This window comes from Capnocytophaga sp. (genome assembly GCF_030532915.1).
GTDB lineage: Bacteria > Bacteroidota > Bacteroidia > Flavobacteriales > Flavobacteriaceae > Capnocytophaga.
In genome coordinates, this window is record NZ_JAUNKD010000001.1 from 1 (window position 1) to 57,671 (window position 57,671).

Here is a 57,671-nt window from a genome sequence, read left to right on the forward strand (position 1 = left end):
CCGAAAACTGATTTTCAAGGATTTGCAAACGATAATCGGCAAAGGATTTCAGGGCGTAGGTTTTGCGTTGGGCTTTGGTATTTTGGAGCATTACGCTTCCGTTTTTATCGTCGATATTGGTCAGGGCAAAAGCGGTTTTGGGCAATCGGTCGAAAAATTTCTTTTTGGCATCGCGATAGTTGGCGAAGGTCTGATGATAGTCGAGGTGGTCGTGCGTCAGATTGGTAAAAACGCCCCCTGCAAAGTGCAATCCCTCGATGCGACGCTGTTCCACGCCGTGCGAACTGACTTCCATAAAGCAATACTGACAACCTGCATCGACCATCATTTTCAGGTATTTATTCAAAGTCAAGATGTCGGGCGTGGTGTTTTTCGTCTCGAATTTTTGGTCATCGACGTAAATGGCGATGGTGGAAATCAGTCCCACCTTGTAGCCCACTTTTCGGAACAACTGATAAAGCAGACTCGTGGTGGTGGTTTTTCCGTTAGTGCCAGTGATACCCACGAGTTTGAGCCTTTCGGACGGATTGTCGTAAAAATTGGATGCCATCGTTGCTAATGCCGATACACTATCCTTTACCTTTATATATGTGATTTCGGAGGGAATTTCCTTCGGAAATTCCTCGCATACAAGGGTTTTCGCTCCGTTTTCAATGGCTTTATCGATAAATAAATGTCCGTCAGCGGCCGTTCCTTTGATGGCGATAAATAGGTCGTTGGATTTTACGGCTCTTGAATCCTGCACGATATTGCCCACCTCGCGGTTGGTTTCCCCCGAAAGGGAAATGATTTCTACGTTTTGTAATAATTTTTTTAGGTTCATAAATTTTGTTTTTATTACGAAAATAATCCTTTTTTACACTTCAATCTTTCTTGTAGCTCGTTTGATAATCCACTGAGTATGTTTATTTTCAGATTGTTGCCAACGTCTGATAAGAGGCACTACCGCTTCATAATTCACTTTAAGCCAATCCGTTAAATGATTTGCAACAGATTTCTTTACGAACATAATTTCGTCTTCTTTGAGCAATTCCAAAATGCGAAAAACAGGCTTTGGATTATTGATAAAAGTGTCCAATTTACTCGCCCAAGGCAATTTCGGACGAAGTCCCTCACTTGCCAATCGTCTCAAATGAAAATTCGGCGACTTTGCCCATTTTTCAATAATTTTTAGCGACTTTTCAGGATATTTTCTGATGTATGGACGAATACAGTATTCGCCTGTGTTTCTTTTGGTTATCTCCTCAATAGCCTTTACAGATACCTCAAAATGTTCCGTACCGTATTCCTGTACAAACTTTCCGATGGGCAAAATCCAATAATAATGAGTAAACATTCCCGTTTCGTTTGGATTTTCCTCGCCCAAGATAGCTACCAAAATCTGTAATGCCGTTTGGTAATCCGTGGGAAGGTATTTTCGCAATAGCTCGGCAATCGTCCCTACGCGTTGTGTATAGGTTTGTCCTTCTACTCTTTGCTCCACTTCTTTTATAAACTTTTTTCCTTGAAAATCAGGATAAACCAAAATGATTTTTTCGGCTAAAAGTTCAGCAAGATTAACACCAAATTGTTCGGTAATACTATAATTTGTTCCCATTTTTTGCTCTATTCTACTTATTTCTAAATAACTATATTCACTAAATTTTTTGTTTCTTCGAGATACTATTTTCGTTTCATTTTCTTTTTTTCGGAGGATTTTTAAAATAATCCTTAAAAATCGGTTTCTGCAAATGTACTTAAAATAAAGTTTATTGGGGTTCTTGTTGCTTTACTTCTTCTTACACCTTGCCAAAGTTTTGAATCTTCCCCCAAAAAAATCACTCCGTGGTAATGATAATTTTCTTGTCGTTTGTTTTAGATTTTTTCGTTTCCTCGTTGAGTTCCCTACGGACTTGCACCGTGTGGTCGTCAATTTTTTTGAAATTCTCGTGCTTCCCTTTGATAGATTTTATCTTGTTTTCAAATCGGAAGGTAAAATTGATTTGCATTTCAAGCATTTGGGCAAAATCTTGTATTTTATCTTCAAGTTCGCCACTGCTTTCGGCTTCGTTTTGTGTCTTTTTGTCGGTTTTGTCGGTTTCGTAGCCTGTTTTGAAAAGCTCTTCCATATCGAGAACAAGGCGTTTGCCGTCCCAGTCGTCTGCCGAATTTACAAAGGGCGAAATTATCTTATGTTCCTTATTATCAGATTTTTCAATCTCGTCCAACTCCTGATTGGAAAGTCGGTCTATTTTAAAGGCAAATCCTGAGGGCGTGTCCCCTACGAACAGCCCTTTTACGGCAATTTTTTTAGCCAATTCCACCGAGTCTTTGTGAATGGGTTTGCCCTCTTCCTCAGCGAGTTGGTACAGCGTTTTCCAATCTTTGGGCAGTTTCTGATTGGACGAATCCGGCATCGTTTTCAGCAACTCCGAAGCTCCTTCGCTTTCCTTGACATCCAACTCAATCAGAAAACTGGTGGTTTGGTCTTTATGGAAGGTCACATCCATATTCACGGTGCAGGATTGTAAAAATCCTATCAAAACGGCAATTAAAAGTATTTTTTTCATCGTTTTTATTTTTAAAATCTTGATAACTGTTTTTTATTCAAACAATTGTATTATCTTTCAAAAAAATCATTCTTATTTTACTTTTTAAAGAAAAACGAAAATAAACAATTTCACCTTATTAATTTTTCGGAAAGAATATAATCCATTCCCTATCAATAGGCTACTCATTGTATATGTACGTTTTAAAACAACAAAGCCGAAAACCTTATTTTGCTTTCGGCTTTGTATTACTGTGAATTACAATTAATTAAACGTGTATCGCAACGACAAGCCCGTTCTGACGGTAGTCAGCGGGAAGGCAGTGGATATCGCCGATTTTGAGAAATTATACTGCAAATAGTACGATGCCAGCAAACTTTTACTCAAATTATATTCTGCCGAGAAGTTGCCTATCCAGCTAGTTTGTCCGGCGGTTACTTGATTGTTAAACACTTCCATATTTCGGATTACGGTAAACTCATCGCGGTATGAAAGCGTTCCTTTCAGTATTAAATCACTTTTTAAGGTGGTTCGGGTTCCGGCAAATTTGGTAACAAAACGCAAATCTTTGATGCGATAACCCAACCCGAGTTTGTACTCTTTACTGATGATTTCGGTCAGATAATCATTATCCAAACTGATAGAAATGGTTCGTTCCCTGCCTAATTCGGCGAGAATACTAACCGAATTTTTCATCTCCATATCGGCGCGCAACAGCGGATTGAACTGTTCCACCAACGTTACATTGGTGAAGAGTTTTTCATTGAGGAAATCGCCCGAAGCGTTTACTTTGTTTAAATCGGCAGGGTCGTATTCCAAATTCGTACGGAATTCACTGAGCGAATAGCTTGCTCTGTAAGCGTGCGACAAACTAAATCGGCGGAAAGCCTTTTTGATTGGCTCCAAGCGCATCAAGCCCGTGTAACGAATGCTCCACTCCGGAATCGGAATGTTCTTAAATGCTCCAAGCGATACGCCTTCGGCACTCTGACCCGAATATGCCGCCAAAAACGCCGGAATCATCACCGCCTGATTGGTTTTTCCAAAACCTTTCGGATAGCCGTCGGCATCTATATTGGCAGGGTCGTTCAGGTTAATGCCCCGCTGAGTTGCCAATCGGCGGGCAACGGTAATTCTGTTTTTCTTAAATTGTTCAAATCCTTCCGAATTGTATTCATCAACCTTGTAGAACGTGGTGGCTATCAGGTTCGTATTAATGTTGAAATTCCCCACTTGGTTGCCCACCAATTTCTGATAAGTTTGGTTAGGAACTTCAAAGGTTTCGGTGTAATTATCTGTGTATTGGCGTTTTGCGGTCAGGTCAATTTGTAAATCCGGAATGGGTTGCAAATTAGCCGTAATGGTCAAATCGCGTTCTTTCGATTGCAAAAACTGATCGTTGAAATCGGCAAAATTGGTTAAATATCCTTTTTTAGCCATTTCATAACGGATGTCGGCTTGACTTCCGAACATAAAACCTAACGACGGCTTGGTAGTGCCTAAAAATCCAACATTTTGGGTATAACCCGGCAAGGTTGTCCCGTTGGTTTCCGAATAGTTGATTCCCGCACGTTTCACCATCGTAGCCAATGACTTCCAGACACTTGCTTTTTCATTTCGCGGTGTGGGTTTTACTCCCAAATAGGCATAAAGCTGGTCGAAAGACATATTGGCGGTCAAGTTATGCGTATTGGCGTTTTGCAACGTATTGATGTCGTGTTTGGCAAGTTCCAACAAGGTTTGTGAACCTCGTTGCCAATCGAAATCGCCTGAATACGTGTAATTTGCCTTGATAAATTGCAAAAACGGAAACTTCGAAAACGGAAGTTCATAATTCACTTGAAATTTGGAGAAGAAATGATTCGGGTCGCCCAAATCCCAGAAATTATCCCACAAACCGGCTTCTTTCCGAACGCCCGTTACTTCGCCGTTGGCATCATACAGATAATAATTCCGAACGATGCTATTATTCGTTGCATTGAAATTAACTCGCAATGAACGGGTTATGTTGTAATTAATCCCCACTTGATAATCCATCAAATAGTTGCGTTGCTGCAACTCGGGCATTGTTTTTTGCTTGGTAATATCCACACCTTCAAAGTAAACGTCTCTGAAAAGCTGTTTAGTGAACGAACGCGTAATGTTTGACGAGAACGTTACGCTGGCAGGCAACAAATTCAAATTCAAGTCAGCCAACCATTTCCAATACCTGTTGCTTGAAAAACGTTGTGATTTTTTGAAAGGCTCTACCGTTTTAGGCGTAAAAGCATAGTTGTAAAGCAAGCCCGTGCGCACGTTCTGTTCGTCCTCATATTCAAGTTCATAATCGTGGTGATTTACCTCATTGTAAGCGTAATTAAACGTGAAATTCTCAATGTTATAAAAACGTTTTTTCTGCCCTTCACTAAATCCTTTTTTCACACCGATAAGGTTGATGCCTCGGCGCAGGGTGAGGTTTTCGGCTTGTTCCTTGATGGCTTGCCGCTCTTGCGGTGTTTGCGCCACGCTTAGTCGGTCTTTCAAACGAATATCCTGATAAACAGGGTCATACTCAGGCGTTGAAAGTTTCTGAGCGTGATTTAAACTCACCGGAATTTGCATATTCCATTTTGAAGGAAGCAACTTGCCGGCATTGACATTCATCACCACGTCGTATTCCTTGGTAGATTCAATAGCGCGCTGATTCGGAGCTTGGTCAACTGCCCCGAAACCTACCGTGTTCATTCGCCCTGTGGCTGAAACGTTTAGCAACTCCGAAGCGTTGGCATCAAGCGCCCCAACCATTGCCCAGCCGCCGTTGTTTACCAATTCCGCCACACGCAATTCATTAAACCAAAATTCACCACTTGCTGAGTTTCCGGACACGTTTTTCACCCCAATCATCACCGAACGCACGCTTCCCAAAGACGGATTTCCCTTAATGGCGTATCGGTTTTCACCGGGTGTATGCGGTGTATTTTCGGTTACGACGTTCAAATTGGCATCGTAATAGGTGGCGTCATTGAGCGTTTGATTGCGCAACCCGATGGCTTTCATTTTAGTAAGCACTTCCATCGGAATGGTTAATTGATTCACGTTAGGCCAGATAAGTGCTTGATTGTTAGACCCCGACGGCGTTACTTGCAACGGGATTTCCACTTGGTAATAATTCTCGTTAAAGTCCGTACCGATACGCATAAAAGCTACCATCTGATTGTCATACAGCGGTTTATTGTTATATGCCTCGGCGTGAACAAACATCTTTATGTATTTGTACTGCCGAAGGTCTAAGCTCATCACCTTGTACACCGCCCTACTGTCAAACGATTCCAATCCGTCAACGATGTATGAGAGCGATTGTTCATTCTGTTCAATCAGTGAATTATTCATATTGATACGCTCACGATGAACCCCCGGAGGCATCACATACGGAATGGGCGTACGTGTCTCATTTTCAATTAAATTCACCGAATTGATTTCAGTATGTGTGTTGTCATCTGACGGGTCGTCCAAGTCGGAGCTCAGCGTGTAATTGTAATAACGCCAATCGCCACGCACCAAATCCAGCGTTCCGAAACGTAACAACATTTCTTGCGAAAAGCCCGTCATATACATTCGCATATGTGTAATGGAGTTGATAATATCAATTTCATCATTCGGGCTTAACGGAAAATTGTACCCCTCACGCACCATTTTTCCTTCCGAAATCGGAATTTTAAACTGAATCCATCGGGCGGATACATTCCTTCCGTTGGGGGCTTCCACCGAAACCGTACGAATGTCGTTTACGTATTTATCGCCTCGTGAAATATTAGGTTTGATGGGCAAACGATATTCAAAATAATTATTTGCCGTATTCATCGTGAAATCGGCATTAATATCTTCATAATCAGGAACTGTTGTAGAACCTCTATTGTTGTCTCCCACCGCTACGGGCGAGTTGCCTTCCGTTCCGTTGTAGTTGTAATAACGATTTAAAATGCTTCCGCCTCGGGCTAAATAATATTCGTAATTATCCAAAGCGGGGTCATTGGGCGATTCGGCTACGTTATTGGTATAAAACGAAGCCTCTTCGGAATTTGGTAACCCGTCCAGCCCCACATCTTGCAAGGCTCGGTTTTCGGCACTTCCGTCAAAAGCATACAAAAGTGACTGCGCCCCGGGTGTTTTTCCCCAAGAAGAAGTATTAACGCTTGATGAAGATGAAAGCCCCGGCAAGCCGTTTTCGTACTGTTTTCGTCCGTCTTTAAGCACGTCTTCCGAGATATTTCCGAGGTTAAAAACAAGTTCACCCGTACCCGAATATTCGCCCGAAGTATAAGGGTCAAGCATCCAAAATTGAATGTATTCGATGTTGCTTTCGCGGAAATCGGAATAGGTCATTCCCCGCATAATTCCCGCCCATTTTTCATCGGCATTAGCCGAAGCAAACGCCGGATTGTTATTGTACTGCCCTTTGGCATTCGGATAGTAAGCAAGGTCTAAGGTTGGTTGCACAAGCGTTTGTCCTTGAGCCACTTGCTGCTCCGGAAATAGTTCTTCAATATAAATTCGACGCGTGCTGTTTTTCGAGATTTCATCACCGCTAACATCCGAAGGTTTTTGAGGCGAATAGAAAATCGGGTCGATGGTATACCACGCCATTTTAGCCCGTCCGTAGCCGTTTTCAAGATTGGTTTTGTCATCGGGCGAAGTTCCGAAAAGTTCCTGTTTGCCTGTTTTTCCGCCTTTACCAAATTCCAAAGGCGTACTTGCTAATTTCCAAGCCAATGGCGAGCGGATATCAATCGTGGTTTGAGCAGACTCAAAATCATCAAGATACACCGTTGTTTCACCGTCAAAATCATCACCTTTCGGAGTTCCGGGCACCAAATAAGCAAATTCACCACGCACCGAAAGATTGGAAGCCACATCTGATTTTATCGTCGGAATGCGATTCACCAGACGCGTCAAGAAAGGTAATTCGGTAGAATACGTTCCGCCGAAACCGAAAATCGTGTTGTTCACCGACTCTTGTCCGTAGCTTGTTTTCTGCGTATAAGGGCGTTCGCGAAGGTTCACCACCGAAGCTCCCAAAATGAATTTGTCATTAATTTTATGTTCGATGTTCAAGCCCATAAAACGGGTGGTTTGTCCGCCGAAAATCAAATTATTTTCAACCGAAACCTGAATCGGTAAGTTTGAAGCCTCCAAACTCGGATTGGTAATTTCCACTGTTCCGGACTGGTAATCAACTAAATAATCAATCCCTTCCACCAAAATACGCCCACCCGCCGTAACCGTAACCGAACCGCGTGGTACGTTGAACGCACCGAGCGAAATTCCTCTCCTGCCCGATGATTTGTAACGCCCTTTGAGCTGGAATTTGTTTTTGTTTCCGTCCATTTGGGCTTCGGTTTTGGTGTTGCCGTACAAACTCGGATACACGTATTTTTTCTGATTTTCGTTGTACGTCGCCGGATTTGAATAATCACCGCCGCCCAAGGTTTTGTGCAAAAACTCACCGAAAGGCTCCACTTTGGTAAAGAAAATTTTTCCGTATTGTTCATCAACCGTAATACCGGGCAAAAAGTCAAAAAATCCGTCTCCGCCGGGTTGCGGGTCGTTGTATTTATTAAGTCGGTCGAAATTAAAAAGATTGAGTAATATTTTGTCTTCCAATCCGGTAGGCCAGCCAACATCTGAAACTTTTGTAATGTAATTGATAGGCGATGGGTCAGAATAATAAATATTCATTCGGAAATCTTCAGGGTCTAACTGCCCGCTTCCTAATGAATACACGTTTTTCATCATCAAATCCCAAATTGGGTCTTTAACACTCAACCGATTACTTTTCAACATCTTTAAAACCAACAAGTTATTAGTAATAGCATTATTGGCAGTTGAGATGTTGTAACTCGTTGCCGAAATTCCGTCATTGGCAAACTCACCCACCTGATACACTTGGCTTCCGTAAGTATATTGATACGCCACCGCCAGCACTTCATCGCTACTCAATGCGGTGTTCAGTGAGATGTAACCCAGCTTAGTATCTATCTTATAATCAATTCCTTCTTCTAATTTTCGGGCGTTTTCAATCACGGCATAATCATAACCCTGATTTACGATGGACGAAAGCGTACCGAAACCCTGTTGCAAGGTTGCCACATCACGAATGGCATCGGTCAGTACCGAACCCGATTTCCCGATTTGGGTAGGGTCGTACCGGTTGGCACTGTTGGCAGGCATATTATTGGTCGTGGACGAGAAGAAACCCGCCGGAGCGTTTTGATTGATTCGCGTGTTTTCAGGACGAACTTCCCCTAAATCTTGCAAAGCCAATATGTTACGAATATTCCCCGTGCGGTTGTTTCGGTTGGTTACCCAAACTTCCAAACGGGTGATTTGCACTTTGCTATTAATAAACGGATAATTTTCCAACGCCTTATCATATTGGTCGCGAAAGAATTGTGCCAAAAAGAAGTTTCGGTTTTCGTCATAATCCAAAGCGGTGAAATCAAACTCGGTAACCGTGCCGCCGCCCTGTGCCGTTACGGTTTTCCGCTCGGATTTCTGCTCGGAAAAAACACCCGTGATGGTCGTACGCCCGAATTTCAGTTCGGTTTTTACCCCAAACAGACTTTGTGAGCCGGTAATGAGCGAGTTAGACATTGGCATTGAAATATTTCCCAACTCCACTTTTTGGATAATATCGTCTTCATTGGGTTCGTATTCCAATTTAAAAACATTCTGAAAATCAAACGAGGCCTGCGTGTCATACTGGGCACTGAGTTGCAAACGCGTACCGATTTTTCCGGTGAGTCCCAAACTGATACGCTGGTCAAAATCCAAACCCCAAGTGCTTCTGTTTCGCGGTGTTATGGCAGGATTGTCGTTTTTGGTGTAACGCACACCCAAGTCAATCCCCACGTTTCCTTGCGGAATAATATCAATGTTTCGTCCGCCGAAAATACTTTCAAAAAAATCGGAATTGACGTACAAATCGGGCAACAAATCGCGTTGCACGTTTTTCTTGTTTTCACCAGATTTACTTTCATCAACGGCGTCCCATTTTTCTTTGTAATACGCCCGCATCCGCTCGCGAAGCACCAAATCTTCGTATTCCTTAACGGAAAGAAACATCGGCGTTGAAAGGTCGTACTCGCCCAATTTTTGCGTATACACATATTTGTTAAGTTGCGGATTATAAGTATACTTATACACGATGCTCTCGGGCTTTTTCAGTCCGATTTTCGGGATATTATTCTTGACCGTAATGCTGTCTTTCGGCGATTCTTGTCCGAAAAGCGGCATTGTTGTTAAAAGCAGTAATAGATTTAGAATTTTCAAAGATTTCTTCATAATTCTATATTTTTTCCGATAATTTTATTAAAAATCACGGTGATTTTCAAAAATGGTTTCAATTTTTTTATTACCAAGCGAGGTTAATTGGGCAAGTTTTGTGAAAGCCTCCCAAATTTCTTCGCGTTCTAAGGTGTCAATGGAATGTTTTTTATCGATTTGATTAAAAATTTGAATAAAATCAGTCAAAATCGCCTCTTTTTCTTCGGATTTTAGGTCTTTTTTGTCCAATTTTTTATACGAGTCGGTATAGGCTTTCATCGCTTTTTTGGCGATGGTGGGGCTGGTGCCGTCTCGTCCGTCCCAAGCGGCAAACGGATTGCCCAAATTGGCTTCTAACCACGCTTCCGAGCGCAATTGTTTCGCCTCAAAATCAGGTAGTTTGCCAAATTCTTTTTTGATGACATCGCCCACCGATTTTGGAATACTCCACACCCAAAGTTTTTCCAACAAAGGCAAATCGACAAGTTGAACAAACTTATCAAAACCATAAACATTGGTCATCCAAAGGCTTTTTAAGTTTTTTAATTCTTTGAAATACAGAGTGTTATGCAAGTTTGCATTTTGCCCATTGATGAGCATATCGCTTATTTGTGGCAAACATTGCACGATATTTTGCACATCGATGGTGTTTTTTTGATTGGAAAAAATGCGAACCTTTTTCACCTGCTCCAAGCCCGAAAAATCAAAGTACGAATTTTCCAAATTCAGTTGCAGATTCAGTAATTTTCCGCCAAACGGACAGACAATCGTTTTTAAAGACGAAAAATCGCCCGTCAAAACCAAATCAACCAGCAACGGATTTAAAATCAACTGCTCTACATTGCTGATATTCAGATGCAAATCGCGAAGATGCGTTTTTGAAATATCCACCACTTTGGGGTTTTGTTTTTGTGGAAGATGTAGCGTGATAAGCATCGGCGTATTTGCCAAATAATCAATCAGTTCCGCCATTAAAAAATCACTTTCAAGCTCGTAAGCATAGCGATTTTTTTGTGGTAAATCTTTAAAAAAATCCGCGGTGGGCAAAGTGTCTTTTATCCAAATTTTGGAATATTTTTGCGATTTAAAATTCTTTTGAATTTCAGGGTCAAGCTGTTGCCAAAGATATTGAGATTCAATCTGTTCCGTGCTGTGAACCGTCCATTTATCGATTTGTTTTTCCTTTGGAATAGAAACAGGCGAGGCATTTCCTAAAAATATAGGATTAAGCGATTGAAAATCAGTTATCCAACCGCAAAAAATTTCCTTTTGCCAATAATGATGGTCATTGTAGAGCGGTCGCCAATGTTTGATGTTGTCAATACTCGGTTTTTCAGACTCAAAAAGATTGAAAACCAGCACCAAAAGCTGATTGTCTTGATTTTTTTCAAGAATCTGGCACGGAAAAAAGCAGTTAAACCGCTCGAGCCAAACTGCAAATACATCACCTATTGAAAACGACAACTCATTCATTATAAACTTTTTAATGCTTGTTTGATGATTTCTTCCACTGAAATTTCGCCTCCTGCCGATTTTATGATTTTATCCACCACTTTTTCAGCTTGTTTTCGGGCAAATCCTAACACTTCAAGGGCGGCAAGGGCTTCTTCTTTGTTGGTATTCACCTCATTATAAGGCACATCGTCAAAATCTTGGAGTTTTGTCATTTTGTCTTTCAAATCCAAAATAACCCGTTGTGCGGTTTTGGATCCAATCCCCTTAACTGACTGAATTGTAGCGACATCGCCGTTGATAATGGCACTACGCACGTGAGCCGCCGTCAATGAGGAGAGCATCGTTCGTGCCGTGCTTGCCCCCACCCCCGAAACCGATAACAGCAACACGAAAACCTCGCGTTCCGCCTTGGTTAAAAAGCCGTAAAGCGTGTGAGCATCTTCTTTGATTTGCAGATGCGTGTATAACTTAATATTTTCATTATCAGGGAGTGATGAAAACGTATGAAGCGTAATATTCACAAAATACCCCACCCCTCCGCAGTCAATTACCACGTAGGTCGGATTTTTTTCGATGAGTTTTCCTTGCAGTTGCGTAATCATTTCTATCGGATTCTAAACCGCTAAATTATGAAATATATTTTTATATGAAAACTTTTTTTGCAAAAACAATTGTTTTTTTAAGATTTCAGCCCAAAATTTTAACAAATCAAGTGATTTTATTCCGTTTTTGAAAATTTTGAACAAGTTACAAAAAAAGCGATGTGTTATACATCGCTTTAGAATTTATAATACATAACCTATTGGTTTTCTGTTTGTTCAACCGGAACTTCTTCTAAAAAACCTTTTTCGAGGAGCAAATTGTACCACTGAATCACTTTTTTGATGTCGCTTGCATACACGCGGTCCTCATCGTAATTGGGTAAGACGCTGAAAAAATATTCCTCTAACGTGGCATTGTCCGATTTTGGCGAAACACTTGCCTTTTCGTTATTTTCTTTTTCCTTGATATTTTTAAATACCTCAGCAAGAGGCACTTCCTTTTCCAACGTATAAATGGCAATTTCCGAAAGTAAACTCACATTGTTGCGAATACCTACCGAAACCCGCTTTCCGTCAGCCAACGACGTTGCCAAAAAGCCTGTGCGTGTTTGTGAGTCCAAATGATATAATCCCGGCTTGCCTGAAATGGCTAAAATTTTACTTAAATTCATCTTTTATTTATAGATTTAATTTTATGATATTCAACAATTTACTTTATCTTTTTTTCGCATCGGGGAAACGCATTCTGTAATCAACCCTTACTTTTCCTTTGCTGATGTCAGCCAATTTTCCTTTCAGCAATCGTTTTTTGAAAGCCGAAAGTTTATCGGTGAACAAAATCCCTTCAATATGGTCGTACTCGTGCTGAATGATGCGCGCCGCAAGCCCATCAACGGTGAGTTCTTGCGGAACAAACTTTTCATCTACATATCTAATAGTCAGTTTTTTATGACGCGAAACATCTTCCCGAACCCCCGGAATACTCAAACAACCTTCATTAAAACTCCACATATCGCCCGTTTCTTCCATAATTTGAGCGTTGATGAACGTTTTTCTGAACTTTTTTAAAAATTTTTGTTCTTCCGCACTTAAATCGTCGTCTTCGGCAAAAGGCGAAGCGTCAATGACAAACAAACGAATGGGCAACCCGATTTGTGGCGCCGCTAATCCCACGCCGTGACTCGTCTCCATTGTTTCATACATATTGGCTATCAGCGTTTTGAGATTGGGATAATCAGCGGTTATTTCGGTTGCGACTTTTCTGAGAACCGGATCACCATAAGCTACGATAGGTAAAACCATAATTTATTTTCGTATTAAAGATGCAAAAGTAAGAAATTAACTTGAAAGGCAAAACTTCCGTTAGATTAAAAATTTTAGACACGCCGGAAGAATCAACACGTCCAATTCCTTTTTTAAATGCACGGACTTTGATAAATTCTCATGTATTTAAAAATGTATTCTTCTGGAAATAAACAAATAACACATACCTCTTTTACAATGATTCATCTTGTTTTGTTTCCGATTTTTTCACTACTTTATCGCCTTTTTTGAGTGTTTTGCTCAACACGGTGTAGGGTCCTGTAAGCACTTGCTCGTCTTTTTCAAGTCCTGAAAGGATTTCGATATTAACATTATCCTGAATTCCGGTGGTAACTGCTTTAAGATGAGCCTTTCCGTCTTTCAAAACAAAAACGGCTTCTTGGCGTTTATCAGCTTCTTCTTTGGTTACATCGGGGTTAATTTCAACCATTTTTTTTATAACAACGGCGCTTATAGGCACTGCCAATACGTCTTTTTTGGTTTGCGTGAGAATGTTGGCTGTTGCCGTCATTCCGGGTCGGAAGGGCGAATAACCCGCTTTTTTGTCTTTTAACAAATCTTGGTATGACGAAACTTCAATCCGGATTTTCACCTTAAAGTTGGTAACTTGGTCTACGCTTGCGGTGGTATTGGCAGTGTTGGCAATGTTTGTAACCACCCCTTTGAACACTTTTTTCAAATAGGCATCTACCTCAATATCAACACTATCACCAATATTTACTTTTACGATGTCGTTTTCATTGACGTCCACTTCCACTTCCATACGGCTCAGGTCGGCAACGCGCATAATTTCAGTTCCTGCCATTTGCAACGTTCCCACGACACGCTCGCCCAACTCAACATTCAGTTTGGAAATGGTTCCGTCGGTTGGCGAGAAAACAGTTGTTTTTCTTAGATTATCACGTGATTCACTCACACTTGCCATCGCACTTTGCACATTGTAACGAGCTGATTCTCTGTTTGCTTTAGCGATATCGTAAGCCGAGGTTGCTTTTTCCCAATCTGATTTTGATATAACGCCTTTCTCAAAAAGAATTTGGCTTCGTTTGTAGCTTTCTTCACTTTCTTTAAGGCTTGCTTCGGCTTGTTGTAACGAGGCTTTTACGGTTTCAAGCCCTGCCACGCTTCGATTCACTACCGATTCATATATATCCGGATTGATGCGCACCAGCAAATCACCTTTTTTCACCATTTGCCCCTCAATGACAGGAAGTTCTATAATTTCACCGGAAACCTCTGATGAAAGTTTAATTTCCAATTCGGGCTGAATTTTTCCGGTTGCCGACACTTTTTGTGTTAGCGTGGTTACTAAAACTTGCTGTATTTCAACCTCTTTTCCATCGGGTTCATCACCAAACCAGCCTGCTTTTTTTCCCACAACAAGCAATATCAAAGCGAAAGTGACTACCCCAATAATTAATACTGTCTTTTTTTTCATAACTACTAATTATATATAAAACAAAATCAATTGGTTATATGCAAATCAAACTATTTTCCGGCGTTAAGTCCGTTAAAATAATAATCTAATACTTTTATTTTGAGAATGTACTGATATTTTGCCCGTATCATTTCATTTTCAGCATTTTCGTACTGATATTTGGTTTGATTAAAATCAAAGGTGTTCATCAGCCCCACGGCATAACGTTCTTGGGCATAGGCATACGATTGTTGTTTGGCCTGCACGGTTTTTTGAGTTGCCTCAAAGAGTTTTTTGGCGTTAGAAGCATCAGTATAAGCCTGATAAACAGTTCGTTCTGTGGCAAGTTCGGCTTGTTCTTTGTTCCACTGACTTTTTAAAAGATTGAGTTCCTGTCGCTTAACATTTGAATGTGTTGAAAGTCCGTTAAAAATCGGCACTGAAAGCGACAATCCTGCATACATTCCTTTGTTGGCATCTAACTGTTCCCAAAAGTTTTGCAACTGATTTTTAGACCATCGTGTGTTGTAACCCCACTGCGCCGAAAGTCGCGGAGAATAAGCCGAACGCGCTATTTTTAAATTATTTTCGGCTAAATCCACATTAGCTTGGGCTATTTTAACATCTTGAAGCACTTCTTTGGCTTGTTGAAAAATTTCCGCCGGTGTTTTTGCCAAAATATCAGTGATAGGAACCTCAATTGAAGTATCAATCACATCAAAATCCTGATAATTTTTGAGTAATAACAACTGTGCCAACCCCATTTTCGAGATAAACAGTGCATTTTCAGTAGTGATAATTTGCTGTTCTTGCAGAAGAATTTGCGACTCAACCTCATAAATATCGCCTTGTGGCAGTGAGCCCGCATCAATTAAATCACGCGTGCGCTGCAAATTTTCTTTTGAAGTGGCAAGTTGCAGCGTTAATGTTTTGATTTGCTCTTTGTTAGAAAGAATTTCGAGATAGGCATTCATTATCATCAGAACAACATCGTCCTTCATTTTATCAAGGTTGTATTGTGATGCCATCCTGCCAAGTTCGGTTTGTTTGAGTCTTCGCCAATTTTGCAAACCCGCAAACAGAGTCAAATCCATACTAACCCCACCCGAAGCCGACTGAAAAAACGCATTTTCATACTGATTGGTAACCGGATTAATGTTTTTTCCTTCGTTGAAATTGTAAACCACATTTCCGTTCAGCGAGGGCAAAAATGCGGCTTTCGCCTGTAACCTGTCAACCGATGTAGCGTGCACGTCTATTTCAGATTGTTTGATGGAAATATTGTGCTTCAAGGCGTGGTCAATGCACTGTTCCAGCGTCCAAAAAGTTTGCGAAAATCCCACCAACGGACATAAAATCAAGAATGCAAGTATGCTTTTTTTCATTGTTTCTCTCAATTTTGTTGTTCAAATGATTATTTGAATCATAAAGCTGAATTCTGCCTGCCAAAGTAGTACTTTTTTTCAAAATAAACGTGTTTTTTATGTTTATTTTTCAGAAGAAAAAACTAACTCTCTGTAAATCAAAATCAAAAAAGCCCTCTTATAAAAGAAGGCTTTCTCAGAATAACTTAAAAATTATATAATTATGATACCAAATTTCCGTATTAGCTCGCTTGCTCGGTAGTGTCCACCAACACTTGCCCGCGGTAGTACAATTTACCTTCGTGCCAGTGAGCTCTGTGATACAGGTGATTCTCTCCTGTTACAGGGTCTTTTGCAATTTGCGGAACTACGGCTTTATCGTGTGTTCTTCTCTTATCTCTTCTTGTTTTTGACTGTCTTCTCTTAGGATGTGCCATTTCTTATTTATCTTTATCAGTTATTATTATTTTTTTTAAACTTTCCCATCTCGGGTCTATTTCATCACTTTCTTGAAAATTTTCTTTGGGTGTTAAAGCTTCCAAACGGTCTAAAATTTCGGAATGTAACGTTCCGTTTGCAACCTCAGGATGCACCCGCTTTGCCGGAATTGAAAGTACTATCAATTCATAAATGTACTGAGCCACATTCACTTGACTTTCACCATAAGGCAAAATCAACAATTCCTCATTTTCATCATTAAATTCCTCGCCAAACTTAACCACAAGGTCTAAACTGCCTTGTACTTTCATATCAAAAGGCTCGTTTGAAAGGTCACAGTTCACGTTTACAATACCTTCATTTTTAAAATGAAGTTCAAGCAGGGTTGTTTTTTTGTTCAGCAAAACCGCAACTATCTGTTTTATAGCATTTACCTCATCAAATCCAAACAAACTCAAAAAGTGTGCATCAATCTCATAAACAAACTGATGTTCACCTTGTTTTAAACCTGCAAAAGAGATGTTATATTCCTTTAACTTCTTCATTATCTGTAAGTTTGGCGTAAAAAAACCAAACTAAGCGTGTGCAAAGATACAACTTTATTCCAATTTGTCAATAATTTTTTAAAAATATTTTTCAGATTGCCTCACAAATCGGGAATTTTAAACAAACAAAATCCTTTTTGGGTGTATCGCAAAATGATTGACAATCCGAATTATTTTTCAGCACAAAAAATCTTTTTACAGTATTGGTAATTAACATTTTATTCCGCATAGCAAAAAAATATAAACCTCTATAAATAAACAACTTAATCATAAAACAGATTTTATGAGTTATAAAATATTTCTCCATAATAACCACAGCCGAATTTAGTTAAAAAACAGCAAAATTTCAAAAAAACAACAACAATGTGTCAAAAAGTGGTGGAATGTGGGATTTTTTTTCTATTTTTGTCCGGTATTTTCTGATAAACATTTTCAATGGCAATTCTCATAGGCACATACGAATGTAAAATCGATGCAAAAGGGCGGGTGGCTCTTCCGGCTTCACTAAAAAAACAGCTGGGAGAAAGTGAAACGCATTTTGTGTTGAAACGCTCTGACTTTCAGCGATGTATTGATTTTTACACAAGAGAAGAATGGGATTTGGAAATGCAAAAAATCAACAGCCTAAATTGGTATGTGAAAGAGAATAATGATTTTATCCGAAAATTTATGTCGGGCGTGAAACTTATTGAAATTGACTCAGTTGGCCGAATGCTCATTCCCAAAGATTTGATTGAGTTTTCAAAAATTGACAAAGAAATCGTGCTTTCGGCATTAGGAAATCGGGTTGAGATTTGGGATAAAACCTCGTACGAACGGGCTGTTTACACCAGTCCCGAAGAGTTTTCGAATTTGGCAGAACGCGTAATGGGAGGATTGCAAAATGGATAACACAAATACATATCACAAGCCCGTTTTACTCAACGAAAGCATTGATGCACTGGCAATTAAAGAAAACGGCACTTACGTGGACGTAACCTTTGGCGGCGGCGGGCATTCGCGCGAAATTCTCAATCGGTTGAGCGCAAACGGAAAATTATTTGCCTTTGACCAAGACAATGACGCTCTGAAAAACGCCATCGACGACGAGCGTTTTACGCTTATCAATCAGAATTTCAGATACATAAAACGCTATTTAAAATTCTACGGGGTGCGTAAAGTAGATGGCGTTTTGGGCGATTTTGGCGTATCGTCACATCAATTTGATGAGCCACAACGCGGATTTTCAACCCGTTTTGAAGGCATTTTGGATATGCGAATGAATCAAAATCAAACCATTTCGGCTCAAAATATTTTAAATGAATACACTGAAAATGAATTAATAAGCATTTTTTTCAAATACGGCGAACTCAAAAATGCCAAAGCCATCGCCCGAGCCATTACAACCGCCCGAACCGAACAAAAAATCGTAACCGGCAGTCAATTACAACAAATTTTAAAACCTTTTTTGCAGAAATTTAAAGAAAATAAAACGCTGGCACAAATCTACCAAGCCATTCGCATTGAAGTAAATCAAGAAATGCAGGTTTTGGAAGAGTTTTTGTTGCAACTGCCCGATATTGTTGAAGTTGGCGGACGCATAAGCCTCATCAGCTACCATTCATTGGAAGACCGATTGGTAAAACGTTTTATTCGCGACGGGCAATTTGAAGGTGCTCCTGAAAAAGACTTTTTCGGAAACGTTTTCCTTCCGTTTAAAAAAGTAGGCGGATTAATCGTTCCGTCAGAAACAGAAATACAACAAAACAACCGCGCCCGAAGCGCCAAATTGCGCATCGCACAACGAATTTAAACACACCTACATACAAGTAACAAACACAATGGGAAAAGCAACCAATGAAATAAAGAATATTTTACGCGGAAAATTTCTGGTAGAAGGCAAAGAAGCCACGAAAAACTGGACATTCATCGCGTTTTTGTTCATTTTGGGTGTGATTATGATTACCAGCTCTCACAACGTGGATAAAAAAGTGCATCAAATTGCCAAACTCAATGACGAGGTCAATGAACTTAAAAGCCAATTTGTTGATGTACGCTCAAATTTGCAAAAAGTAAAACTGGAATCGTCCTTATTGGAAAAACTTAAAAGCAAAGGACTCAAACAACCCGAAAAACCACCACAAAAAATCAAAGTAATTATTAAGGAATAACTCAAAAACACACTTTCGACGTAAAAATCAAACCGAAAAACACAAAAACAATGGCAAAAACAAAGAATGACAAAAAGATATTGGCTCGTACTTACATCGTTGCGATTGGTATGTTGTTGTTAGCCGTTGTTATTTCCGTGAAACTTATAAAAATACAGATTGAAGGCGACCAATATCGAGCAAAAGCCGAAGAAACCACCTTGCGCGAGGCTGAAATCATTCCCAGCCAAGGCAATTTGTACTCTGATGACGGCAGTTTGCTTGCCACTTCCGTAACCCGATATGACATCCGTTGGGATGCCATCGCGCCTTCAGCAAAAAACTTCAAAGCCTACGTTAAACCACTAAGTGATTCTCTGGCTAAAATGTTCGGAAAATCAACTTCTTACTATCAAAATCTCTTAAAAAAAGAACGTTTAAACAAAAATCGTTACCTCCTTATCGCCAATCAGTTAGGATATTCCGATTATTTGCGCATCAAACGCTTTCCGTTGTTTGAAAAAGGTCCGTATAAAGGCGGATTAATCGTTGAACGCAAAGTGAAACGCGAATATCCGCTCGGAGGAATCGCTCACCGAAGCATCGGTTATGAACGCACCGACGAAAACGGATACACCACACGCGTTGGGCTTGAAGGCGCTTACTCCAACTACCTTATGGGAACAAAAGGGCGTCGATTGGAACAAAAAATAGCGAAAGGGCAATGGAAATTAGCCAGCGGCTTTAACATTATCGAACCCAAAGACGGCTACGACGTGGTTTCCTCCATAAATATCAACATTCAGGACATCGCCCACCACGCCCTGCTCACACAACTCCGAAAATACAAAGCAAAACACGGTTGTGTCATCGTGATGGAAGTAAATTCCGGCGAGATTAAGGCTATTTCCAACTTGGAGCTCAACCCAAAGAACGACACTTACGCCGAAAGGTACAACTACGCCATCGGGGAGGCACACGAACCCGGGTCTATCTTCAAATTAATGTCGGTCGTGGCAGCCATTGACCAAGCCGGCATCGACACTACTTATGTTGTGGACATCAAAAACGGGAAAAACACATATTACAACGAAACCGTGGAGGACTCTCAGCGCAGTTTCACCGGCAAAATCAATATCGCCAAAGCGTTTGCCGTGTCGTCAAACGTGGGAATGACCGAAATGGTGCATCATTTGTTTTCCAAAAACCCGAAGGAGTTCACCGGCAAGCTGACCGAGATGCATTTAGACCAGCCTTTGGGCTTACCCATCTTGGGAGAGGGCAATCCGTACATTCCAAAGCCCAAAGACAAGAATTGGAGCGGTATTTCGCTTGAATGGATGTCCTTCGGCTACGGATTAAAGCTCACTCCCTTGCAGAGTTTGACTTTTTACAATGCAATTGCCAACAATGGCGTGATGGTAAAGCCCCGACTCATTAAAGAAGTGCGTGAATGGAACAAAACAATCGAAAAATTTAACGTGGAAATCATCAACGAGCGCATTTGTTCCAAAGAAACGGCACAAAAAGCCAAAGGTTTGCTGGCGAGCGTGGTTCAAAAACCCTACGGAACGGCTCATAAACTCTATTCACCTGATTTTTCAATGGCGGGAAAGACCGGTACAGCCCGTAAGAACTACGGAAGCAACGACCGTTCCAAACTTAGCTACATTTCATCCTTTGCCGGATTCTTTCCGGTAGAAAATCCGAAGTATTCGTGCATTGTCGTGATTCACGAACCCGATAAAAGTGTCGGATATTACGGCGCTGACGTATCGGGACCCGTTTTTAAAAGCATCGCACAGAAAATTTATACCAATTCACTCTTAATTGACACCGTTGAAGACGTAAACCGAGCCTCCGAAGCCACCGAGAACAAGTACAACGATTATTACGCCAAAGCGCAGAAGTACAAAACTATCGTTCCCAGTGTTGTGGGTATGGATGCTATGGACGCCGTGGCGCTTTTAGAGAATATGGGACTAAAAGTACGCCTTATCGGTGAGGGCAAGGTCAAAACCCAATCGATTTCCGGCGGACAAAAGATAGGAAGTAACAAAAACATCACACTTACGTTAGAAAACACCTAAACAACAGCCGTGAAAGCACCTTTTATCTCCATTTTTATTTTGTTATTGCTTAATTGCGCTTCATCTTCGCAAAAAAACACATCGCAGCGCAATTTCCCGAACGTGATTTTGATTTATGCCGATGATTTGGGCTATGGTGACGTCAGTTGCTATGGCGGAACCATTCAAACGCCTCATATTGACCGCCTTTCCGAGCACGGAATAAAGCATCTTAACGCCTATTTGGCAGCAGCAACCTGCACACCTTCTCGGTACACGCTCTTAACGGGTGAGTATGCTTGGCGAAAGCAGGGAAGAGGCGTAATTAACGCAGACGCACAAGCACTTATTCCGGCAGGAAAGCAAACCGTTGCCTCGGTTTTCAAACAAGTTGGGTACACTACCGCCGTAATCGGGAAGTGGCACTTAGGGTTGGGCGACGAAAACGGCATTAATTGGAACGGAGAAATAGCAAACACCCCCGAAGACGTTGGTTTTGATGAGAGTTTCATCATTCCGGCAACCGCCGACAGGGTTCCGTGCGTGTATGTACAAAATCGGAAAGTAGTTAATCTCAATCCTGCTGACACCATCCATATAAACTACCAAAATCCCGTAGGAAACAGCCCCACCGGAAGGCAAAACCCCGAATTACTCAAACTCCCCTACTCGCACGGGCACGATATGACAATCATCAACGGCATTAGCCGCATCGGATACCAATCCGGCGGAACCGATGCCCTTTGGAAAGATGAAGATATTGCAGATGATTTAGTCAGAGAAGCAAAAAAGTTTATCACCAAACAGAAAAACCATCCGTTTTTCCTATTTCTGGCAACAAACAACATACACGTGCCTCGGATGCCGCACCCTCGGTTTCAGGGGACGACCACACAGGGGCTGCGGGGTGATGCCATTGTTGAATTAGACGCTATGGTGGGCGAAATAAGCAAAATTCTGGATAGTTTACGCCTTTCTGAACGAACGATTGTCATTTTTTCAAGCGATAACGGCGCCGTGCTTGACGATGGTTATGCCGACAATGCCGTCGAGCTAACGGGGAAGCACGACCCCTTCGGAAAACTTCGGGGCGGCAAATATAGCGCTTACGAAGCCGGCACCCGCATTCCGTTTATTGTTTCGTGGAAAGGAAAACTCAAAAAACAGGACTCAAAAACGCTTATAAGTCAAACGGATTTCATCAGTTCAATGGCATCAATGCTTAATACGCATTACGACAAGCATCAAGCAATTGATTCGGAAGACCAATGGCTTGCGTGGACAGGCAAAAAACAACAGGGACGCACACATATCATTCAAGAAGCCATCAGAAACACGCTTTCTATCGTCAAAGGTAACTATAAATATATCGAACCTTCACAAAGCACAATGAAAACAGCTTGGGAAACGGGTATTGAAACAGGGTTTTCTCCAAAACCGCAACTTTATAACCTAAAAAATGACCCGAAAGAGCAAAATAACATTACAACAACCCTTCCAAGCATTACAAAAGAACTCAAAGAAGAACTTGAAAAGGTTAAAAACAACAAGAAATAGCTTTCGTTAAAGAAAAATACTTTTAAATAATATTTTTCAAGATAGATAAATTAATTGTTTTTTATTAATTTTTATCAGATAACCTATATTTTTGAATGGATAACGCATAATTTCAAGTAGATTGCACATAATTTCAAATGGATAGTCTATACTTTTGAATGGATAACACATACTTTTGAATGGATAACACATAATTTTAAACAGATTATTCATAATTAATCATCAAAAACACACTTTTTAAATAAGACAACATTAAAAATAAAACAAAAAATACATATTTATATACAAAAAACCTTTAACGAAAAAAAATTTTACAAATACAACCCTCTTAAATCGCTCAAAAAAGTATCTTTGTTGCATACAACTATATGAAGAGCGTTTATATTTTATCATAAAACACTTATAATCAACATTAAAAAAAATGAAATACACCGAACAAATCCATCGAATTAAAGAAAAATTACAACAAGCCCAAAAAGCCGACCCTGATTATAAGGTTTTTGGAGCAGACAGCCACGAATATAAGCTGGGCAAACCCATTTCCGAAGAAAAATTGCAACAATTGGAGCAAAAATACGGCATTCGTTTGCCCGAGTGTTTCCGCAGTTTTTTACTTCATATCGGCAATGGCGGAAAGGGAAGATATGGCGGAGCTGCCCCTTTTTACGGCTTGTACGCTATTGATAAGTGCTTGAAAGAGAGCAAGGAACAACTTGCCTATCCGTGTGTGATTTATCCGAAAATGAGCGAAGAGGCTTGGGACAAACTCATCGAAAAGACTTATGATGAGGACATTACGGACGACGAGTACGACCTTACCATCAACAAAGCCTTCGGTTCGTTGCTCACTTTCGGTACGCAGGGTTGCACTTACGAAACCGCCATCGTGCTGGAAGGCGAACACCGCGGACGCATCGTCAATACGGATATGGATTTGTTCAAACCGTATTTTGCTTTTGAGAAAAACTTCTTGGATTGGTACGAACGTTGGCTTGATGAGGTGATTTCGGGTGAAATTTTGTACATTGCCAACGGATTTAGCTACGAAATGGGCGGAAGTGCGGCAGAATTATTGGCGTTTTTTGAAAATTCCACCGAAAAAGAAGACAAAACAGACGCTCTGGAAGGACTTCGATGCAAAAAACCGCCGTTAGATGCCGAAATTTTGGCAAAAGTGGAAGCCTACGCCCAAAAACAAGACGATTTTTTCACTTATTGGGCAACCATTTTGTGTATTTCCGACTTTAACCGTGCTAAAAAATATTTTGGGGAACTCGCCGAGCGTGATTTATTGCGATTTTTCCAAAACATTCATTGGTATTCACCTGATAAACAAACCGATAGTAACGAACTCTTGCCCATCATCCGCGAAAAATTACCGCACATAACCGATGAGGAAACGCTTCGTTTTGGCGGTTATGTATTGCGTGAAACGGGCGTGGATTATGGCGAGTGGTTGCTCCCTTTCGCTGAAAATCAAGATTATAAAACCCGTTCGACCGCCTTTTATTTTCTGGGGCAATTAAAAAACAAGGAAAAATATTTGGACACTTTCATAAAAGGTTTGCACGAGGAAAAACCCTATGTGCTGACCACCGTTTTACAGGCACTTCACGGCGTTTCGGATAGAGTTTTGTTACCTCATTATCAGCGATTAGCACAGCGTTTCCCAACGGAAGACGAGGACTATGTTTATATCAATATCAATCACCGTTTAAAGGATTTCGGACTCACCGTTAAGAAGATTTTAAAGATGAGATTTTAGGGTTTTGGGCGGAGGTTTTTTGTTGAGTTTGGAAAAAATTGAAGATAACTTTTATGTAAGAATGGCTACGAAAAAAAATCGTAGCCATCTAATTTTCATAAGGTTATTTCTTTTTTAAAATTATTGCACACACCACGCTTATTAGAAAGGAAAGTAAGAAAAATTTAATATTTATCAAATTATTGATACTTTTTTCAAATAACAATTCAATCAATAGGTTAGCAATAACTATTGTAAAGAAAATAACACCAAATTGTTTTAAGTAATTCATAATTATTTACCATTGCATTATGACAGAAATCGCAGAAGCACCAGCACCGGTAATGACAGCTCCCCAAACACCACCTCTGCAACCTACCAAAGCTCCGACTGCATCACAACCACCAACTTTCCACCGATTTATGTGTGCCATTCGAGCTGTTTTGGCATAACTGGCTTGATATTGTTTAGCTGTAAAGTTATCAAAGTCTCCTTCTCCACCTTCTTTTTTAGGAGCCCAGTATTTAGCAGAATGTTTCAAAGTTGAGTAAAAGGCGTAAATGCCTTCCAACTCATCTTGTTTAAATTTTTCTGCGGCAATACTCTCTCTTTTTTTCACTTCTTCTAAGATTTCTGTGAGGGTTAATTTATTAGAGTTTAAAAAATCTAAAACCATATTTTTTCTTGTATATCAGTTTGTTTATTTAATAAAAGAATAACTGAATACTTGCAATATTGCCCTTTGCTGAACTCCAAATATGGGCAAAATTAGGTTTCACGCTTTTATTTTTTTCTTCCAAGCAGTGTGATTTCTCGGATATGGTTCAACATTAATTCCAATCGCCTACGGAACAAATATAAGGTTTTCTATATTGTAAACAAATTATTTAGCACAAAATTAACAATTTTCTTCCTGATAATAAGAGCGTTTTCTAATTTAAGCTTATTTTTGCCTAAAATTCAGCAAATGAAATAATTTGATAAAAAATGAATTTTAAAATTAAAACACACAAAATAAGCAGATTATGAACAAAAACGAATGTATTACTTATTTTAAAATCATTGGTGATTTTGAGCCTGATGTGGTGAGCCAACGGCTGGGGCTTACACCTGATAATCAGTGGCGTAAGGGCGACAAAAGGCGTGATGGCAGTCCGCAAGAGTGGGCAATGTGGCAGTTTGGGCAATGCGATGAATATGCGTGGCAAACCGGTGAGCAGATGCAAAAAACCATCGCACCGCTTTTGAGTAAAGCAGCTGAATTACAGGCGATTCGCCAAGAATTTGAGGTGGAATTTGTCCTGCAAATCGTGCCAAGTTTGTACGCTGACCAGCCCACACCCAATGTAGCTCCATCAATGGCGGTCATTGATTTTTGCCACCAAACTCGCACAAAAATAGATGTTGATATGTATTTGATAAATAATTAAGGAAAATTAATTCTTGAATTTACAAATGGATTTTTCAAGAGTGAGTTTCTGACCTTGGAGACAAAGTCCGCACTGCGGAGTATGTCGTTAAGAAAATCAATGAATAGAGCGTGGAAAATAGAACAAATCGGATTTATGTATTGCAACAAATGGAAAAAATCACGCCAATTATTTTGATGATTAATATTGTTGAAAAATAGTTTGTTTTTCTGTTAAAAAACAGAAAAAATCGGCGTAAATTTGCACTTTTGTATTCATATACAGAAATATGCAATTTATTTTGCATCCAAACATAAAATAACAAAAAAACAATGGATGTCTATCTAATAAAACAAAATTTAGACGATTTTCAGTATCTTTTGCAGGAAAAAGAAGCGGATTACATCAATACGCTGGACAAAGAGGGCGAAAAAATTGAAAATTGGCAGATTCCTACGTGGAAAATTTTCGTTCCGAATAAAAAATCGACCAAAAAACGAAAAGATTTCAATACAAGTAGCTTTTTTTCAGGAAAATTGATGATGGAAGAGGTGTTAGCGACAAAAATGGTGACAAAATTCAATCTTTCCGCGCAACTTTTGCCGATAAATACGCCCGAATTGGAGCAACCTTTTGTTTTTGTAAATATTTTGGACGGAATTTCGGCTGTGGTAGATACTTTTTGGTACACCACAGACGAATTGGAACAGGCAGACGACAAAATGAACATTTTTGCCCCCAAAACGGACAAACCTAAGCGGAAAATACATCCCGAATTGCACGGAAAACATCTATTTGACAGAAAAATAATAGAAAAAAATCCCATTTTTAGAGATAAATGGTTCAAAGGATTCTATTTTTGCACCGATGTTTTTGTAAAATGGGCAGAAAAACAGCAAATCAAAGGATTATCGTTTGAAAATGCAGGAATTTTAACAGAAAATACGTGATTTGTGGTACATCCATAGAGAAAAATAACAATAAAATGAAAAAATTAGTTATCTTGGGAGGAGGCGAAAGCGGTGTGGGAGCTGCCATTCTCGGGAAAAAGGAAGGTTGGGACGTATTTTTGTCCGACCGAGGCAAAGTCGCCCCGAAATATGCCGATACGCTCAACAAAAACGGCATTCGCTGGGAGGAAGGGAAACATACGGAAAGTGAAATTTTCTCCGCCGACAGCATCGTAAAAAGCCCGGGAATTCCTGATACGGTGGAGCTTATCAAAAAAGCGAAGGAAAAAGGCATCGAAATCATTTCGGAAATTGAGTTTGCCTACCGATACACCCAAGGAAAAATCATAGCCATCACCGGCAGCAACGGAAAAACCACCACCACCAGTCTCACGCATCATATTTTGAAGCAAGCAGGACTAAACGTAGGCGTAGCGGGCAACATCGGTAAGAGTTTCGCTCAAATGGTTGCCGAAGACGATAAGGAATATTACGTATTGGAAATCAGCAGTTTTCAGCTGGACGGCATTGTGCATTTCAAACCGCACATCGCCATTTTGCTGAACATCACGCCCGACCATTTAGACCGATACGATTATAAAATGGAGAATTACATCGCTTCGAAATTCCGAATTATCGAAAACCAAACCGAAAGCGATTATTTCATATACGACACCGATGATTCGGTGATAGAGCAATGGCTTGAAAATCATCGGGTAGCATCACAAAAAATCCCATTTTCAATAGAAAAAGAAATTAATAACGGAATATTTAGTTTAAACGATAAGATACAAATGAACATTGACAATCAAACATTTGAAATGGAAGTAAAGGAAATGAGTTTAAAGGGGAAACACAATGTTAAAAACTCAATGGCGGCTTCGGTGGCATCGCGATTATTGAAAGTCCGCAAGGAGTCGATTCGCGAGAGCCTCAAAGGTTTTGTGGGCGAACCGCATCGGTTGCAACCGGTCAAAACCGTGGAAGGAATCACGTACATCAACGATTCAAAAGCCACGAATGTGAATTCGGTGTTTTTCGCTTTGGACACAATGAAAACTCCCGTTGTGTGGATTGTTGGCGGCGTGGACAAAGGCAATGATTATTCGCCGCTTTTGCCTTACGTTCACGAAAAAGTGCGGGCAATTGTTTGTTTAGGCGTTGATAATCGGGCGATTGTGCAATCGTTCGGGAATATCGTTCCGATGTTGGAAACCCAAAGTATGGAAGAAGCCGTGAAATACGCACGCGATTTTGCCCAAAGTGGTGATACTGTGTTACTTGCTCCGGCTTGTGCCAGCTTTGATTTGTTTGACAATTACGAACATCGCGGCAATCGTTTTAAAGAAGAAGTTGAAAAACTGTAAGTGATGAAAAGTTGGTTGGCACGAAACATAAAAGGCGACAAAGCCACGTGGGCTATCATTTTGATATTCACACTATTTTCGTTTTTGGCGGTATATAGTGCGAGTACCAATTTGGTGTATGTCATCGGTAAGGGAACTACCTTCGGGCATTTCCTTCGGCACGGTGTTATCATCGCCATCGGATTTGTCATCATTTACGTGGTGCATAAAATTCCGTATCGGTTTTCGCGCCCCATTTCAAAACTGGGCTTGTTACTCTCGGCAATTTTACTGATTTTCACGGCTTTAAAAGGAACAACCATTGACGGAGCCAACGCCAGCCGCTGGATTCAATTGCCCATCGTCGGGATTTCGTTTCAGCCTTCCACCTTTGCTTTGGTGATGTTGATGATTTACGTAGCTTCGTATTTAGCTGAAAATCACGATAAAAAACCCAGCTTCTCCGAATCGTTTTTACCTTTGTGGTTGCCTGCCATCATCGTTGTAGGGCTGATTGTGCCTTCAAACCTCTCCACCGCCGTGCTTGTTGCCGGTTCGGTCGGCATTTTGGCTTTCATCGGCAAACATCCCATCAAAAATATGTTTATCGTGCTGTGTATCGGCATTATATCAATGGGGTTCTTTTTGCTTTTGGCGAAGGCTTTCCCTGATGCTTTCCCAAATCGGGTAAACACGTGGGTGAACCGTATCGAATCATTTGTGGGCGGAGCTGACGAAAAAGAAGGCTACCAAATTGAACGGGCAAAAATGGCAATTGCCAAAGGCGGACTAATGGGCGAAGGAGCCGGAAAAAGCACGATGAAAAACTTCCTGCCACAGAGCTCTTCCGACTTTATTTACGCCATCATCACCGAAGAATACGGGTCGTTCGGGGCTATTATCATAATGATTTTATACGTAATTTTGCTCATTCGGATTGTCGTCATCTCGCAGAATGCCAAAACCGTTTTCGGGCAATTGCTGGTGCTGGGCGTCGGTTTCCCGATTATTCTGCAAGCGCTTATCAATATGGGCGTGGCGGTTGAATTGTTTCCGGTTACGGGGCAAAACCTTCCGTTGATAAGCAGTGGCGGAACTTCAATATGGATGACTTGCCTGGCGTTGGGGCTTATCCTTTCGGTGAGCACTTCAAAACGAAACAAAGGGCAAATGGTTGAAAAAGACCAAAATATATCGGAAGTGGAAGAAGAACTTGCCGAAGGCATTATGGAAGAAATCAACAAAGGAAAAAAACAAAAAAAATGAAAAAATTTATCATATCGGGAGGCGGCACAGGCGGGCATATTTATCCTGCCATTGCCATTGCAGACGAGCTGAAACGACGTCAGCCCGATGCCGAAATTCTGTTTGTGGGTGCCGAAAACCGAATGGAAATGCAAAAAGTACCACAGGCGGGCTATCCTATTGAAGGGCTGCCCATTGCGGGACTGCAACGCAAACTGACTTTTGACAATCTGATGTTTCCACTCAAACTTCTTAAAAGTTTGTGGAAAGCTCGGAAAATCATCAAAAAATTTCGCCCCGATGTGGTTATCGGTACGGGCGGTTATGCCTCTGCCCCCACCTTGAAAGCCGCTCAATGGTTGGGAATCCCGACCGTGATTCAAGAGCAAAATTCGCACGCCGGCATCACCAACAAATGGGTAAGCCAAAAGGCAGAAAAAATCTGTGTGGCTTACGAGGGAATGGAGCAGTTTTTTCCGAAAGAAAAAATCGTAAAAACGGGAAATCCCGTGCGGGCAGATTTGTTACATCATTCCGAAACGAAAAACCAAGCCCAGGCTTTTTTCTCGTTAAATCCCCATAAAAAAACGTTATTGGTTTTGGGCGGAAGTCTCGGAGCAAAACGAATCAACGAACTGATTGCAAGGAATTTAGACGTATTTAAAAAATTAGACGTACAACTGCTTTGGCAATGCGGAAAATTGTATTTTGAGCAGTACAAAGCCTACGAAAATGAAAACGTAAAAGTGTTGCAATTCATTGACCGAATGGATTTTGCCTACGCCTCGGCTGATGTGATTATCTCGCGAGCGGGGGCGAGTTCGGTAAGTGAACTTTGTTTGGTGGGCAAGCCCGTGATTTTCATTCCGTCGCCCAACGTTGCCGAAGACCATCAAACCAAAAACGCACAAGCCATAGCCGACAAAAACGGCTGTATCTTACTGCTTGAAAATGAATTGGATAGCGAATTTGAAAAAACATTTTCGGCACTAATTTCCGATGAAAATAAGCAGAAAAATCTCGCTGAAAACATCAAAAAATTAGCCCTACCCAATGCTACAAAAGACATTGTGGAGATTGTAATTCAATTAATTAAACTTAAAAACTAAAATACGATGAAAAAAATTTTAACGCTTTTAATGCTTTGTGCAGCGCTGAAAATAACGGCGCAAACGCAACTTGAACCTTCCTTTTTTGTGGACACCAAAAGCGATAATTTCAAAAAAGGAATCGTTGAAATTCGCGAATATCTGAATTACAAAACCTATTTGGAATTTCAAAAATTACTACAAAAAGGACGCTCAAACGGAATTAACGCCGATTTTATCAAAAAAGCCTACGAATCACGCGGTATTTCCTTCAAAAAAGGAAAGTACATCATTGATAATGAGGAACAACGCTTTGCATTTGAAATTAACGAACGGGGGCAATTTACCGGTATCGGAAAATTTGCCAACAAAGAGAAAAACACAACCGCTGATTACCATTTCACAAATGGAAAACTCACTGAAATACAGACATATAACTCTGAAAATAAGCGTATTCGCACCAGTACCTTCAAAGCTGATGCCATTGAAAGTATCACCTATAACAATCAGGGGAAGATGGTGCAAAAAATGGAAACTTTCATCAATTTAAAGGAGGGCGCTAATCAAATCTACACCAATTTTCACAAAAACGGAAACCCCAGCAAAGAGGTTAATTCCATCAAAAACACCACAAAAGAATTTTACCAAAACGGAAAACTAAAATCGGAACGCATTGAAGGTAAAGGAAGTACCACATATAATCAAGACGGAAAAATTGCCACCAAGCGTTACATCACCGAAAAAGGAAGTTGCGATGAAACGTACGAAAACGGCGTTATTCAGCAAAAAATTTGTGAAGACAGAAGCATTTCAGAAACAACAACTTACACTTATAAAAACGGAAAAATGACCGCCTATCAAGTGCATAACAGGCGCAAAAAAGAAATCCGTTTTTACAACGAAAAAAACGAACTTTTGGAAACAAAAAAAGAGTAAGGCAACGTTCTAAATAAATCCTAAAACCTTACAAATCAAACTACAAACATAAAACAATGAAAGTCAATTTTAACCACATGGAAAACGTATATTTTATCGGCATTGGCGGTATCGGGATGTCGGCACTGGCTCGTTATTTCAAAGCCATCGGGAAGCGGGTTTGCGGATACGACCGTACGCCTACGGAAATCACCAATTCACTTGAAAAAGAAGGAATTAGAGTTCATTTTACGGAAAGCGTAAGCAACATTTCTGAGCAGTTCAAAAAACACGAAACCACGCTGGTGGTTTACACACCCGCCGTTCCGAAGATGCACGCCGAGTTGGTGTTTTTCCAAAAGAATGGTTATCAAGTGTTTAAACGCTCCGAAATTTTAGGAATGATTACCGAAAATAGTTTCTGTTTGGCGGTGGCGGGCACACACGGAAAAACCACAACGTCAAGCATTTTGGCTCATATTTTGGTGGAAAACGGGGCTTCGGTAAGTGCTTTTTTGGGCGGAATTGCCGAGAATTTCAACAGTAATTTGGTGCTTAACGGAAGTAAATTTACTGTGGTGGAAGCCGACGAGTTCGACCGTTCGTTTCTTCGGTTATCACCTGATATTGCGTGTATTACCTCAATGGATGCCGACCATTTGGACATCTACGGAAGCACGGAAGAGTTTGAAAAAGGGTTCCGTGAGTTTGCCGACAAAATCAAAACCGACGACAATCGCATCGTACATAATTCCTTGAAAATAAGCGGAAAAACTTACGGATTGGAAGATGATTCCGATTTTAGTTTTCAAAACATTCACATCAAAAACGGAATGTATCATTTTGATTTTCATTACGATGGGCAAATACTGAAAAATTTTGCGTTCCCCAAACCGGGTCGGCACAATTTGTCGAACGCTTTGGCGGCAGTGGCAATGGGCGTAAAAGCGGGCTTCGAAGCTGAAAAATTGCTCACAGCTTTGGCGAGTTTCAAAGGAGTAAAACGCCGATTTTCGTACGTTATCAAAGAAAAAGATTTCGTTTTTATTGACGATTACGCACATCACCCGTCGGAAATTAACGCCCTATTTCAAGCGGTGGACGAAATGTACCCGAAAATAACCAAAACCATTGTTTTTCAGCCACATTTGTTCAGCCGAACCCGTGATTTTATGGACGAATTTGCCGAGAGTTTGTCCCGATTTGATGAGGTCATTCTGTTGGATATTTATCCCGCCCGCGAACTGCCCATCGAAGGCATCACTTCGGAAAAATTACTGGAAAAAATCCGAAGCCGACAAAAAACGTTGGTATCCAAAGACGAACTCATTCCGCTATTGCGAAAAAAACAGCCCAAGTTATTGCTTGCCGTCGGGGCGGGCGACATCGGGGCGGAAGTTGAACACATCAAAAAAGCATTTTCATAAAACCGATGAAACCACGACTAAAAAAAATCATAAAAATAGCAACCATTGTGCTGTTACCCGTTGCTTTACAGGCTTTTGCAAGTGTTAGAAGCAACAAACGTACCGTTAAAGAAATTTTTGTTGATCATCACAGCTCAGATATGTACGTCACCGAAGATGCCATTCGCCGAATGATTCTCAACAACTCACAACTTTCAGACCGCATTGGGCTGTTGGAGTTGGACAAGATTGAAAATCTGCTTGATAGCCACCAGATGATTGAAAAATCGGAAGTGTTTTGTACCATTGACGGAACGCTGAATGTTAACATAAAACAACGGCAACCTATTGCACGAGTATCTGAAAATCAGCAGTTTTACTATATGGATTCAAAAGGAGAAGAAATGCCCCTGTCTGATTCTTTTTCGGCAAGAGTTCCTCTGATAACCGGAAATATGACCGAAAAACACTGGAAAAGCACCTATGAGCTGGTACAATTTATCAACAACGATGACTTCCTCAAAAAAAACATCACCGAACTAAAAATCAGAAATCACGGTGAATATGCCCTACGGATGCGGGCAGCAAATTTTATTGTTATTTGGGGAAATTTAGAAGACAACGAACTCAAAAAAGCCAATCTGAAAGCCTTTTACAAACAGATGGAAAAAAGCAAAAACTTAAATATTTATAAAATTGTTAATTTAAAATATGCAAATCAGGTGGTTTGTACCAAATAATTGTTTATTTTTGCATTCTTGAAGTGTATTGTTTTTTCTCAACCAAATTCAAGAGAAAAATAAAATCGGGCAACAACCAAATAAATCACTGACATTCAGCAATATGACTCATAACGATATGAAACATAAAAAATATTACGTTGGCTTAGACATCGGTACCACAAAAATTGTGGCGATGGTCGGTGCCAAAAATGAATACGGAAAAATCCAGATTTTGGGCTATGGGCAAGCCAAAAGTGAAGGGATTAACAAAGGCGTGGTGCACAACATCACCAAAACAACACAATCCATTTTGGAAGCCATTCGTGATGCCGAAGAAAAAACAGGCTTGCAAATCAAAAACGTAGTAGTAGGCATTGCCGGGCAACATATTTTAAGTCGCTCACACAGTGATTATATCATTCGCCCCTATACAGAAAAACTCATTGATTTAGAAGATTTAGAACAATTAAAACAACAAGTGTACCGCATCGGTTTAACGCCGGGGCAGAAAATCATTCACGCACTTCCGCAAGAGTATAAGGTTGATGACCAAGGAGATATACGCGAACCCATCGGAATGATAGGCTCGCGGCTTGACGCTTCATTTCATTTAGTTATCGGGCAAGTAAATTCAATAAAAAGCATCACCCGTTGTGTGGAACTTTCAGGACTTTCATTCACCGGACTTACGTTAGAACCCTTAGCATCAGCCAGTTCCGTTCTTAGCGATGAAGAAAAAGACGTTGGGGTGGCTTTGGTTGATATCGGAGGCGGAACTACCGACGTAGCCATTTTTAAAGACGGAATTATCCGACACACGGCTGTTATCCCGATGGGCGGAAACATTATCACCGAAGACATTAAAGAAGGTTGTGCTATTTTAGGCAGGCAAGCCGAGATGCTCAAAGTGGAATTCGGGTCTGCTTGGCCCGGAGAAAATCGTGATAACGAAATCGTTTCCATTCCGGGTATCAAAGGCAAAGAGCCGAAAGAAATTACGCTCAAAAACCTTTCAAAAATTATTCACGCCCGTGTAAGCGAAATTATCACACTGGTTTTCAATACAATAAAAAGTTACGGACACGAAGAACACAAAAAGAAACTCATTGCCGGCATTGTGCTTACCGGTGGCGGAAGCCAACTAAAACACATCGTGCAATTAGTTGAGTACATCACCGGAATGGACACACGTATCGGTTACCCGAATGAGCATCTGGCAAGCAATTCAGACGTGAAAGTTACTTCGCCCATTTATGCAACATCTATCGGGCTGGTTATGAGCGCCATTGATTATGAAGCCGAAGAAACCATACGGCAAAAAATGGAGGTTTTTAAAGAAAATCTTAAAACCGAAGAAAGCAGAAACGATTCACCTCCCGAGCAAGAAAACACACAACCCGAGACAAAAGAAAAACCCAAAACAAGCCGAAGTTTTTGGGAACGAGTTAATAACAGAATAAAAGAATTTTTAGATAGTAGCGACGAATAATAAAACAAATAGTTATGAGTACAAACGATATGAACAACGCAGGATTAAAATTTGACTTACCCAAAGGCAAAAGCAACATCATCAAAGTGATTGGTGTGGGCGGTGGCGGTTGCAATGCCGTGAATCATATGCACATTGAAGGAATCAAAGGCGTGGACTACGTGATTTGCAACACCGATGCACAAGCCCTTGAAAACAGCCCCGTTATTAATAAAATTCAGTTGGGAGTAACCCTAACGGAAGGATTGGGCGCAGGTGCTGACCCCGAAATAGGCGAAAAAGCCGCAGAAGAAAGTTTGGAAGAAATCCGTAAAGTACTGGAAGGCAACACCCAAATGGTTTTCATCACCGCAGGAATGGGAGGCGGAACCGGAACCGGAGCAGCACCCGTAATTGCCAAACAAGCCAAAGAAATGGGCATTTTAACCGTTGCTATCGTTACATCGCCTTTCACCTATGAAGGATTAAAACGAAGCAAACAAGCCCAAGCCGGCATTAAAAAATTAAGAGAATGCGTTGATTCTCTTATCGTTATCAATAACAACAAACTTACCGAAATTTACGGTGATTTAGGCATTAAAGAAAGCTATGCCAAAGCCGATGAAATTTTACTCAAAGGAGCCAAAGGAATGGCAGAGGTAATCAGTAAGCATTACATCGTAAACATCGACTTGCGTGATGCCCGTACCGTACTTGAAAACGGTGGAACCGCCATAATGGGTTCGGCAGTGGCTGAGGGTGAAAACCGAGCCTACGACGCCATTTCAGGGGCGCTAAACTCACCGCTTTTGAACGACAACAAAATCGTTGGTGCCAAAAACGCCCTGTTACTCATCGTTTTCGGAAACAAACAAGCCTCACAACGCGAGGTTGAAGAAATTAACAACTACATTCAGATGCAAGCCGGCGACAATATGGCTGACATCATTATGGGTATCGGGGAAGACGAAACCTTGGGCGACGCTCTTTCGGTTACCGTCATCGCTACCGGATTTGATGCTGACCAGCAGCGCGAAATTGTCAATGCCGAAACCAAAAAAGTAATTCACGTGCTTGATGACCCTCAATCGGTTACACACGAATTTACCGAGCAAAAAGCGCCAATTGTGAGTAGCCCCATCAGTTGGGAAGCGCCTGCAATACCCACTCCCACACCACCGCAACCAACAGCATCATTAAAGCCGGAAGGCATTTCAATGGCTGACCTATTTAACATTTGGGTGGATTGTGAAGTGCTTGCTCCCGAACAGGTTTTTACCATTATTGAAAAACCCAAAGCTACATTAAACAACGCCACATACGCACCCAAAGAGCGAACACAACCCGTTCAACAAGTACCATTTTCACAACAAAACGAACCTGTAAAAGAGGTGAAAAAACCATCTGATAAACCTATTTTCTATCAGCTAAGTAATGATTTATCAGACGATTACGAAACGCAGAAAGAAATCATCACCCCAACGATAAACACCAAAGGTGAAATTCGCCATTCGCTAGAAGATTATATGGAGCTTGAAAAAACCTTTATGGAAGCCAAACCTAAAAATCTTACCGCCGAAAAAAGCAGCAATGAGTTTATTCTTTACAAAAGAGATGACGAGTTTGAAGTTCCTCAATCGGTTGAGCAACAAGGACAAATGAGTATGTTTACCGAAGACGAAGTGGAAGAAATTGACCCGCTTAACAGCAAAATTTCTGACGTTATGGCAAAACGTTCCAATCGTTTGCAAAGTTATAACCACATTTTTGGCGGCAGTCAATCGGAAAATAATCACTCACGAACTTCCATCAGCCAAGACAGTTCGGGGGAATTTCAAATACGCCGAAACAACTCGTTTTTGCACGACAATGTGGATTAAGCGCGCAACGAACACTTTTTAATCATAATAAATAAGTTTTTAAATTTTATTACAATCCAATGCAAACAATGCGTTGGATTTTTTATTTTTCTGAAAATCATTTTTTTACCAAAACAATTTATATAAAAAAACAAGAAAAAGGCATTTTATTTTTGTATTACCACAAAAAAGCGTAATTTTGGAAAATAATTTTTAATCTTCTAAAATAAGAATTATGTTTAAAGAAAATAAAAAAGTTATGGCTGAAAATATATCATCAGGGAGCAGCAACCGCATCGTTGCCGAGACCAAATTCAGAGGAGACATCATCTCCAAAACCGATTTCAGAATTGACGGCGAAGTGGAAGGAAATTTCCAAACCAGCGGCAAATTAGTGGTCGGGAAAACAGGCATCATCAAAGGGATTATCACGTGCGAAAACGCTGATATTGAAGGAAAAATTGAAGGTACCTTACGTGTGAACAGTATGCTCAGTTTAAAATCAACCGCCCTTGTGGAAGGCGAGGTTTTTACCGATAAACTTTCAATTGAACCCGGCGCTGTGTTCAATGTTTCCTGCACGATGAAAAACGTAAACACGCCATTGAACAATGAAAAAATTGCCGACAAAGCAATTAAATAAATGGATAAAATTTTCACAAGCGGGGGTGCAAATGGCTGCTACCATTGCCATTTGTGCCCTTGCAGGAAATTGGCTTGACGGTAAATTCCCTGAACTATACCCACTTTTCACGGTGGTTTTATCACTTTTCGGAGTTTTTGCGGCAATGTACACCATCATTCGGCAAGCGATGAATATGTCGGACAAACCTTGATTATGAAACTTTTTTTTCGTTATCTTCTGCTGATTATTAGCGTTACGGCACTGACCTACGGCGCTTTGCATACGCTAACAACACATTACAACTTGCGTCCGTTGCTGGACATTCGCGATATTTGCCTATTGCATTTGAGTTTGTCGGTGTGCGTTTTGAGTATCATTTGCACCATTAATATTTTCCTGAAAAAACACACTGCATATGCCTTTTTGGCAACAGCTTTCATTCGTATGGGGGCGATTGTTCTTTTTGTACTTCCGCTGGCAAAAAAAACGATTGAAACACCTGTTACCGATGTGCTTTTTGTGGTTATTCCTTATTTTATTTTCACTGTCATTGAAGCCTTATTTACCATAAAATTGCTCAAAAAACAAACCTCCTAAATACGATTTACAAGCCAACTGAACACATTTAACCTTTGGCAAAGTTTGAAACTTTGCCAAAGGTTTTTAATTGTCAGTATAAATCGCCTCAAAAATAAAAGCCTCTGTGAAATAGTACATATTTCAACAGAGACTTTTAGCTATGGAAAGACAAAACAATTACTTCACTTCTTTGATACTGATAGCATAACCACCGCCTTCTTTGGCAACGAGCGAAAGCACTGTGTTTGCATCTACTTTTCGTTTGCTAATGGTGTATGCTTTCGGGTTGTTTTTGTAATGGGCATTTTTGGCATCGGCATAAATGGTTGCCTCGTATTTTTTATTCTTATCCAAAAAGTCGAGTTTCAGTTTGGAAGTGTGTCCGTTTTCGTTAGCCGTACAACCGATGTACCAATTGTTGGAATGCTTATCTTTACGGGCTACGGTGATGTATCGACCGGGTTCGGCTTCCAAATAGATGCTTTTTTGCCAATCCACCGGAACGTCTTTAATAAACTGAAACGCATCTAAAAACTTGTTGTAATTCTCCGGAAGGTCGGCAGCCATTTGCAGCGGGCTGTACATCGTCAGATACAATGCCAATTGCTTGGCGAGTGTGCTTCGTACGTAACTTCCGTTATCGGGATTGACATTCCAGATTTGCGTTTCGAAAATACCGGGTGTATAGTCCATCGGACCACCTTGCAGACGCGTAAACGGAAGTACCGTTGTGTGGAAAGGTTTGTTCCCGCCGAACGATTCAAACTCGGTACCGCGCGCCGATTCATTTCCGATAAGATTTGGATACGTGCGGCACAATCCCGTCGGGCGAACCGCCTCGTGCGCATTGACCATTATTTTATGTTTGGCAGCTTCCTTCACGGCGTGCAAATAGTGGTTTACCGTCCATTGCCCGTAATGGTGTTCGCCACGTGGCAAAATATTACCCACGTAACCGCTTTTCACGGCATTATATCCGTATTTATTCATCAGTTTGTAGGCATTTTCCATATGACGTTCGTAATTACGAACGGAAGAAGACGTTTCGTGGTGCATCATCAGTTTAACACCTTTGGAATGAGCGTATTCATTAAGGGCTTTGATGTCGAAATCGGGATAAGGTGTTACGAAATCAAATACATAATCTTTCATATGCCCGAACCAATCTTCCCAACCGGTGTTCCAGCCCTCTACCAAAACTTGGTCAAAACCGTGTTTGGCAGCGAAATCGATATATTTGCGCACGTTTTCGTTATTAGCGGCGTGCTTTCCGTTGGTTTTCAACTTGGTGTAATCCACTTTATCTAAATCAACCGCCGGCAACTCGTCAGTGTATGCCCAAGTGGCTTTTCCGGTAATCATTTCCCACCAAACACCGATGTATTTCACGGGTTTAATCCACGAAGTGTCGTCATAAGCACAAGGCTCGTTAAGGTTCAAAATCAGGCGCGAAGCCAATATTTTGCGCGCATCATCACTAACCATAACAGTACGCCAAGGCGTGTGGCAAGGTGCTTGCAAATGGGCTTTATCGCCTGTGGCATCGGGTGTTAAATGCGATTGAAAGGTAAAATTTGAATCGTTCAGGTTCAAATGCATACACGAATAATCCACCAAAGCCGCTTCGTGCAGGTTGATGTACAGCCCGTCATCGGTTTTCATCATCAGTGAAGTTTGCACTCCCGTGGGTGAGAATGGTGTTTGCGAGGCATTATGCCCGATAGCCACATTGCTGAGCGGACGAATGCGAGACAGGCGCGACTCCATATAATCGTATTCCTGCGTGTCGTAATCACCGGCAAGCCACCACGCGGTATGGTCGCCCGTCATTGCAAACTCTGTCCACTCTTCCACCACGGTGAAATAGGTCAGGTTTTTCTGCAACGGAAACTCGTAACGGAACCCTACCCCGTCGTCATACACCCGAAAACGAATGTTCATCACGCGGTCAGACGTTTTTTGATGAAGCGACACCAGCAACTCGTTGTAATGATTGCGGATATGGCTTTCTTCACCCCAAACGGGTTGCCAGGTTTCATCAAAAGACGTCTTTTCTTCCTTAATAAGCTTGAAATCAGCAATAAGGTTGGTTGTGCTTTTGAGTTCCAACCCCATAAAACTTTGCTTGATAACTTCTTTGTTTTTGTACCACACCTTATAGAAAGGTTTGCCCGAATCGGAAAGGTCAAAAGCCACTTTCACGTTGCCGTCGGGCGAGGTTTGCGTGTTTTGCGCCGAAAGCCCCGCAACAAAAACGCAACACAGAATGAATGCTATTTTTTTTATCATAAATATGTTATTTAACAATCGTGAAATTTTGTGCAATATACAAAATTCTTTTTCAGACACCAACACCCAAGGTTACGCAATCGTTGTAATGTTGATAAATAAAATATGGAAACGCAAAATTATATCACTTTTTGCCTTTCTATTTTTTTCTGTAAAATTGATTATAAATAAAAAGCAAAATGCTTGTCGGTAATAGCCGTCCTAATGGCCGTAATGCAATGAATTTCAGATATTCAAACCAAGAGAAGAAGCCCATTTGCCTAATGATTTTCGCAAATTTCAGTTCGTCTAAGGCGTATTTTAACCCGCTTCGGCGTTTGATGGTTTCTTTTCCGTTTTTTACCCTGAAATACAGCAAATCTTCTTGTAAATTATGAAAAATATAGCCGTTTACCAGCATCGTAATCCACAGGGTATAATCTTCCCAAAGCAGTAATTTTCCGGAATAGTTACCTGATTGTAAAACAGCGCTTTTGCGAAAAACGACGGTTGGGTGATTTACGGGACATCGGAACTTTGCAAATTTATAGATTTCATGATGATTTTCGGGCAAAGTACGCCTTCTGTTTAAATCGTTGGGTTTTGAATTAAATTCGCTTAGATTACTTCCTAAAACACTGATTTCAGGGTGATTATTTAGAAAATGGATTTGTTTTTCAAATCGGTCGGCTCTGGCGATGTCATCGGTGTCCATACGGGCAATGATTTCGTGGCTACACGCCAAAACTCCTTGTTGCAACGCCTTGCCAAGCCCCACATTTTCAGGGAGTTTTACAATATTTATAGGCAAAGTTTGTGCATAGCTTTCTACAACGTCTTCTAACTCAGGCGTTATTTTTCCGTCGAAAACGATAACAACCTCATCGGTTTGAAGCGTTTGATTTTTAAGACTTTCCAAACATTCAGCTAAAAATGTTGGATTTTCCTTTACATAGAGCGATAACAATACGGAGAATTTCATTTATTTTAAGTATAAATTAGTGTATTCACTGACCATTTTTTGGGCTGACAAATTATAGTTATTATGGTTGCTTTTCGTTTTTTCAGACAACATATTTACAATAAAATCAGCCACTTCCGGATTTTGGCGTATAAATTCGCTGTGCGGAGGAATGTCGGACAAAAAAGCATAACACCCACACGAAACAGCTTCCAAAATACTCATCGGATACCCTTCGGCACTTGACATTGAAAGCACGAAATCTGAAATTTGGTAATATTTTTCGAGATTTTCTTGATGTCCCAAAAAAATCACCCTTTCCGTAGCAACAGCCTTACTTTGAGCCAGTTCGTCTCCTGAACCCAAAATCAAAAGAATGGAATTTTTTGTTGCATTTTCATTAAAAAACGTTATCAGTTCAGGGACTCTTTTTCGGCGTATGAGTCTTCCGGCATAGATAAAAATTTGATTATCAGGACCAAAACCTAACATTTTTCGTTGTTCTGTTTTTTCATCTTGCGTAAGCTTATGAAAAACAGCTTGATTTACGCCATTGTTTACGAAAACCGACTTTTCTTGATTGGATTTTAAAAGATAGGAATCAAAATACTTTTTAACGGCGTTTGAGCAACTCACGTAAGCGTCAAATTTCCCTATATTCAGATAATAAAAATGTGATAACGCCCCAACGAAACCTTTTATTTTTCCGTATTCTTGCAGGTAATCTTTAAAAAATTGACAATGGATTGTGGTTATTTTTTTTACGTTATCATTTTTTAAACCCGCAACGATTTTGTCGGGATAATATCCGTGTGAATGAATCACATCTAAATTCAGCGCCAAATCTTGTAATGAAAAATCTTCCAAATCAAACACGCCTAACTTGCATTTGGAACGAATGTTATTAACGTAATCACTATTAGTTTTACGAACGGAAATAAGCATTACACTAAACACTTTACAATCAATATTTTGAATAATGTTATAAACCACATTCACCGGACCGCAATTGATTATTTCAGGAACTAAAAAGCCGATTTTTTTCATAATTATTATTGTATAGGTTTGAAATAATCTTCAAAAACAAAAGGTGCTTGATAAACATAAGTGGCTACGGCTTGCATCACGGCAAACAACAGCAGGAATATTTTTCCGTATTTGAACCTGCAAAAAATAAAGGGTAACATATAAATTTCAGAAAAAGAAAACGCCGTTGCAAAACGCCCGCTCAAAATGGCAAAATCAGCAAAACCAATGCGGAAAGCCAGCCCTAATGTAAACAACACAAAAAAGACTACAAACAGTCTGTTTTGATAAATCCGCTGGTTAAGAACGCTGAAAATCAACAAAAAAGTTAAAAACGCTTTGATGTTAGGCAACCTGAAAAGCCCCACCTCAGAAGCGTATTCGACTGACCTTGAATAGGTTTCAACCCTACTTGAAAAACTAATCAGTAAATTTATCAACAGTGCTTTTGAAATAAAAACAAACAACACCAATGCCACAAGGCAAAGAATACGGAATTTACTGACCGACAGCTCTTTCTTTGCCAACAGAAACGCAGCCGTCACCCCCACCGCAATCACCGGAAGTGCCACCTGATGAAACGACACTGCCAGTAAACTTAACAAAACAAATTGCAATGAAAACCGATTGTTTTTTTCAATGAAAACGGCAATGGCATAGAGTGCCAAAGGCGTGGCAAGCCCTTGCCGTATCTGCATAAACTGCTGTAATAAAAAATAACCCGATGACAAATACAACAACGCCACGAGCATAAACTGAGCCGACACTTTCTCTGACGTTTTATAAACCACATACAAAGTTAAAAACGAAAAAATGGCAAACAGCAAAAACCTTGAACCGGTAAACAAACTGATAACAAGGCTATACCAGCCAAAACCAATTTCCATACCCGTAACAATGTAGAACTTAACAGGATTGAGTAAATCAAGTTTTTGAACACTTTTGAAAACATCGTAATAAACTGCCGTGTCACGCGTTGCCCCCCGATTGCCCACAATACAGGCTATGACCAATGCCACAAAAAAATAAATCAGCGCATTTTTCTTGACCCGAATTTGCATCTGTGTTATTGTTTAGTTGTGATTAAGTGAATGTTTTTATCATCGGAATAATAATCATCAAATAAGTTTTTTACCAAACGATAATATCCGTCGGGGTCAATGGTTGTATTTTTTTCAAAATCCACAATTGCTTTGACCGCTTGCTCAACGTCAATATTTCCTGATAGTTTCAATTCGTAAGTCTGCAAATTGATTTTTTCGTTAAAATCACCCACCGCATCGGTGAATATGGGCAACAACCCTACTGCCAAATATGAATTCATCTTGGTGGGCGTTGCCACGTAGTTTATCACATCGTGTTTGCGGATTAAAAAACCGTATTTGTGTTTTGACAGTTCTCTTTCCAGTTCGGCAAGCGGAACATATTTTACTTCAAAATTTTTTAGTTCGTTTTGCCTTAAAATATGATTTGCTTTTTCGGTTTCGGCGGTTAAAACGGTTAATTTACAGTTTTCAATTTTTTCTTGAACGCCTTTGTAAATGGCTATCATTTCTTCAAAACACTGCCATTTGCTCAGACTTCCGGCATAAACAAAAGTAGGGGTTTTGTAACGATTTTCCACAAAAAAAGGCTCTTTCAGCAGGTGTTTGTTGTAACAAGGTATGATAATTGCTTTTTTTGCAATCGATACGGGATATTTTTTTTCGTAATGCTTCAACATTGCGTTCGAAACCAAAAACAACCACTTTGAAAACCGCAACACGAACATTTCCATCAAACATCGGGCGTAATAAAACAATCTGCCGGGTTTGTTAAGGCGGGCTTCTTCGGGTGAAACGCCTTGTACCCAATGAATTACTTTTGCACCTTTGAGCAAAAAAACCTGCACAAACGGAAAAAGCTCAATGGTCAAAACCGTATCGCCCCGATTGATTTCTTTCAGATATTTACACCGAACTGTTGAGCCTCCCGATTTTTTGATGGCTCGCTCGATGAGTTCCACGTAATATTGCGTGGCATCGTTTAAACTATCTCGGTTAGGAGGCAGAAAAATTTTGATATTTTGTTTGCTAAACAAAGATGATTTCATTTTAAACAGTCTTCAAAAACCCAACAATTTTTTCACACGCCTTGCCATCGCCGTAAGGATTGTGCAAAGCACTCATTTGGTTGTACTTATCGGGCTGGGTGAGCAATTGTTGGCACGCTTGCACGATGCGTCGTTTGTCCGTCCCCACAAGGATTACGGTTCCGGCTGTTACCGCTTCGGGGCGTTCGGTGGTGTTACGCATCACCAAAACGGGCTTGCCCAAACTGGGGGCTTCTTCCTGCACACCGCCACTGTCAGTAATTATCAAATACGAATAGTTCATCAGCCAGACAAACGCCGGATATGCCAACGGAGCAATCAAATGAATGTTCGAAACTCCCGAAAGCAACTCATAAACAGGTTTTTGCACGTTCGGATTCAGATGTACCGGATACACAATCTGCACATCGGGATTATTCAGAGCAATTTCTTTAAGTGCCTGACAAATAGCTATGAATCCTTGTCCGTGGTTTTCCCGCCGATGCCCCGTTACTAAAATCAGTTTTTTTGAGGTATCGACAAGGGTTTTCAGTTGCTCAATTTCAGCATCTTCAATGTGTTCCACTCGTTCTACGCTTTCAAGCAGGGCATCGATAACAGTGTTTCCGGTTACTAAAATCGTTTCGGAAGGTACGTTTTCAGCCAACAAATTTTGTTTTGAGGTGAGTGTAGGTGCAAAGTGATAATCGGCAATTCGTCCGGTGATTTGCCGATTGATTTCTTCCGGAAAAGGAGCGTGTTTGTCAAAGGTTCTCAGTCCTGCCTCAATATGGCAGACCTTCGAACCCGCATAAAACGAAGCAATAGCCGCCGCCATTGAGGTGGTGGTATCGCCGTGCACAAACACATAGTGTGGTTGAAAATCCTCCAAAACCGCTTTCAGCCCCGTGATGATATCAGCCGTGAGTGTGTATAAATTTTGATTGGGCTTCATCAAATCTAAATCATAATCGGGGGTTATGCCAAAAAAAGCCAACACTTGGTCAAGCATTTGCCGATGTTGTGCCGTTACGCAAACTTTGGTTTGGAACCCGCCATCGTTTTGAAAAGCCTTGACAAGTGGCGCCATTTTAATGGCTTCGGGACGCGTGCCGAATATCAGGAGTATTTTTTTCATCGTTTTCTTTAATTTATTAAAGTTCATTATTCTTTCGTTCTTTTCCTTAGATGAAAAGAACCAAAAATCAAGGCTTTGGATTTGGACATACTCTGCTCCAAGCATTCGCAGACTATGCTAAAAATCAATTTCATTCCACTGGAAATCTCCAAACTTGCTCCCTTACGGTCGCTTCGGACAGTGGATATTTCCTGCGTTTCATTCATTGATTTTTTTAACGCTTCGTCTCCAGTGTCGATGATTCACTCTTGAAAAACACACTGACAAGAGCCACAACTAAAAAGGTGTTTTTTCATCGTTTTCTTTAATTTTTACGTAAACAAGTGTGTTTTGGACGTACCTTTGTCAAAGTTTGGAACTTTGACAAAGGTTTTTAAGAAACGGCTATTTCGGAAACGGCCGTTTCGGAAATATAGATTCTTTCATTTTATTCTTTTTACTAAATGAAATGCACCTCACTCAGCACATTATCCTATTGGTTTTCTACAAATCATCTAAACTCCAAGTATGAAAATGATATTGATAATCTCGCAATTGCGGATTTAAGCGCAATACCTCATACGCCTTTTCCTCCAACATTCTTAGGCTTATGTTCTCTTTTTTGCGTTTTATTTCGGCAAAATCAATGGTTTTATGCAAATCATTCACGGCAATGAAATCAATTTCGGTTTCGCCTTTCCTGTCCCAAAAACTACCAATTTGCGTATATTTTCTTGATTCAACAGCACGGGTTCTGAACATTTTTTCAAGCATCAGTCCGCTAAATGTTGTGTAATCACGCTCAATGATTTTGATAAGTTGCTCATACGCCCCAATTTCAACAATGTAACTATACTTATAAATAAATCGAAACCAAAATGTAAGGAAATTATCTTCTAATGTATATTTTACATTTTTGGTTTCACTTTTGGCAAAGATAGGTGTATTTTTCTTTATCAAACCTAAGTCGCGTTCCATTTTGGTTAAATAACCGCCAATTTCTTTTTTCAGTAGGTTTTCTATTTCGTTTCTAGAATTTTTCCCTTCGGAAATGGCTGATAAAATACTGAAATAAGCGCTGTACTCTTTTCCAAACTCCTCAATAAGTAAGTTTTTCCCCTCAGCAATAAAAACCGAGTTTTCATCAATCATTCCTGCAACCATTTTATGCTTGGTTGTCCAACCGTTATCCATAAAAAGTTGTACATATTTGGCTACGCCCCCCGTGAAACTGTACAGTGCCAACAGGTCATCGGGTTGAAAATACGGGTTAAAATCAGATAAAATTTCTTTCAGAACCGTGGTTTCAAAAGTTTTGAGTTTAACAAAATGAGTTGCCCTGCCAAATAAAGGTTCTTTGTTGTTTTCAAAGATTTTGTGCATTAATGAAACCACTGAACCTGAAACAACAAGATTTAATCGGGCTTGGTCTTTGTTTAAGTCCCAAATGCGTTGTATATCACTGTAAACCGAAGGATTTATACTCAAAAACTCTTGAAATTCATCAATAATTAAAGTAATGTTTTGCTTATATGACAGCTGAACAACATATTCAAACAATGCTGAAAATGAAGTTACTTCTCCCAAGATAGGCACACCTAATTTTTGGCTCACTTCTTGCTGAAAATCACTGCACAAAAGTATTTCTGACTTTTTGGCAACAAAAAAATACAAAAACCCACTATGTTTATAGGCTTGCAGCAAAAGATGTGTTTTCCCGATTCTTCTTCTGCCAGTAACTACCGTAAACTGGGCTTGTTGTTTTGCTTTTTGGGCAACAGTAAGCAACCTCTCAATTTCTCTTTCCCGATTATAAAATTTCATAAGCATTTATTTTTAAGAAACAGTCATTTCGGAAAAATATCGTTTTCCTTATTTACTGGGTTTTATCTTTTTGTACAAATCAAACAAATTTTTGTACAACCAAAAAGGCAATGCGTTGTATAGTTTATAAAGCTTTCCTTGCTTTATTTCAGGTTCTTCAATAGCGGTTTTTAAAAATGTATTCCACTGATTGAGTTCTTCTTTTGCCAAGTCATATTGCAGATGTGATAAAACAGAAAGTATATGTTCATTTAAAATTGTAAATCCTACAACATCCACCAATTGTCCTGTAATTTCTTTTTCTTTCTTATATAAAAATTGAAAGACATACTTATAATGTTCTCTGTTTTTTATACTTCCTACCATACTCACGCTTTGCCCTTCCCTACCAATGTAATACCTGTAAACGGGTAACTTATAGTACTTAAAACTTTGAGCATAAAGACAAGGTATTTTTGCGTAAATTGTATCTACGTAGAACATTTTTTCAGGCAATTTTAAGTTACTTTTCTTTATTAATTCCAACTTAAACGTTTGTCTTGCCATCGCGAACGAGTTAAGATCTGTTATAACATTATACACATTACCTTCATTTTCTTGTAACGGCATAAGTTCCTGTCTGTTTTCAAACACATATTCCCGAACATAATCCGTAAGAACCACGTCTACATCAATGTTTTGCAATTTTTCTAAAAAATCAGTAAAAGCCTGTTTATCAAACCAATCGTCAGAGTCTAACACCTTAAAGTATTTTCCGGTTGCCAGTTCAATGCCTTTGTTTATGGTGGAACCGTGTCCGCCATTTTCTTTTTCCACAACAATAAACGTGTCGGGATATCGCTCCGCATATTTTCCCGCCACCGCAACAGAATTATCAGGGCTGCCATCGATGACAATCAACACCTCCAAAAGAGGTAAAAATTTTTCCACGATGAGCGAGTCCAAGCATCGGGGCAGCAGTTTTTCGGTGTTGTAGGTAGGCACTACAACAGTTAGTAATTTTTCTCTCATTATAAACGTTCGGCTAATGTTTTTGCTTCTATGATATTATCCTCGATGGAACAGTACGTCCAACTTCCGTATCTCCCGATGGAATAAATGCCGTACTGCTCTAAAAACTGTTTTTTATCTAAAACATCTTGCACGGAATGCTGATTGATATGCACATAAGCGGGATTCATCACAAGGCTTTCATAATCAATTAATTTTTGATTTTCAGCCAAAAAGCCTGCTTTTTTTAAATCTTCCAAAACTTTTGGCAACCACGCCTGTGGTTGTATTTTTTCATTTTTTCCAAATCCAAGTTCAATGTACATAGACATTCTGTCTTGTGATAAAATATTGTCATAAAATCCGATTCTGTAAAAGCAATATTCTTTTTCAGGAAAATAAACCCAGTGATTTTCAGTATCTTTTCCTTTGGTATCGAATCCTAAATTGAATACTAAAACCTGATTCCAGTTGTAAATTTTGCTATCATAATCCGTATTCGAAATATCCAACAACTTCGGGAAAGGCATTGTGGAAATCAGCCTGTTGTAGGCAATGATTTCACCGTTTGAGCAAAGCACCGTTTTAGCTTCTTTATCTATTTTTATAACGGATATATTTTTTTGTATTTTGTCGGGGTCTACGTTTTTAGCAATGGCGTTAATATATTCAATAGCACCTCCTTTCGGATACACGAAACTGTTGTTATATGAATTGTTGTGCTCCGATTTAAAATTTTTGATAATATCTTCTTTTTCGGCATACGGAAAAAACCGCCCCATAGCGTCTTTATCCAGCGTGTTGAGGTCGCACGCATATAATTTAGTATTGTATGGAATCAAGAATTTTTCGGCAATACCTTTCCCGAACTTCACGTACAGCATTTCTTTAAAGGTTTCATACGACTTTTTTTCAATGCTAAACAAATCATACAAACACTCAATCAGTTCTTCTTTTGACAGCTGATGAATATTTTTTTGAAACGGATAGTCTACCAAAATATCTTTGTATTTGATACAGGTTTCTTTAATAACGCTTACCAATTCATTTTCAGGGATTCCACCCATTACCAAACGTTCAATTTCTTTATTTCTGAAATGAAAAAAATGCCCCGAATAATCCCACACAAAACCGTTTCTTTTGGTGGTTTTGCAGTAGCCCCCTATTTTTTCATCACCTTCAAGTATCCGATAATCGTTCTTGCAAAAAAGCGCATAACTCAAACCCGTTACACCGGCTCCAATAATTAAATCCATAGTTTTACAATATTTTGACGTTTACTTTTTTTTGTATGATGTATCGCAGATAAAAGACCTCTGCAACAGATGACAAGGTAAAGGAAACTGCCAATGTTAAAATGTTATCAGTAATCAACAAACCCAAAAACAACACAACAAAAACCGATACCATCGCCACAATTTGATTATTTAATATGTATTTATCCAATCCCATAGGCACTAATATCAAACTACAATAACAACCTGCCAGTAAAAAACCATATAATGAAAAACTCATTATTACCACAAGCGGGAAAGCATCCTCCATCTGCCCCTTGCCCAACAATGCTATCACATAAGGAGACAACAATATGGTAATCAAACAAGCTATTATGGCAATGGCACTCTCTATCGTCAATATCTTTTTAACCGCCTGCAAATTAAAATCAATCATAATTTTAGGAAACAATGCCCCGTTAATACTAACCAGTATAGCCATCGGAATCATAATGACCTTATAGGCTAAATCATAAATTGCCAAATCTGCCATACTAAAATATAATCCCGTAATAATATTAAGCGTTTGTAATTTCACCACCACGCCAACACTGGTATAGAAAAAGTAACGTGCCTTCATTATGTACTGTTTAACCCGTGCCACAGACACTATTTTGACTCGGAGTTTCTCCTGCTTTAAAAGATACACAAATGCAATAGCCGCCCCTGCTACTGTAGAGCTCGTCATTATAAAAGTAAACAAAGTAAGATCAGAAGGTACTTTTACATAACGCCATATCAACACAATTGATAACATTTTTATCACAACCTGCACATAAGTTATGACCCTCATTTTCTGTATTGCCTGAAAATACCACGACGGAAGCAGTATATTTGCCACCGTACCCAAAAATGCAATCAAATAAATAGTAAACTCAGCTCTTAAAACAGGTATTGTGGCTATCAATGTCATAAAAACAAGCAATGACACAAGCTCCAAATACAGTTTAGAAGTAAATATTGCCGAAAATGCCTTCGACTTTTTCCGTACATTATTGATGTTCAATGAAATTTCCCGTACCCCCAATGAATCAAATCCAAAAGAAACGAATGTTATAAAGTACTGAACAACACTCATCACAAAAACATAAGTCCCATACGAATCTTTTCCCAATGCCCCAATAACCAAAGGATATAACAACAATCCAAACAATGAATTGAGTATAAAAAGCAATGTCATAAAAAAATAATTTTCAATTACTTTTTTATAATTTTTCAATATGGTTATTATCGTTTGTGCCCTTTGTAACATTTTATCACAGGTCTTTTATGTTTTTTACACAACTCGCAAAATCACACTTTATACCTTTTTTCTTTCTGCCTGCAAATATACATAATTTCAGGCACATTCCAATGAAATTTACAAAACCTTTAACACCCGTAAACCAACAGACAAAAGCAAACCACCAAACGAAAAGAGCATCACTGCATTGCACCTACCTTTTGTTGTCTTTGGAAACGTTTTTAAACGTTTCCAAAGATTTTCAGCCGTGTTTTTCATATATCTTTTAACATAAAAGAGGGCTGAGGTATTGCCCTTGAAGTTGTTAATGTAAATTCCCATTTCAAAAGCAATACCGTCAAACCCTCAAAATTAATTCATTACAACGATTGATTAAATCGTTACCCCTTTACCAGCTTTGCCAAGCTCTCCAAAAGCTGTTTGTCATCTTTTAGGGCAATTTTCGCCACGGCATAACAGGTTCGGCTCCACTGAACCAGTTCAGCAAAGGCTTGGTCTTTCTTTTCGGTGGCATTTTGGCGCTCGCCTTTCTCGCGAATGTAAGCCGAATAAGCACCGACCACCTCTTTCACCTTACCTTGTTGTTCTTTTACGTGTTCCAAACGCAACTGCATCGCTTCCAAAGCTTTCAGATGCTCGGGTTGTGCTTCCAGCTGTGCATAAAACCGCTCGGTTTCAGTTATCCAAACCGAATAAATGCGCGCTTCGGGTTTATCAACCGCCAACGCTTTGAGCACGTCATTTTTTCCTTTAAAAAACGTGCGCACCTTTTGCCGGTCAAATACATACACCTTGCGCAAATCATCCAACTTGGCACTGTAAACCGCATACGCTTGCGAGCTTTCGGCATTTTCCTTCTTGGTAAGGTCAAACTGTTCTTTGGCTTTGTCCAACAACGCCTGCCCTTCTTGTATTTTGGCTTCGTCATAGGTGTAAGCCTTCATTTTTGCTGCAATTACCGGTTGGTTTCTTAAATTGTCTAATAAAATACCAACATCTTGCAAAAATTTCTCCTGTGGAAATCGAGTTTTTGTCATTTTTATTTATTTTTATGTTATTACGAACTCATAAACCGGCAAAACAACTGCTGTTTGCCTATGTTTTTATATATTTTTGAACTACATTTGCATCTTTTCAACCTACAATCGCATCTTTTCAAGTTGCAAGTGCCTTATCTCTGTCTGCTATTCTGTTTTTTGATTTTACAAAGTATCTTTCAAGAACGTTTTAACCGTATTTTTTGCTTCCGAAAGAGGCAACGAAAGTGTATGGACTCACTGTCATCAGCAAATGTAAACAAATACAATCATTTTTCAAAAAAAATTATAAAATCTTTAACAACCTAAGGCAACTCATTATTAGGAAATTAAACCAATTCGTCTTTTTATAGCTAACCCAAGATAGTTTGTCGCACTAATTCCCCCTTTGAAGGGGGGGGGTAGGGGGATGTAAATTTTAAGAAAACATCCTCCATCCTTCCCCACATACCCTGCTTTCGCAGGCTTCCTCCTTCAAAGGAGGATTGTGAAATGCGACAATTTATATACAGTTAGCTATAAAAAACAATACGCATTCGCCCCCTGTTTTAGCTCACAACACATACCTTTGGCAAAGTATTAAGTATCTTCAAAGATTTTTGAGGGTGTTTTTTGTTCGTTTTTCTGCTTGCAGACACGTGTGTCTTACCTTTGGCAAAGTTGGCAACTTTGCCAAAGGATTTCGGGGAGTGTTTGGCAATACTTAAAACGTTAGCAAAGGGGTTCGGAGCAATTCAAAAACTAAAAACCCCGACAATTGTCGGGGTTTTTGATATTTATTTCGGCTCTCCGGAAACGTTTGCCATTGGTTTGGCTCTCCTTCCCAAAATAGTTTGCCGCACCAACCTCTCCTTTGAAGGGAGTGAGCGAAAGCAACGAAGCAATAAAGGGAATATCATACTCCAAACGCTTCAAACAACCGCAAACAAACTTGCTTTGCTCAAACATTTACTCCTCCAAGACCGAAAACTCGGCACCGCTGGCAAAATCTTGATTATAATGCTGGCTCAGTGCCGTAAATCGCACGTAACGGGCTTTTACGGCTTGGTCAAAAAGGATACGTTTTTGTTCGGCATTGGTGTCAAAAGTTCCTTTGTGGATTTCCGTCCAATTTTTTCCGTCTAAACTTACCGAAAAACTATATTCTTTGACCTTGCTGCTCCAATTGTCGTGCGGCAAATAAGTAAATCCTTTGACGGTACGCACTTCGCTCATATCAAAATCCACCCAATGCGGATATTTTGCCACCGTAACCGAGTACATCGTATGCCAGATGGTGGCGGGGTCACCGTCGATAAGGTTTTGAGCATCGCCACTACCCGATTCTTCACTACTTGCCGAGAGAACACGCATCGGCACGTTCTCCAATCGGTCAAAAGTCATCGTTATTTTTGATTCGGGTTTACCCTCAAACCAAGCCGTCACCTTACCGCCTTTTCGCAACGGAACGGGCAGGTTGTAGCGTACCGGTTTTTTCTGATTATCGATGGTATAAACGATTTTGGCAAATGCATCAGCCGATGTCAGGCTCACATTTCCGAAGTAATCACGAGAAATAGAAAGCGGAATATCACCCGATGATTTTACTTGTGCCATTGCTCTATGATTTCCACCACTTACGGGACGAATCATAAAACCCATTACGTGTGCACCACCCGCCACAATGCGGTCTTTCGGCAACGGTGCCCCCTGTCCGCAACTATTTCCGCCCAAACCGGTTACGCCCAAATCCAAATGCAGGTACGTATCCTTCGCCTCAGGCAACTCGTGCGGATGCGGAGCCAGTATCATATCGGTAGCCGTATGTTGCAACGCCGAAGCCGACATCGGTTGGTTCGGAACGAAAATCGCTCCGTTGCCGTGATTATCCGTAAGTGAAATCCAACGCACTTCTTCGTGGTTGCCCATATCTTGCGGTTTGGGGAAGTGCACAAATTCGTCTTTCACTTTGCCCGAAAATTGCTCGATAAACGCCCCCGTTTTGCGGTCGTTGTAATTGTCGTGTTTTCCGCGTCCGTAATAGGTTAGGTTTTCATATCGTTGCGGAATCGTCATCATATAACCGAGTCGCGGAAGTGTCAGCCACAAATCATTAGATGTAATGGCAGCCTGCAATTCAACACTTCCGTCAGGATATATTGTATATATCTGATTGGTAGTGAATTTAAAATCTTTTTCGCCAAATTTTTTGTCGGTCAGTTCTTCGATTTTATTTCTGCCCGAACTTGTTCCGCCGTGAATTTTAGCCGCATTGGGGGCTTGCGAAACCACCGTAAAATACACAGAAACCGAGCCGTTTTTGTTCTCTACAATTCGGTTGGAAACGGCATTGTGCTTCAAGTTATGCAATCCTTTTTCAAACCATTTTTGATAAAACCAGTTGTCGTTATTAACAAACGCGCGCAACGCATTGAGTTTTGGTCCGTTTCCGTTTTCAATGATGGTTTGGTTTCCGTATTGCAGACTAAAAATAGTTCCTGTTTTTGTGTCGAATTTTGCCGTAAAGCCGTTGTTTTTCAACACTTTTAGATTTCCTTCATCTGATAGTTGAATTTTACTTCCTTGGGCAACTTCCGTAATAAAAGGTCTTTGCGAAGGTGATTTCAACAAAAATTGTTCTTCGGCTTGAACATATCCTTTTGAAGCCCAAGGTTTGTCCTCTTTTAATTTGAATTGAATTTTTAGGAAATATTCTGCAGTATATTCCAAGCGAGGCTCTAATTGGGAAATCTTGTACAACGGATTCTCAAAAACCTTTTTAGTGCGAGGCGGAATATTGCCAATAATTAAAGGCATTGTCCGATATGGCTTTCCGTCTTTGTACATAATACAATCTACCTCATAATCAGATAAATCTTTAAAATAATTTTTGTTGAAAATCTCAATTTTATATCCTCCTTTTGAATTCGAATTGTATTCATTTCCTTGTTCATCAACCAATCGAATTCCGATGTACTGATACACCTTTTTTACCTCGTAATATTGCGGTTTTGGGGTCATATCGGCAAAGATAATTCCGTTCATAACAAACTGACCGTCATTAGGATAGTCGCCAAAATCACCACCGTAAGCAAAGTAACGTTTGCCGTCTTTGGTGTAGTTGTACATCGATTGGTCAATCCAATCCCAAATCGCCCCGCCGCAGATAAAATTGCTCGACTCAATGGCTTGCCAATAATCCACCAAATTCCCTACGGCATTTCCCATCGAGTGGGCGTATTCTGAAATATGAAACGGATACTTGATTTTGTGCGTGCCTGCTGCCGCTCCTTTCATCCAAGCGATGGACGGATATTGGTTTGAACCGATGTCTACAATATCGTTATTTCGCTCATACTGAACGGGTCGCGACGGGTCAAATTTTTTCAACGCATTGTAAGCCGTTACGAAATTTTTGCCCGGTCCGGCTTCGTTCCCCAGCGACCAAATCACAATCGACGGGCTGTTTACGGTGGCGTGAGCCATTTCCAACACGCGTGCCACGTGGGCTTTTTCCCATTCTTTGGGGTGCGACAGCGATTCTTTTCCGTAGTAATATTGGTGCGACTCAATGTTGGCTTCGTCTTCCAAATAAATGCCGTATTTGTCGCATAAATAGTACCAATACGGAGCGTCGGGGTAGTGCGAGTTGCGTACGTGGTTGATGTTGGCACGTTGCATCAATTTCACTTCTTCTTCCATTTGTTGGCGGGTGATGGCGTGTCCGCGTTCAGGATTGGTTTCGTGTCGGTTTACCCCTTTGAATTTCACGGTTTTACCATTTACATAGAAATAGCGTCCTGCTTTGCCGAACTCGTCGTCTTCGGCTTTGGTGTCTTTGATTTCCACTTTTCTAAAGCCCGTGTAAGTCGAAACGGTTTCTATCACGTTGTTTTTCTTGTCTTTAAGCTGAGCCACCAACACGTAACGATGCGGAAATTCGCTTGACCATTTTTTCGGATTTTCTAACGGAAATTTCGTTTTTACCACCGATGATTTTTGCGAAGCCACATTAAACGAGGTTGAGAAAATCGGTTTGCTAACTTGCGTATTTTCATCGGAATAGAGTTTATTTTCGTAAAGCGAATATTCGATTTTGTAGCCCTGTGCTTGTTTTTTATCCAGATTTCGGATTTCTGCGGAAATATTCAGTTCTCCATTCCGGTAGTTATCATCTAAATCAGGAATCACCTGTAAATCACGGATTTGTACTTTCGGCGTAGAAGTTAATGCCACCGAACGGAAAATGCCCGCCAAACGGAACATATCTTGTGCTTCCAAAAACGAACCGTCGGAATTTCGGTACACTTCCACCGCCACCGTATTTTTGCCTTTTTGCAGGTATTTGGTGATGTTGAACGCCGCCAAATTGCGCGAATTTTTTGAAAAACCGACGTATTTTCCGTTTATCCAAAGGTAGAAAAACGAATCCACGCCATCGAAATTGATAAACACCTCGCGGTTTTTCCAATCGAAAGGCACGACAAACTCCCGTCGATACGAACCGACTTCGTTGCGGTAAATGTATGTCGTCCAATTTGTTGGAGGGGTACGCATTACGCCTTTTCGCCAGTCGTCTACTTTGCGTTCGTGGTAAAAAATCACAGGCTGATTCACGTAAATCGGTACGCCGTATTGGAGCGTTCCGTCTTTTTGAATGCCGTAGATATTCCAGTTGGACGGCACGGGGATTTCCGCCCAAGTGGTAACGTCATAATTGGGTTTGTAAAACTCTTTGGGACGCTCCTCGGGGGTTTTCACCCAGTGGAATTTCCAATTTCCGTCGAGGGAAAGATGGTATTTTGCGTTTTCGGGCAACACTTTCCGTGCCGATTCGGTGTCGGCAAACGAGAAAAAATAGGCTTTGGGTTGCTCTTTGTTCAGCGAGAGTTCCTCCACCGATTCCCATTCCTTGCCCGTGGGATTTTGCACATCGCCGTAAGCGTAGCCCGAAAGCGGTTGTTGAGCAAAAGCAACATCAGCAAGTGCCAACATCGCCATAAAACTTCCTTTTTTAATATGTTGTAACATAACTCAGTTGATTAAAAAACAATTGGCACAAAGGTAATAAAAATTTTGTCGGTTTCCAATATAAAACACGACAAAGCCCGAAATTTTTAGTTATGTTTGAAGATTTAAAGCGTTTGAAAGTTTGAAGTTCAAAGTTTCCGTTTATTGTACAACAAAAAATCCCAAAAGGGAAACTCTCGGGATTTTATATGATTTAATTTGATGTTATTTTGACCATTGTTTTACGATGTTGGCAATGTCCATCACATACTCGGCATCGTTAAAACCTGCACCGCGAACGGCAGGATGCCACGTCCAAATATAAAGTTTTTTGCCTGTATCGTAAAAAACATTTCCCCAATCGGTGCGTTGCTCTTCGGCTTGTAATAAACCTTCAAATAGCTCTTTATCATAGAATTGCAAGGTGTTACCAAAGATAATTACATCGGCATCACACAGGTGGATTTGTTCTTTTAGTAATTCTTTATTTCGGTTGTAATGATACTGAATTGTATCAACTTCCGAAACGCTGTCACCCGGTGATTTTTTGATATTTACATAGGCAATTTCTTGCAGACACTCAAAGGCTTCCTCTTCATTGGCATACGGAATGTCGCTCCACTGACTATCCCTCAAAATGGCGTACGAGGTGTAAATGACACGACGCAAGGTGACATTAGCTCGTGAAACTTTTTTGAGCCAGTCTGTTTTTTGGTTAAATTCCTCAATAAAACTCCACGACGAACTGCCCACGGGTTCTTTCAGTAGCCACAAAATACGATGTTTGGCACGTAGGTATTTTTCAGGATTGATAATCCCATCAATAACATAATGTTCGTTATGTTC

47 protein-coding genes (1 of these 47 running past the window's edge) are annotated in these 57,671 nt (G+C 40.2%); 19 read left to right on the forward strand and 28 right to left on the reverse strand.

Annotated elements, in window-relative coordinates:
* From Q4D72_RS00005 to Q4D72_RS00060, 12 genes are all read right to left on the reverse strand, one after another.
* Nucleotides 1–823 (reverse strand): Mur ligase family protein (locus Q4D72_RS00005; protein ID WP_303075350.1); only part of this gene is annotated, 823 nt, incomplete at its 3' end.
* A 33-nt stretch (nucleotides 824–856) separates the two neighbouring features.
* Entirely contained in the window at nucleotides 857–1,597 is a 741-nt protein-coding gene (locus Q4D72_RS00010) for a DNA alkylation repair protein (RefSeq protein ID WP_303075351.1), read from the reverse strand.
* A gap of 220 nt (nucleotides 1,598–1,817) precedes the next feature.
* Nucleotides 1,818–2,549, reverse strand: coding sequence for a hypothetical protein (locus Q4D72_RS00015; RefSeq protein ID WP_303075352.1), 732 nt, complete (start codon nucleotides 2,547–2,549; stop codon nucleotides 1,818–1,820).
* A gap of 243 nt (nucleotides 2,550–2,792) precedes the next feature.
* On the reverse strand, nucleotides 2,793–9,800 hold the full coding sequence (sprA, locus tag Q4D72_RS00020; protein WP_303075475.1) for a cell surface protein SprA: 7,008 nt from the start codon (nucleotides 9,798–9,800) through the stop codon (nucleotides 2,793–2,795).
* Nucleotides 9,801–9,875: 75 nt separating this feature from the next.
* Nucleotides 9,876–11,303 (reverse strand): hypothetical protein, encoded by a 1,428-nt coding sequence (locus tag Q4D72_RS00025; RefSeq protein WP_303075353.1) that lies wholly within the window; start codon nucleotides 11,301–11,303, stop codon nucleotides 9,876–9,878.
* A complete protein-coding gene (gene ruvA, locus Q4D72_RS00030; RefSeq protein ID WP_303075354.1) occupies nucleotides 11,303–11,887 on the reverse strand; it encodes a Holliday junction branch migration protein RuvA in 585 nt (194 codons plus the stop codon). Before ruvA ends, Q4D72_RS00025 begins: the two co-directional genes overlap by 1 nt.
* Before the next feature lie 197 nt (nucleotides 11,888–12,084).
* On the reverse strand, nucleotides 12,085–12,498 hold the full coding sequence (locus tag Q4D72_RS00035) for a DUF5606 domain-containing protein (protein WP_303075355.1): 414 nt from the start codon (nucleotides 12,496–12,498) through the stop codon (nucleotides 12,085–12,087).
* Nucleotides 12,499–12,541: 43 nt separating this feature from the next.
* The gene (gene def, locus Q4D72_RS00040) at nucleotides 12,542–13,129 is read right to left on the reverse strand and encodes a peptide deformylase (RefSeq protein ID WP_303075356.1); all 588 of its coding nucleotides are present in this window, start codon (nucleotides 13,127–13,129) and stop codon (nucleotides 12,542–12,544) included.
* Between the two features lie 193 nt (nucleotides 13,130–13,322).
* Nucleotides 13,323–14,588 (reverse strand): efflux RND transporter periplasmic adaptor subunit, encoded by a 1,266-nt coding sequence (locus Q4D72_RS00045; protein WP_303075357.1) that lies wholly within the window; start codon nucleotides 14,586–14,588, stop codon nucleotides 13,323–13,325.
* A gap of 50 nt (nucleotides 14,589–14,638) precedes the next feature.
* The gene (locus Q4D72_RS00050; protein WP_303075358.1) at nucleotides 14,639–15,952 is read right to left on the reverse strand and encodes a TolC family protein; all 1,314 of its coding nucleotides are present in this window, start codon (nucleotides 15,950–15,952) and stop codon (nucleotides 14,639–14,641) included.
* Nucleotides 15,953–16,173: 221 nt separating this feature from the next.
* A complete protein-coding gene (gene rpmF, locus Q4D72_RS00055) occupies nucleotides 16,174–16,368 on the reverse strand; it encodes a 50S ribosomal protein L32 (protein ID WP_303075359.1) in 195 nt (64 codons plus the stop codon).
* A 3-nt stretch (nucleotides 16,369–16,371) separates the two neighbouring features.
* A complete protein-coding gene (locus Q4D72_RS00060; protein ID WP_303075360.1) occupies nucleotides 16,372–16,914 on the reverse strand; it encodes a DUF177 domain-containing protein in 543 nt (180 codons plus the stop codon).
* A gap of 435 nt (nucleotides 16,915–17,349) precedes the next feature.
* On the opposite strand from Q4D72_RS00060, the gene mraZ reads away from it, so the two are divergent.
* The 6 genes from mraZ to Q4D72_RS00090 all read left to right on the forward strand — a co-directional run bounded on the left by mraZ (nucleotide 17,350) and on the right by Q4D72_RS00090 (nucleotide 24,434).
* On the forward strand, nucleotides 17,350–17,805 hold the full coding sequence (gene mraZ, locus Q4D72_RS00065; protein WP_303075361.1) for a division/cell wall cluster transcriptional repressor MraZ: 456 nt from the start codon (nucleotides 17,350–17,352) through the stop codon (nucleotides 17,803–17,805).
* Entirely contained in the window at nucleotides 17,798–18,706 is a 909-nt protein-coding gene (gene rsmH / locus Q4D72_RS00070) for a 16S rRNA (cytosine(1402)-N(4))-methyltransferase RsmH (protein ID WP_303075362.1), read from the forward strand. Before mraZ ends, rsmH begins: the two co-directional genes overlap by 8 nt.
* Nucleotides 18,707–18,734: 28 nt before the next feature.
* A complete protein-coding gene (locus tag Q4D72_RS00075) occupies nucleotides 18,735–19,064 on the forward strand; it encodes an FtsL-like putative cell division protein (protein ID WP_303075363.1) in 330 nt (109 codons plus the stop codon).
* A 50-nt stretch (nucleotides 19,065–19,114) separates the two neighbouring features.
* Nucleotides 19,115–21,133, forward strand: a complete 2,019-nt coding sequence (locus Q4D72_RS00080; protein ID WP_303075364.1) for a penicillin-binding protein — start codon at nucleotides 19,115–19,117, stop codon at nucleotides 21,131–21,133.
* Nucleotides 21,134–21,142: 9 nt separating this feature from the next.
* On the forward strand, nucleotides 21,143–22,669 hold the full coding sequence (locus Q4D72_RS00085; protein ID WP_303075365.1) for a sulfatase-like hydrolase/transferase: 1,527 nt from the start codon (nucleotides 21,143–21,145) through the stop codon (nucleotides 22,667–22,669).
* A 421-nt stretch (nucleotides 22,670–23,090) separates the two neighbouring features.
* The gene (locus Q4D72_RS00090; RefSeq protein ID WP_303075366.1) at nucleotides 23,091–24,434 is read left to right on the forward strand and encodes an SMI1/KNR4 family protein; all 1,344 of its coding nucleotides are present in this window, start codon (nucleotides 23,091–23,093) and stop codon (nucleotides 24,432–24,434) included.
* A gap of 277 nt (nucleotides 24,435–24,711) precedes the next feature.
* Here the strand turns inward: Q4D72_RS00090 and Q4D72_RS00095 are convergent, their stop codons facing one another.
* A complete protein-coding gene (locus Q4D72_RS00095) occupies nucleotides 24,712–25,089 on the reverse strand; it encodes a hypothetical protein (RefSeq protein WP_303075367.1) in 378 nt (125 codons plus the stop codon).
* A gap of 349 nt (nucleotides 25,090–25,438) precedes the next feature.
* On the opposite strand from Q4D72_RS00095, the gene Q4D72_RS00100 reads away from it, so the two are divergent.
* The 13 genes from Q4D72_RS00100 (at nucleotide 25,439) to Q4D72_RS00160 (ending at nucleotide 38,043) form a co-directional block, all read left to right on the forward strand.
* Nucleotides 25,439–25,843 (forward strand): DUF4279 domain-containing protein, encoded by a 405-nt coding sequence (locus Q4D72_RS00100; protein WP_303075368.1) that lies wholly within the window; start codon nucleotides 25,439–25,441, stop codon nucleotides 25,841–25,843.
* A gap of 311 nt (nucleotides 25,844–26,154) precedes the next feature.
* Nucleotides 26,155–26,772, forward strand: coding sequence for a hypothetical protein (locus tag Q4D72_RS00105; protein WP_303075370.1), 618 nt, complete (start codon nucleotides 26,155–26,157; stop codon nucleotides 26,770–26,772).
* A gap of 35 nt (nucleotides 26,773–26,807) precedes the next feature.
* Nucleotides 26,808–28,139, forward strand: coding sequence for a UDP-N-acetylmuramoyl-L-alanine--D-glutamate ligase (gene murD / locus Q4D72_RS00110; RefSeq protein WP_303075371.1), 1,332 nt, complete (start codon nucleotides 26,808–26,810; stop codon nucleotides 28,137–28,139).
* Nucleotides 28,140–28,142: 3 nt separating this feature from the next.
* Entirely contained in the window at nucleotides 28,143–29,384 is a 1,242-nt protein-coding gene (locus Q4D72_RS00115; protein ID WP_303075372.1) for an FtsW/RodA/SpoVE family cell cycle protein, read from the forward strand.
* Nucleotides 29,381–30,472, forward strand: a complete 1,092-nt coding sequence (gene murG / locus Q4D72_RS00120) for an undecaprenyldiphospho-muramoylpentapeptide beta-N-acetylglucosaminyltransferase (RefSeq protein ID WP_303075373.1) — start codon at nucleotides 29,381–29,383, stop codon at nucleotides 30,470–30,472. Before Q4D72_RS00115 ends, murG begins: the two co-directional genes overlap by 4 nt.
* A gap of 6 nt (nucleotides 30,473–30,478) precedes the next feature.
* Complete coding sequence (locus tag Q4D72_RS00125) at nucleotides 30,479–31,387, forward strand: hypothetical protein (protein ID WP_303075374.1); 909 nt, start codon at nucleotides 30,479–30,481, stop codon at nucleotides 31,385–31,387.
* Between the two features lie 56 nt (nucleotides 31,388–31,443).
* Complete coding sequence (murC, locus tag Q4D72_RS00130; RefSeq protein ID WP_303075375.1) at nucleotides 31,444–32,793, forward strand: UDP-N-acetylmuramate--L-alanine ligase; 1,350 nt, start codon at nucleotides 31,444–31,446, stop codon at nucleotides 32,791–32,793.
* 5 nt (nucleotides 32,794–32,798) lie between these two features.
* Complete coding sequence (locus Q4D72_RS00135) at nucleotides 32,799–33,512, forward strand: cell division protein FtsQ/DivIB (protein WP_303075376.1); 714 nt, start codon at nucleotides 32,799–32,801, stop codon at nucleotides 33,510–33,512.
* A gap of 118 nt (nucleotides 33,513–33,630) precedes the next feature.
* Entirely contained in the window at nucleotides 33,631–34,983 is a 1,353-nt protein-coding gene (gene ftsA, locus Q4D72_RS00140; RefSeq protein WP_303075377.1) for a cell division protein FtsA, read from the forward strand.
* Between the two features lie 14 nt (nucleotides 34,984–34,997).
* Nucleotides 34,998–36,842: a cell division protein FtsZ gene (gene ftsZ / locus Q4D72_RS00145; RefSeq protein ID WP_303075378.1), complete on the forward strand. Its 1,845-nt coding sequence runs from the start codon at nucleotides 34,998–35,000 to the stop codon at nucleotides 36,840–36,842.
* 205 nt (nucleotides 36,843–37,047) lie between these two features.
* Entirely contained in the window at nucleotides 37,048–37,464 is a 417-nt protein-coding gene (locus tag Q4D72_RS00150; RefSeq protein ID WP_303075476.1) for a polymer-forming cytoskeletal protein, read from the forward strand.
* Nucleotides 37,433–37,657 carry an AtpZ/AtpI family protein gene (locus Q4D72_RS00155; protein WP_303075379.1) on the forward strand — a complete coding sequence of 75 codons (225 nt, stop codon included), beginning with the start codon at nucleotides 37,433–37,435 and terminating at the stop codon, nucleotides 37,655–37,657. The genes Q4D72_RS00150 and Q4D72_RS00155 overlap by 32 nt, the downstream gene beginning before the upstream one ends.
* A gap of 2 nt (nucleotides 37,658–37,659) precedes the next feature.
* Nucleotides 37,660–38,043, forward strand: coding sequence for a hypothetical protein (locus Q4D72_RS00160; protein WP_303075380.1), 384 nt, complete (start codon nucleotides 37,660–37,662; stop codon nucleotides 38,041–38,043).
* Nucleotides 38,044–38,202: 159 nt separating this feature from the next.
* Here Q4D72_RS00160 and Q4D72_RS00165 read toward each other — a convergent pair whose 3' ends face one another.
* The 15 genes from Q4D72_RS00165 to Q4D72_RS00235 all read right to left on the reverse strand — a co-directional run.
* Nucleotides 38,203–40,311: a glycoside hydrolase family 97 protein gene (locus tag Q4D72_RS00165; RefSeq protein ID WP_303075477.1), complete on the reverse strand. Its 2,109-nt coding sequence runs from the start codon at nucleotides 40,309–40,311 to the stop codon at nucleotides 38,203–38,205.
* A gap of 142 nt (nucleotides 40,312–40,453) precedes the next feature.
* Nucleotides 40,454–41,275 carry a glycosyltransferase gene (locus Q4D72_RS00170; protein WP_303075381.1) on the reverse strand — a complete coding sequence of 274 codons (822 nt, stop codon included), beginning with the start codon at nucleotides 41,273–41,275 and terminating at the stop codon, nucleotides 40,454–40,456.
* A complete protein-coding gene (locus Q4D72_RS00175) occupies nucleotides 41,276–42,301 on the reverse strand; it encodes a glycosyltransferase family 4 protein (protein WP_303075382.1) in 1,026 nt (341 codons plus the stop codon).
* A gap of 5 nt (nucleotides 42,302–42,306) precedes the next feature.
* Nucleotides 42,307–43,341 (reverse strand): EpsG family protein, encoded by a 1,035-nt coding sequence (locus Q4D72_RS00180; protein WP_303075383.1) that lies wholly within the window; start codon nucleotides 43,339–43,341, stop codon nucleotides 42,307–42,309.
* Nucleotides 43,342–43,346: 5 nt separating this feature from the next.
* The gene (locus Q4D72_RS00185; protein WP_303075384.1) at nucleotides 43,347–44,372 is read right to left on the reverse strand and encodes a hypothetical protein; all 1,026 of its coding nucleotides are present in this window, start codon (nucleotides 44,370–44,372) and stop codon (nucleotides 43,347–43,349) included.
* Between the two features lies 1 nt (nucleotide 44,373).
* The gene (wecB, locus tag Q4D72_RS00190) at nucleotides 44,374–45,489 is read right to left on the reverse strand and encodes a non-hydrolyzing UDP-N-acetylglucosamine 2-epimerase (RefSeq protein WP_303075385.1); all 1,116 of its coding nucleotides are present in this window, start codon (nucleotides 45,487–45,489) and stop codon (nucleotides 44,374–44,376) included.
* A 26-nt stretch (nucleotides 45,490–45,515) separates the two neighbouring features.
* Nucleotides 45,516–45,695 carry a hypothetical protein gene (locus Q4D72_RS00195; RefSeq protein ID WP_303075386.1) on the reverse strand — a complete coding sequence of 60 codons (180 nt, stop codon included), beginning with the start codon at nucleotides 45,693–45,695 and terminating at the stop codon, nucleotides 45,516–45,518.
* 277 nt (nucleotides 45,696–45,972) lie between these two features.
* On the reverse strand, nucleotides 45,973–47,292 hold the full coding sequence (locus tag Q4D72_RS00200; protein WP_303075387.1) for an ATP-binding protein: 1,320 nt from the start codon (nucleotides 47,290–47,292) through the stop codon (nucleotides 45,973–45,975).
* 48 nt (nucleotides 47,293–47,340) lie between these two features.
* Nucleotides 47,341–48,303, reverse strand: coding sequence for a glycosyltransferase family 2 protein (locus tag Q4D72_RS00205; protein ID WP_303075388.1), 963 nt, complete (start codon nucleotides 48,301–48,303; stop codon nucleotides 47,341–47,343).
* The gene (locus Q4D72_RS00210) at nucleotides 48,303–49,538 is read right to left on the reverse strand and encodes an NAD(P)/FAD-dependent oxidoreductase (RefSeq protein WP_303075389.1); all 1,236 of its coding nucleotides are present in this window, start codon (nucleotides 49,536–49,538) and stop codon (nucleotides 48,303–48,305) included. The genes Q4D72_RS00205 and Q4D72_RS00210 overlap by 1 nt, the downstream gene beginning before the upstream one ends.
* Nucleotides 49,539–49,542: 4 nt before the next feature.
* Nucleotides 49,543–50,808, reverse strand: coding sequence for an oligosaccharide flippase family protein (locus Q4D72_RS00215; RefSeq protein ID WP_303075390.1), 1,266 nt, complete (start codon nucleotides 50,806–50,808; stop codon nucleotides 49,543–49,545).
* Nucleotides 50,809–51,179: 371 nt separating this feature from the next.
* Complete coding sequence (locus tag Q4D72_RS00220) at nucleotides 51,180–51,836, reverse strand: hypothetical protein (protein ID WP_303075391.1); 657 nt, start codon at nucleotides 51,834–51,836, stop codon at nucleotides 51,180–51,182.
* Between the two features lie 741 nt (nucleotides 51,837–52,577).
* Complete coding sequence (locus Q4D72_RS00225; RefSeq protein ID WP_303075392.1) at nucleotides 52,578–52,784, reverse strand: hypothetical protein; 207 nt, start codon at nucleotides 52,782–52,784, stop codon at nucleotides 52,578–52,580.
* On the reverse strand, nucleotides 52,785–56,816 hold the full coding sequence (locus tag Q4D72_RS00230; RefSeq protein WP_303075478.1) for a glycoside hydrolase family 2 TIM barrel-domain containing protein: 4,032 nt from the start codon (nucleotides 56,814–56,816) through the stop codon (nucleotides 52,785–52,787). It abuts the gene before it with no gap.
* Nucleotides 56,817–57,050: 234 nt separating this feature from the next.
* Nucleotides 57,051–57,671, reverse strand: partial view of a hypothetical protein gene (locus Q4D72_RS00235; RefSeq protein ID WP_303075393.1) — the 3' portion only. 69 nt of this gene lie beyond the right edge of the window; 621 of the gene's 690 nt are visible here — the last part of the coding sequence; the start codon falls outside the window, past its right edge; it ends in the stop codon at nucleotides 57,051–57,053.

Excerpts from the sequence above, each read along its gene's own strand:
- Q4D72_RS00010 (WP_303075351.1), bottom strand. The coding sequence starts at position 1,597 with ATGGGAACAAATTATAGTATTACCGAACAATTTGGTGTTAATCTTGCT.
- Q4D72_RS00015 (WP_303075352.1), bottom strand. The coding sequence starts at position 2,549 with ATGAAAAAAATACTTTTAATTGCCGTTTTGATAGGATTTTTACAATCC.
- sprA (WP_303075475.1), bottom strand. The coding sequence starts at position 9,800 with ATGCCGCTTTTCGGACAAGAATCGCCGAAAGACAGCATTACGGTCAAG.
- Q4D72_RS00025 (WP_303075353.1), bottom strand. The coding sequence starts at position 11,303 with ATGAATGAGTTGTCGTTTTCAATAGGTGATGTATTTGCAGTTTGGCTC.
- ruvA (WP_303075354.1), bottom strand. The coding sequence starts at position 11,887 with ATGATTACGCAACTGCAAGGAAAACTCATCGAAAAAAATCCGACCTAC.
- Q4D72_RS00035 (WP_303075355.1), bottom strand. The coding sequence starts at position 12,498 with ATGAATTTAAGTAAAATTTTAGCCATTTCAGGCAAGCCGGGATTATAT.
- def (WP_303075356.1), bottom strand. The coding sequence starts at position 13,129 with ATGGTTTTACCTATCGTAGCTTATGGTGATCCGGTTCTCAGAAAAGTC.
- Q4D72_RS00045 (WP_303075357.1), bottom strand. The coding sequence starts at position 14,588 with ATGAAAAAAAAGACAGTATTAATTATTGGGGTAGTCACTTTCGCTTTG.
- Q4D72_RS00050 (WP_303075358.1), bottom strand. The coding sequence starts at position 15,952 with ATGAAAAAAAGCATACTTGCATTCTTGATTTTATGTCCGTTGGTGGGA.
- rpmF (WP_303075359.1), bottom strand. The coding sequence starts at position 16,368 with ATGGCACATCCTAAGAGAAGACAGTCAAAAACAAGAAGAGATAAGAGA.
- Q4D72_RS00060 (WP_303075360.1), bottom strand. The coding sequence starts at position 16,914 with ATGAAGAAGTTAAAGGAATATAACATCTCTTTTGCAGGTTTAAAACAA.
- mraZ (WP_303075361.1), top strand. The coding sequence starts at position 17,350 with ATGGCAATTCTCATAGGCACATACGAATGTAAAATCGATGCAAAAGGG.
- rsmH (WP_303075362.1), top strand. The coding sequence starts at position 17,798 with ATGGATAACACAAATACATATCACAAGCCCGTTTTACTCAACGAAAGC.
- Q4D72_RS00075 (WP_303075363.1), top strand. The coding sequence starts at position 18,735 with ATGGGAAAAGCAACCAATGAAATAAAGAATATTTTACGCGGAAAATTT.
- Q4D72_RS00080 (WP_303075364.1), top strand. The coding sequence starts at position 19,115 with ATGGCAAAAACAAAGAATGACAAAAAGATATTGGCTCGTACTTACATC.
- Q4D72_RS00090 (WP_303075366.1), top strand. The coding sequence starts at position 23,091 with ATGAAATACACCGAACAAATCCATCGAATTAAAGAAAAATTACAACAA.
- Q4D72_RS00095 (WP_303075367.1), bottom strand. The coding sequence starts at position 25,089 with ATGGTTTTAGATTTTTTAAACTCTAATAAATTAACCCTCACAGAAATC.
- Q4D72_RS00100 (WP_303075368.1), top strand. The coding sequence starts at position 25,439 with ATGAACAAAAACGAATGTATTACTTATTTTAAAATCATTGGTGATTTT.
- Q4D72_RS00105 (WP_303075370.1), top strand. The coding sequence starts at position 26,155 with ATGGATGTCTATCTAATAAAACAAAATTTAGACGATTTTCAGTATCTT.
- murD (WP_303075371.1), top strand. The coding sequence starts at position 26,808 with ATGAAAAAATTAGTTATCTTGGGAGGAGGCGAAAGCGGTGTGGGAGCT.
- Q4D72_RS00115 (WP_303075372.1), top strand. The coding sequence starts at position 28,143 with ATGAAAAGTTGGTTGGCACGAAACATAAAAGGCGACAAAGCCACGTGG.
- murG (WP_303075373.1), top strand. The coding sequence starts at position 29,381 with ATGAAAAAATTTATCATATCGGGAGGCGGCACAGGCGGGCATATTTAT.
- Q4D72_RS00125 (WP_303075374.1), top strand. The coding sequence starts at position 30,479 with ATGAAAAAAATTTTAACGCTTTTAATGCTTTGTGCAGCGCTGAAAATA.
- murC (WP_303075375.1), top strand. The coding sequence starts at position 31,444 with ATGAAAGTCAATTTTAACCACATGGAAAACGTATATTTTATCGGCATT.
- Q4D72_RS00135 (WP_303075376.1), top strand. The coding sequence starts at position 32,799 with ATGAAACCACGACTAAAAAAAATCATAAAAATAGCAACCATTGTGCTG.
- ftsA (WP_303075377.1), top strand. The coding sequence starts at position 33,631 with ATGAAACATAAAAAATATTACGTTGGCTTAGACATCGGTACCACAAAA.
- ftsZ (WP_303075378.1), top strand. The coding sequence starts at position 34,998 with ATGAGTACAAACGATATGAACAACGCAGGATTAAAATTTGACTTACCC.
- Q4D72_RS00155 (WP_303075379.1), top strand. The coding sequence starts at position 37,433 with ATGAAAAAATTGCCGACAAAGCAATTAAATAAATGGATAAAATTTTCA.
- Q4D72_RS00160 (WP_303075380.1), top strand. The coding sequence starts at position 37,660 with ATGAAACTTTTTTTTCGTTATCTTCTGCTGATTATTAGCGTTACGGCA.
- Q4D72_RS00170 (WP_303075381.1), bottom strand. The coding sequence starts at position 41,275 with ATGAAATTCTCCGTATTGTTATCGCTCTATGTAAAGGAAAATCCAACA.
- Q4D72_RS00175 (WP_303075382.1), bottom strand. The coding sequence starts at position 42,301 with ATGAAAAAAATCGGCTTTTTAGTTCCTGAAATAATCAATTGCGGTCCG.
- Q4D72_RS00180 (WP_303075383.1), bottom strand. The coding sequence starts at position 43,341 with ATGCAAATTCGGGTCAAGAAAAATGCGCTGATTTATTTTTTTGTGGCA.
- Q4D72_RS00185 (WP_303075384.1), bottom strand. The coding sequence starts at position 44,372 with ATGAAATCATCTTTGTTTAGCAAACAAAATATCAAAATTTTTCTGCCT.
- wecB (WP_303075385.1), bottom strand. The coding sequence starts at position 45,489 with ATGAAAAAAATACTCCTGATATTCGGCACGCGTCCCGAAGCCATTAAA.
- Q4D72_RS00195 (WP_303075386.1), bottom strand. The coding sequence starts at position 45,695 with ATGAATGAAACGCAGGAAATATCCACTGTCCGAAGCGACCGTAAGGGA.
- Q4D72_RS00200 (WP_303075387.1), bottom strand. The coding sequence starts at position 47,292 with ATGAAATTTTATAATCGGGAAAGAGAAATTGAGAGGTTGCTTACTGTT.
- Q4D72_RS00205 (WP_303075388.1), bottom strand. The coding sequence starts at position 48,303 with ATGAGAGAAAAATTACTAACTGTTGTAGTGCCTACCTACAACACCGAA.
- Q4D72_RS00210 (WP_303075389.1), bottom strand. The coding sequence starts at position 49,538 with ATGGATTTAATTATTGGAGCCGGTGTAACGGGTTTGAGTTATGCGCTT.
- Q4D72_RS00215 (WP_303075390.1), bottom strand. The coding sequence starts at position 50,808 with ATGTTACAAAGGGCACAAACGATAATAACCATATTGAAAAATTATAAA.
- Q4D72_RS00220 (WP_303075391.1), bottom strand. The coding sequence starts at position 51,836 with ATGACAAAAACTCGATTTCCACAGGAGAAATTTTTGCAAGATGTTGGT.
- Q4D72_RS00225 (WP_303075392.1), bottom strand. The coding sequence starts at position 52,784 with ATGTTTGAGCAAAGCAAGTTTGTTTGCGGTTGTTTGAAGCGTTTGGAG.
- Q4D72_RS00230 (WP_303075478.1), bottom strand. The coding sequence starts at position 56,816 with ATGGCGATGTTGGCACTTGCTGATGTTGCTTTTGCTCAACAACCGCTT.